At 69.5% G+C, this 54,058-nt stretch carries 59 protein-coding genes and 1 tRNA gene (2 of these 60 running past the window's edge); 23 read left to right on the top strand and 37 right to left on the bottom strand.

Features of this window, described 5'->3' with window-relative positions:
* Positions 1-167, bottom strand: the 5' portion of a protein-coding gene (locus AC5YDV_RS01820) for a hypothetical protein (protein WP_496181893.1). It extends 160 nt beyond the left edge of the window; only the first 167 of its 327 coding nucleotides appear in the window; its start codon is at positions 165-167; the stop codon falls past the left edge of the window.
* A 122-nt stretch (positions 168-289) separates the two neighbouring features.
* Positions 290-1,549, bottom strand: coding sequence for a cysteine--1-D-myo-inosityl 2-amino-2-deoxy-alpha-D-glucopyranoside ligase (mshC, locus tag AC5YDV_RS01815; protein WP_496181892.1), 1,260 nt, complete (start codon positions 1,547-1,549; stop codon positions 290-292).
* An 82-nt stretch (positions 1,550-1,631) separates the two neighbouring features.
* Between mshC and AC5YDV_RS01810 the strand changes: the two genes are divergently transcribed.
* Both AC5YDV_RS01810 and AC5YDV_RS01805 read left to right on the top strand, forming a co-directional pair.
* A complete protein-coding gene (locus tag AC5YDV_RS01810) occupies positions 1,632-2,474 on the top strand; it encodes an undecaprenyl-diphosphate phosphatase (protein ID WP_496181891.1) in 843 nt (280 codons plus the stop codon).
* A gap of 23 nt (positions 2,475-2,497) precedes the next feature.
* A complete protein-coding gene (locus AC5YDV_RS01805) occupies positions 2,498-3,463 on the top strand; it encodes an aldo/keto reductase (protein ID WP_496181890.1) in 966 nt (321 codons plus the stop codon).
* On the opposite strand, the gene AC5YDV_RS01800 is transcribed toward AC5YDV_RS01805, so the two are convergent.
* Together AC5YDV_RS01800 and AC5YDV_RS01795 are read right to left on the bottom strand one after the other, a co-directional pair.
* Positions 3,370-4,593 carry a glycerate kinase gene (locus AC5YDV_RS01800; RefSeq protein ID WP_496181889.1) on the bottom strand — a complete coding sequence of 408 codons (1,224 nt, stop codon included), beginning with the start codon at positions 4,591-4,593 and terminating at the stop codon, positions 3,370-3,372. The genes AC5YDV_RS01805 and AC5YDV_RS01800 overlap by 94 nt on opposite strands.
* 20 nt (positions 4,594-4,613) lie before the next feature.
* Entirely contained in the window at positions 4,614-6,017 is a 1,404-nt protein-coding gene (locus AC5YDV_RS01795; RefSeq protein WP_496181888.1) for a GntP family permease, read from the bottom strand.
* Between the two features lie 132 nt (positions 6,018-6,149).
* Here AC5YDV_RS01795 and AC5YDV_RS01790 point away from each other — a divergent pair, with 132 nt between their 5' ends.
* From AC5YDV_RS01790 to AC5YDV_RS01775, 4 genes are all read left to right on the top strand, one after another.
* On the top strand, positions 6,150-7,292 hold the full coding sequence (locus tag AC5YDV_RS01790) for a CdaR family transcriptional regulator (protein ID WP_496181887.1): 1,143 nt from the start codon (positions 6,150-6,152) through the stop codon (positions 7,290-7,292).
* A gap of 89 nt (positions 7,293-7,381) precedes the next feature.
* Positions 7,382-7,467: transfer RNA gene (locus AC5YDV_RS01785), tRNA-Leu, on the top strand.
* Positions 7,468-7,652: 185 nt separating this feature from the next.
* The gene (locus AC5YDV_RS01780) at positions 7,653-8,117 is read left to right on the top strand and encodes a DoxX family protein (RefSeq protein ID WP_496181886.1); all 465 of its coding nucleotides are present in this window, start codon (positions 7,653-7,655) and stop codon (positions 8,115-8,117) included.
* A gap of 191 nt (positions 8,118-8,308) precedes the next feature.
* Positions 8,309-8,959: a hypothetical protein gene (locus AC5YDV_RS01775; RefSeq protein WP_496181885.1), complete on the top strand. Its 651-nt coding sequence runs from the start codon at positions 8,309-8,311 to the stop codon at positions 8,957-8,959.
* Positions 8,960-8,980: 21 nt separating this feature from the next.
* On the opposite strand, the gene AC5YDV_RS01770 is transcribed toward AC5YDV_RS01775, so the two are convergent.
* The 5 genes from AC5YDV_RS01770 to AC5YDV_RS01750 form a co-directional block, all read right to left on the bottom strand.
* Positions 8,981-9,304, bottom strand: coding sequence for a 2Fe-2S iron-sulfur cluster-binding protein (locus AC5YDV_RS01770; protein WP_496181884.1), 324 nt, complete (start codon positions 9,302-9,304; stop codon positions 8,981-8,983).
* A 28-nt stretch (positions 9,305-9,332) separates the two neighbouring features.
* Complete coding sequence (locus tag AC5YDV_RS01765) at positions 9,333-10,574, bottom strand: NAD(P)/FAD-dependent oxidoreductase (protein ID WP_496181883.1); 1,242 nt, start codon at positions 10,572-10,574, stop codon at positions 9,333-9,335.
* Positions 10,571-11,827 carry a cytochrome P450 gene (locus AC5YDV_RS01760; protein ID WP_496181882.1) on the bottom strand — a complete coding sequence of 419 codons (1,257 nt, stop codon included), beginning with the start codon at positions 11,825-11,827 and terminating at the stop codon, positions 10,571-10,573. The genes AC5YDV_RS01765 and AC5YDV_RS01760 overlap by 4 nt, the downstream gene beginning before the upstream one ends.
* A 200-nt stretch (positions 11,828-12,027) precedes the next feature.
* The gene (locus AC5YDV_RS01755; RefSeq protein ID WP_496181881.1) at positions 12,028-12,810 is read right to left on the bottom strand and encodes an IclR family transcriptional regulator; all 783 of its coding nucleotides are present in this window, start codon (positions 12,808-12,810) and stop codon (positions 12,028-12,030) included.
* Positions 12,811-12,820: 10 nt separating this feature from the next.
* Positions 12,821-13,618, bottom strand: a complete 798-nt coding sequence (locus tag AC5YDV_RS01750) for an SDR family NAD(P)-dependent oxidoreductase (protein WP_496181880.1) — start codon at positions 13,616-13,618, stop codon at positions 12,821-12,823.
* A 197-nt stretch (positions 13,619-13,815) separates the two neighbouring features.
* Here AC5YDV_RS01750 and chcC2 point away from each other — a divergent pair, with 197 nt between their 5' ends.
* Genes chcC2 through AC5YDV_RS01730 form a run of 4 tightly spaced genes read left to right on the top strand, consistent with a single transcriptional unit; the run spans position 13,816 to position 18,119 of the window.
* Positions 13,816-15,522 carry a 4-oxocyclohex-2-ene-1-carboxylate 5-dehydrogenase gene (gene chcC2, locus AC5YDV_RS01745; protein WP_496181879.1) on the top strand — a complete coding sequence of 569 codons (1,707 nt, stop codon included), beginning with the start codon at positions 13,816-13,818 and terminating at the stop codon, positions 15,520-15,522.
* A 39-nt stretch (positions 15,523-15,561) separates the two neighbouring features.
* A complete protein-coding gene (locus AC5YDV_RS01740) occupies positions 15,562-16,338 on the top strand; it encodes an IclR family transcriptional regulator (RefSeq protein WP_496181878.1) in 777 nt (258 codons plus the stop codon).
* 55 nt (positions 16,339-16,393) lie between these two features.
* Positions 16,394-16,684, top strand: a complete 291-nt coding sequence (locus tag AC5YDV_RS01735) for a Dabb family protein (protein ID WP_496181877.1) — start codon at positions 16,394-16,396, stop codon at positions 16,682-16,684.
* 16 nt (positions 16,685-16,700) lie between these two features.
* The gene (locus AC5YDV_RS01730; RefSeq protein WP_496181876.1) at positions 16,701-18,119 is read left to right on the top strand and encodes an MFS transporter; all 1,419 of its coding nucleotides are present in this window, start codon (positions 16,701-16,703) and stop codon (positions 18,117-18,119) included.
* A gap of 83 nt (positions 18,120-18,202) precedes the next feature.
* On the opposite strand, the gene AC5YDV_RS01725 is transcribed toward AC5YDV_RS01730, so the two are convergent.
* The 3 genes from AC5YDV_RS01725 to AC5YDV_RS01715 form a co-directional block, all read right to left on the bottom strand.
* On the bottom strand, positions 18,203-18,625 hold the full coding sequence (locus AC5YDV_RS01725) for a YbhB/YbcL family Raf kinase inhibitor-like protein (RefSeq protein WP_496181875.1): 423 nt from the start codon (positions 18,623-18,625) through the stop codon (positions 18,203-18,205).
* Between the two features lie 99 nt (positions 18,626-18,724).
* Positions 18,725-19,756 carry a zinc-dependent alcohol dehydrogenase family protein gene (locus AC5YDV_RS01720; RefSeq protein WP_496181874.1) on the bottom strand — a complete coding sequence of 344 codons (1,032 nt, stop codon included), beginning with the start codon at positions 19,754-19,756 and terminating at the stop codon, positions 18,725-18,727.
* A 24-nt stretch (positions 19,757-19,780) separates the two neighbouring features.
* Positions 19,781-20,710, bottom strand: a complete 930-nt coding sequence (locus AC5YDV_RS01715) for a LysR family transcriptional regulator (RefSeq protein ID WP_496181873.1) — start codon at positions 20,708-20,710, stop codon at positions 19,781-19,783.
* A 142-nt stretch (positions 20,711-20,852) separates the two neighbouring features.
* On the opposite strand from AC5YDV_RS01715, the gene AC5YDV_RS01710 reads away from it, so the two are divergent.
* The 9 genes from AC5YDV_RS01710 (at position 20,853) to AC5YDV_RS01670 (ending at position 29,696) form a co-directional block, all read left to right on the top strand.
* Entirely contained in the window at positions 20,853-21,884 is a 1,032-nt protein-coding gene (locus AC5YDV_RS01710) for an amidohydrolase family protein (RefSeq protein ID WP_496181872.1), read from the top strand.
* A gap of 17 nt (positions 21,885-21,901) precedes the next feature.
* A complete protein-coding gene (gene ligK, locus AC5YDV_RS01705) occupies positions 21,902-22,594 on the top strand; it encodes a 4-carboxy-4-hydroxy-2-oxoadipate aldolase/oxaloacetate decarboxylase (RefSeq protein WP_496181871.1) in 693 nt (230 codons plus the stop codon).
* On the top strand, positions 22,594-23,481 hold the full coding sequence (locus AC5YDV_RS01700) for an NAD(P)-dependent oxidoreductase (protein WP_496181870.1): 888 nt from the start codon (positions 22,594-22,596) through the stop codon (positions 23,479-23,481). The genes ligK and AC5YDV_RS01700 overlap by 1 nt, the downstream gene beginning before the upstream one ends.
* Complete coding sequence (locus AC5YDV_RS01695; protein ID WP_496181869.1) at positions 23,468-24,403, top strand: amidohydrolase family protein; 936 nt, start codon at positions 23,468-23,470, stop codon at positions 24,401-24,403. Before AC5YDV_RS01700 ends, AC5YDV_RS01695 begins: the two co-directional genes overlap by 14 nt.
* Before the next feature lie 2 nt (positions 24,404-24,405).
* Complete coding sequence (locus tag AC5YDV_RS01690) at positions 24,406-25,716, top strand: protocatechuate 4,5-dioxygenase subunit alpha/beta (RefSeq protein ID WP_496181868.1); 1,311 nt, start codon at positions 24,406-24,408, stop codon at positions 25,714-25,716.
* A 72-nt stretch (positions 25,717-25,788) separates the two neighbouring features.
* Positions 25,789-26,751, top strand: a complete 963-nt coding sequence (locus tag AC5YDV_RS01685; protein ID WP_496181867.1) for a Gfo/Idh/MocA family oxidoreductase — start codon at positions 25,789-25,791, stop codon at positions 26,749-26,751.
* Complete coding sequence (locus tag AC5YDV_RS01680; protein ID WP_496181866.1) at positions 26,748-27,725, top strand: aldo/keto reductase; 978 nt, start codon at positions 26,748-26,750, stop codon at positions 27,723-27,725. The genes AC5YDV_RS01685 and AC5YDV_RS01680 overlap by 4 nt, the downstream gene beginning before the upstream one ends.
* Complete coding sequence (locus tag AC5YDV_RS01675) at positions 27,722-28,426, top strand: substrate-binding domain-containing protein (protein WP_496181865.1); 705 nt, start codon at positions 27,722-27,724, stop codon at positions 28,424-28,426. The genes AC5YDV_RS01680 and AC5YDV_RS01675 overlap by 4 nt, the downstream gene beginning before the upstream one ends.
* Before the next feature lie 64 nt (positions 28,427-28,490).
* Complete coding sequence (locus AC5YDV_RS01670) at positions 28,491-29,696, top strand: 4-hydroxybenzoate 3-monooxygenase (RefSeq protein WP_496181864.1); 1,206 nt, start codon at positions 28,491-28,493, stop codon at positions 29,694-29,696.
* 83 nt (positions 29,697-29,779) lie between these two features.
* On the opposite strand, the gene lepB (AC5YDV_RS01665) is transcribed toward AC5YDV_RS01670, so the two are convergent.
* From lepB (AC5YDV_RS01665) to AC5YDV_RS01640, 6 genes are all read right to left on the bottom strand, one after another.
* Positions 29,780-30,193: a signal peptidase I gene (lepB, locus tag AC5YDV_RS01665; protein ID WP_496181863.1), complete on the bottom strand. Its 414-nt coding sequence runs from the start codon at positions 30,191-30,193 to the stop codon at positions 29,780-29,782.
* 2 nt (positions 30,194-30,195) lie between these two features.
* A complete protein-coding gene (locus AC5YDV_RS01660) occupies positions 30,196-30,849 on the bottom strand; it encodes a DUF6448 family protein (protein ID WP_496181862.1) in 654 nt (217 codons plus the stop codon).
* A gap of 602 nt (positions 30,850-31,451) precedes the next feature.
* The gene (locus tag AC5YDV_RS01655) at positions 31,452-32,186 is read right to left on the bottom strand and encodes an AAA family ATPase (RefSeq protein ID WP_496181860.1); all 735 of its coding nucleotides are present in this window, start codon (positions 32,184-32,186) and stop codon (positions 31,452-31,454) included.
* Positions 32,187-32,260: 74 nt separating this feature from the next.
* Complete coding sequence (locus AC5YDV_RS01650; protein ID WP_496181859.1) at positions 32,261-32,668, bottom strand: hypothetical protein; 408 nt, start codon at positions 32,666-32,668, stop codon at positions 32,261-32,263.
* A complete protein-coding gene (locus AC5YDV_RS01645) occupies positions 32,665-34,191 on the bottom strand; it encodes a DUF6544 family protein (RefSeq protein WP_496181858.1) in 1,527 nt (508 codons plus the stop codon). Before AC5YDV_RS01645 ends, AC5YDV_RS01650 begins: the two co-directional genes overlap by 4 nt.
* Positions 34,188-34,667, bottom strand: a complete 480-nt coding sequence (locus AC5YDV_RS01640) for a hypothetical protein (protein WP_496181857.1) — start codon at positions 34,665-34,667, stop codon at positions 34,188-34,190. The genes AC5YDV_RS01645 and AC5YDV_RS01640 overlap by 4 nt, the downstream gene beginning before the upstream one ends.
* A 248-nt stretch (positions 34,668-34,915) precedes the next feature.
* Here AC5YDV_RS01640 and AC5YDV_RS01635 point away from each other — a divergent pair, with 248 nt between their 5' ends.
* Complete coding sequence (locus tag AC5YDV_RS01635; RefSeq protein ID WP_496181856.1) at positions 34,916-35,350, top strand: OsmC family protein; 435 nt, start codon at positions 34,916-34,918, stop codon at positions 35,348-35,350.
* 43 nt (positions 35,351-35,393) lie between these two features.
* Here the strand turns inward: AC5YDV_RS01635 and AC5YDV_RS01630 are convergent, their stop codons facing one another.
* The 4 genes from AC5YDV_RS01630 to AC5YDV_RS01615 form a co-directional block, all read right to left on the bottom strand.
* Positions 35,394-35,747: a DUF488 domain-containing protein gene (locus AC5YDV_RS01630; RefSeq protein WP_496181855.1), complete on the bottom strand. Its 354-nt coding sequence runs from the start codon at positions 35,745-35,747 to the stop codon at positions 35,394-35,396.
* A 4-nt stretch (positions 35,748-35,751) separates the two neighbouring features.
* Positions 35,752-36,981 (bottom strand): NAD(P)/FAD-dependent oxidoreductase, encoded by a 1,230-nt coding sequence (locus tag AC5YDV_RS01625; RefSeq protein WP_496181854.1) that lies wholly within the window; start codon positions 36,979-36,981, stop codon positions 35,752-35,754.
* A gap of 68 nt (positions 36,982-37,049) precedes the next feature.
* Positions 37,050-39,032: a vWA domain-containing protein gene (locus AC5YDV_RS01620; protein ID WP_496181853.1), complete on the bottom strand. Its 1,983-nt coding sequence runs from the start codon at positions 39,030-39,032 to the stop codon at positions 37,050-37,052.
* 9 nt (positions 39,033-39,041) lie between these two features.
* Positions 39,042-40,427 carry a sigma 54-interacting transcriptional regulator gene (locus AC5YDV_RS01615; RefSeq protein ID WP_496181852.1) on the bottom strand — a complete coding sequence of 462 codons (1,386 nt, stop codon included), beginning with the start codon at positions 40,425-40,427 and terminating at the stop codon, positions 39,042-39,044.
* Between the two features lie 55 nt (positions 40,428-40,482).
* On the opposite strand from AC5YDV_RS01615, the gene AC5YDV_RS01610 reads away from it, so the two are divergent.
* The 3 genes from AC5YDV_RS01610 to AC5YDV_RS01600 all read left to right on the top strand — a co-directional run bounded on the left by AC5YDV_RS01610 (position 40,483) and on the right by AC5YDV_RS01600 (position 42,645).
* Positions 40,483-41,121: a histidine phosphatase family protein gene (locus tag AC5YDV_RS01610; protein ID WP_496181851.1), complete on the top strand. Its 639-nt coding sequence runs from the start codon at positions 40,483-40,485 to the stop codon at positions 41,119-41,121.
* 1 nt (position 41,122) lies between these two features.
* Positions 41,123-41,821, top strand: a complete 699-nt coding sequence (locus AC5YDV_RS01605; protein ID WP_496181850.1) for an SCO1664 family protein — start codon at positions 41,123-41,125, stop codon at positions 41,819-41,821.
* A gap of 62 nt (positions 41,822-41,883) precedes the next feature.
* On the top strand, positions 41,884-42,645 hold the full coding sequence (locus tag AC5YDV_RS01600; RefSeq protein ID WP_496181849.1) for a sulfite exporter TauE/SafE family protein: 762 nt from the start codon (positions 41,884-41,886) through the stop codon (positions 42,643-42,645).
* On the opposite strand, the gene dprA is transcribed toward AC5YDV_RS01600, so the two are convergent.
* The 15 genes from dprA to AC5YDV_RS01525 all read right to left on the bottom strand — a co-directional run.
* Positions 42,619-43,776 (bottom strand): DNA-processing protein DprA, encoded by a 1,158-nt coding sequence (gene dprA, locus AC5YDV_RS01595; RefSeq protein WP_496181848.1) that lies wholly within the window; start codon positions 43,774-43,776, stop codon positions 42,619-42,621. The two genes, AC5YDV_RS01600 and dprA, sit on opposite strands and share 27 nt — an antisense overlap.
* Positions 43,769-45,307: a YifB family Mg chelatase-like AAA ATPase gene (locus tag AC5YDV_RS01590; protein ID WP_496181847.1), complete on the bottom strand. Its 1,539-nt coding sequence runs from the start codon at positions 45,305-45,307 to the stop codon at positions 43,769-43,771. Before AC5YDV_RS01590 ends, dprA begins: the two co-directional genes overlap by 8 nt.
* A complete protein-coding gene (locus tag AC5YDV_RS01585; RefSeq protein ID WP_496181846.1) occupies positions 45,304-45,666 on the bottom strand; it encodes a YraN family protein in 363 nt (120 codons plus the stop codon). The genes AC5YDV_RS01590 and AC5YDV_RS01585 overlap by 4 nt, the downstream gene beginning before the upstream one ends.
* A gap of 121 nt (positions 45,667-45,787) precedes the next feature.
* Positions 45,788-46,099, bottom strand: a complete 312-nt coding sequence (locus AC5YDV_RS01580) for a DUF2469 domain-containing protein (RefSeq protein ID WP_182815893.1) — start codon at positions 46,097-46,099, stop codon at positions 45,788-45,790.
* Complete coding sequence (locus tag AC5YDV_RS01575; RefSeq protein ID WP_496181845.1) at positions 46,096-46,734, bottom strand: ribonuclease HII; 639 nt, start codon at positions 46,732-46,734, stop codon at positions 46,096-46,098. Before AC5YDV_RS01575 ends, AC5YDV_RS01580 begins: the two co-directional genes overlap by 4 nt.
* 1 nt (position 46,735) lies before the next feature.
* Positions 46,736-47,488, bottom strand: coding sequence for a signal peptidase I (gene lepB, locus AC5YDV_RS01570; protein ID WP_496181844.1), 753 nt, complete (start codon positions 47,486-47,488; stop codon positions 46,736-46,738).
* A 17-nt stretch (positions 47,489-47,505) separates the two neighbouring features.
* Positions 47,506-47,856: a 50S ribosomal protein L19 gene (rplS, locus tag AC5YDV_RS01565; protein ID WP_496181843.1), complete on the bottom strand. Its 351-nt coding sequence runs from the start codon at positions 47,854-47,856 to the stop codon at positions 47,506-47,508.
* Between the two features lie 238 nt (positions 47,857-48,094).
* Positions 48,095-48,856, bottom strand: coding sequence for a succinate dehydrogenase/fumarate reductase iron-sulfur subunit (locus tag AC5YDV_RS01560; protein WP_496181842.1), 762 nt, complete (start codon positions 48,854-48,856; stop codon positions 48,095-48,097).
* Positions 48,853-50,856 (bottom strand): fumarate reductase/succinate dehydrogenase flavoprotein subunit, encoded by a 2,004-nt coding sequence (locus tag AC5YDV_RS01555; RefSeq protein WP_496181841.1) that lies wholly within the window; start codon positions 50,854-50,856, stop codon positions 48,853-48,855. Before AC5YDV_RS01555 ends, AC5YDV_RS01560 begins: the two co-directional genes overlap by 4 nt.
* Positions 50,844-51,491 (bottom strand): succinate dehydrogenase cytochrome b subunit, encoded by a 648-nt coding sequence (locus AC5YDV_RS01550; RefSeq protein ID WP_496181920.1) that lies wholly within the window; start codon positions 51,489-51,491, stop codon positions 50,844-50,846. Before AC5YDV_RS01550 ends, AC5YDV_RS01555 begins: the two co-directional genes overlap by 13 nt.
* A 154-nt stretch (positions 51,492-51,645) precedes the next feature.
* Positions 51,646-52,380 carry a tRNA (guanosine(37)-N1)-methyltransferase TrmD gene (gene trmD, locus AC5YDV_RS01545; protein WP_496181840.1) on the bottom strand — a complete coding sequence of 245 codons (735 nt, stop codon included), beginning with the start codon at positions 52,378-52,380 and terminating at the stop codon, positions 51,646-51,648.
* Positions 52,380-52,898 carry a ribosome maturation factor RimM gene (gene rimM / locus AC5YDV_RS01540; RefSeq protein WP_496181839.1) on the bottom strand — a complete coding sequence of 173 codons (519 nt, stop codon included), beginning with the start codon at positions 52,896-52,898 and terminating at the stop codon, positions 52,380-52,382. Before rimM ends, trmD begins: the two co-directional genes overlap by 1 nt.
* Positions 52,899-52,987: 89 nt before the next feature.
* Positions 52,988-53,239: an RNA-binding protein gene (locus AC5YDV_RS01535; RefSeq protein ID WP_496181919.1), complete on the bottom strand. Its 252-nt coding sequence runs from the start codon at positions 53,237-53,239 to the stop codon at positions 52,988-52,990.
* A 2-nt stretch (positions 53,240-53,241) separates the two neighbouring features.
* Positions 53,242-53,712 carry a 30S ribosomal protein S16 gene (gene rpsP, locus AC5YDV_RS01530; RefSeq protein ID WP_496181838.1) on the bottom strand — a complete coding sequence of 157 codons (471 nt, stop codon included), beginning with the start codon at positions 53,710-53,712 and terminating at the stop codon, positions 53,242-53,244.
* 199 nt (positions 53,713-53,911) lie between these two features.
* Positions 53,912-54,058, bottom strand: partial view of an amidohydrolase family protein gene (locus AC5YDV_RS01525; RefSeq protein ID WP_496181837.1) — the end only. It continues 1,062 nt past the right edge of the window; 147 of the gene's 1,209 nt are visible here — the last part of the coding sequence; its start codon lies beyond the right edge, outside the window; its stop codon occupies positions 53,912-53,914.

Raw genomic sequence — 54,058 nt, 5'->3', positions numbered from 1 at the left:
CCCACGAGGAAGACGATGTCGGCACGGCGGAACAGGCCGAGGAGGAGGGCCAGTCCCGCCACCGCGAACAGGATGGCGATGAGGATGTTCCTCGTCAGGACGGAGGCCACGAGGACGAGTTGGAGGAGGGCGAACAGCGTCCACAGGACGGCAGTCACGATGCGCATGCTTTTCCGCTTCTCGGTTGGGTGGGGTGGTCAGGGCCCAGGAGGGCCTCGCGGACGGGCCGGTGAGTGTGTCGGCCGCAGCCAGACTGCCGCACCAGGTGCGGCTCGTCAGGGCGTCCCGGTCACCGAGACCGCACCTGCACCCCGAGCAGCGCGTCCACCGCCGCCAGCACCTGGCTGACGGATTCGGTCTCGTCGGAGTCCGTGGACGCCGACGCCGCGACCCAGGTGTCGACGGCGGCCAGTGCCGACGGGGCGTCCAGGTCGTCGCGCAGCGCGTCCCGGATGGCCCGGATGGTCTCGTCAGCCGGGAACGCGGTCGGGTTGTTGACGACGGACCGCCAGGCGGCCAGCCGCTCCTGGGCACGCTTGAGGTCGGCGTCGGTGTACTCCCAGTCGCTGCGGTAGTGGTGGGCGAGCAGGACGAGGCGGATGGCCATCGGGTCGACCCCGGCGGCGCGCAGCTTGCTGACGAACACGAGGTTGCCCTTGGACTTGCTCATCTTCTCGCCCTGGTAGCCGACCATGCCCCCGTGCACGTATGCCTTCGCGAACCGCGCTCCCGTCGCGGCGCGACCCTCGGCGGCGCACATCTCGTGGTGCGGGAACGCCAGGTCGCTGCCGCCACCCTGCACGTCGAAGGTTTCACCGAGGTAGGCCAACGCGATCGCGGTGCACTCGATGTGCCAGCCCGGGCGTCCGTGACCCAGCTCGGAATCCCAGGCGGGCTCGCCCTCGCGCTCCATGCGCCAGACGAGGCAGTCGAGGGGGTCGCGCTTGCCGGGGCGGTCGGGATCCCCACCACGCGCGCCGAAGATCGCCGGCGCCGCCTCGCGGTCCACGCCCGAGACCCGTCCGAAGTGGGGCACCTGGGTGGAGGCGAAGTACCAGTCGGGGTGCTCGGGGTCGTCGAGCTGGTACACCAGCCCGGACTCGATCAGGCGGTGGATCAGGTCGAGCACCAGCGGGATCGACTCGACCGCCCCGATGTAGTGGGTGGGCGGGATGACGCGCAGGGCCTCCATGTCCTCCCGGAACAACTCGACCTGCTCGGCCGCCAGGTCCTCCCAGTCGACCCCCGTCGCCTCGGCGCGCTCCAGCAGCGGGTCATCCACGTCGGTGACGTTCTGGGTGTAGAGCACCTCCAGGCCGGCATCCATCCAAGTGCGCTTGAGCAGGTCGAAGGTGACGTACGTGTTGGCGTGCCCCAGGTGGGTGGCGTCGTACGGGGTGATGCCGCACACGTACAGGCGTGCCACCCCGCTCCCTGTTTCGAGGTCCGGGCCCACCTCGACCACCTCGCCGGTCGCCGTGTTGACCACCCGCGGAAGACGCCGGTCGGTGGCGAGGGTGGGGACGTCGGGGCGCTGCCAAGCCTTCATGGCCGCCAGCGTAGCGGCGGGCTACGCTGACCCCCGGCCCGGTCGCGTACGCGGACGGAGCGAACGAACGAAAGGTCTGAGCATGCTCGAGTGGTGGCAATCGGTGATCCTGGGCATCGTCGAGGGAGTGACGGAGTTCCTCCCGATCAGCTCGACCGGTCACCTCACCGTGGTCGAGAAGCTGATGGGCCTGCCGATCGACGCCCCCTCGGTCACCGCCTACACCGCCATCATCCAGATCGGCGCCATGGTCGCGTCGATCGTCTACTTCTGGCGCGACATCGTGCGGATCGCCACCGGCTGGTTCGCCGGAATCGCCGACAAGGACAAGCGCGGCCCCGACTTCCAGATGGGCTGGGCGATCATCGTGGGCTTCACGGTCACCGCCGCGATCGCGTTCCTGCTGAAGGACCTCATCGAGGGCCCGCTCCGCTCCCTGTGGTTCGTCGCCGGAGGCCTGATCCTGTGGAGCGTCGCCATGTTCCTCGGCGACCGGGTGGGCAAGCAGGAGCGCGGTGAGGACACCATCACCTGGAAGGACGGCGCCCTGCTGGGCCTCATCCAGTGCCTGTCGCTGGTGCCCGGCGTGAGCCGTTCGGGCGCGACGATCACCGGCGGGCTGTTCCTGGGCATCGACCGGGTCACGGCGACGCGCATGTCCTTCTTCCTGGGCATTCCCACGCTCGTGGCGGCGGGCGGCTACCAGGCCGTGTCCGCGGCGTCCGACATCGCGGCTCCGGGCGGGGTCGGTTGGGTCGCGACCTTCATCGGCATCGTCATCTCGTTCGTCGTCGCGTACGCCTCCATCGCATGGCTGCTCAAGTTCGTGGCCTCCAACGACTTCACCGCGTTCGTGGTCTACCGCGTCATCCTGGGCGTCATCATCGTGGGGCTGCTGGCCGCGAACGTGATCTCGCCCGTCTGAGCCGGATGGCTAGGGTGACCACCATGCAGCGGCGAAGTGTGGGCACCAGCGGACTGACCGTCGGACGCGCCGGGCTGGGGACGATGACCTGGGGGCGCGACACGCGGCTGGAGGACGCGCGGGCCCTGTTGCGCGCCTTCGTGGACGCCGGAGGCGACCTGATCGACAGTGCCCCGGCGTACTCGCGCGGTGAGGCCGAGAGCATGATCGGACACCTGCTGCGCACCGATGTGTCCCGCGACGACGTCGTGCTCGCCACCAAGGCTGGCTTCATGTTCCGGGACGGCGTCCGCGTCGTCGACACGTCGAGGCGCGTCCTGATGGACGACCTGCACGACTCGCTGCGCCGCCTGGGTACCGACCACATCGACGTGTGGCAGGTGCACGCATGGGGTTCGGCACCGCTGGAGGAGACCCTGGCGGCGCTGGACCACGCCGTCTCGACCGGCGTGGTCCGGTACGCCGGGGTGTCGAACTTCGTCGGGTGGCAGACCGCGGCGGCGGCCACGTGGCAGAAGGCGTTCCCCGGACGGGCACGCCTGGTCAGCAACCAGGTGGAGTACTCGCTGCTGGCCCGGCGCGCCGAGGTCGAGGTCCTGCCCGCCCTGCGCCACTTCGAGATGGGCTTCTTCCCGTGGTCACCCATGGGGCGTGGCGTTCTGACCGGCAAGTACCGGTTCGGCATCCCGCGCGAGTCACGGGGCGCGGCGCCCCACTTCCAGTGGTACGTCGAGCCGTACCTCGAGTCCCGATCCCGCGCCGTCGTCGAGGCCGTCGCCAAGGCGGCAGACGGTCTGGGCGTCACCCCGCTCCAGGTCGCCTGGCTGTGGGTCCGGGACGCCCCGGGCGTCACGGCGCCCCTGCTGGGTGCCCGGACGGCCGCCCAGCTCGCGCCCTACCTGGACGCCGAGTCGATGGAGTTGCCCGAGGAGATCGCCTCCGCACTCGACGACGTGTCGGGAGGCCCGAACGAGGCGCGCGTGGGCTGACCGACGACCGTCGCGAAGCGCATCAGCGAGTCCATGGTGAGCGCCAGGTCCTGACGGGCGCGCGCCCTCGCATGGGTGAAGTCCACCGCGAGGTTGTTGATGCTGAACACGGCAGTCACGCCCTCGTCGTAGACGGGTTCGAAGCCGTCGGCGATGTCGCCGACGACCGCGACCACCGGCACACCGAGGGGGCGCGCGCGGCGTCCGACCCCGACGACGACCTTGCCCGACAACGACTGGGAGTCGATCCTGCCCTCGCCGGTGAACACCAGGTCGGCACTCGCGAGGACGCCTTCGAAGTCCACGGCGTCCAGGACGACGTCGATGCCCTGGCGCAACTCGGCGCCGCAGAACGCCATCAGGCCGGCCGCCAGTCCACCGGCGGCTCCTGCACCCGGGATGTCCGCGACGTCGACGCCCAGGTCGCGGCGGATGAGCTCGGCGCCGCGGGCGAGTTGTCGGTCGAGTTCAAACACCAGTTCAGGTGGGGCACCTTTCTGGGGGGCGAAGACGTGGGCCGCCCCCCGCTCTCCGTGCAGGGGGTTGTCGATGTCGCACATGACGGTGATCCGACAGTCGCGGACGAGCGGGTCGAGGCTGGACGAGTCGATCCGCGCGATGTCGGCGATGGTGCCGCCGGTCGGGACGAAGGCTTCGCCCGAGGCGTCCAGGAAGCGGACGCCGAGGGCCGCGGCCGCCCCCACGCCGAGGTCGTTGGTGGCGCTCCCACCGGCCCCCACGATGAGGTGCCGAGCACCGGCATGGAGGGCGGCGAGGATCAGCTCGCCCACGCCGTGGGTCGTGGTGCGGTCCGGGGCGGGCCGGCCATCGACGAGCGGCAGGCCCGCCGCCGCGGCCATCTCGATGACGGCCGTCCCATCGGGCAGGCGGCCATAGAACGCCTCGACGTGCTCACCAGGGAACGGCCCAGTGACAGTGGCCGGCATCCGCTCGCCCCCGGTTGCCGCGAGGAAGGCGTCCACGCTGCCCTCGCCGCCGTCGGCGACCGGGAGTTGGACCACCTCGGCGTCCGGGAGGTGGCGAAGGATGGCATCGGCCATGATCGTGCAGATCTCAGCCGAGGACATCGTGCCCTTGAAGGAGTCGGGGATCAGGACGACCTTGCGCATGGGGCTCCGTTCCAGCCGCACTAGATGAGGAACAGGGACAGAATCCAGATGAAGGCGATGGAGACCACACCCATGATCAGGGTCACCATGGTCTGGGTCTTGTAGCCCTGGTCGGCGGTCATGCCGCCGAAGTTCGTCACGACCCAGAAGTAGGAATCGTTCGCGTGCGACACGGTCATGGCGCCCGCTGCGATCGCCATGACGGCGAGTGCGATCTGCACCGGGGTCTCCAGCCCCAACGCCGGGAGCATGGGCGCGACGATGCCGGCCGTGGTGACGAGCGCCACGGTCGAGGACCCCTGCGCGGTCTTCAGGATGGCCGACAGGAGGAAGGGGAAGAACAGCCCGACCGACGCCATCACGCTCGCGTTGTCGGTGATGAACGTCACGATGTCGGTGTTGGCGATCACCCTGCCGAGCACACCCCCGGCGGCGGTGATGAACAGGATGGGGCCGACGACCTTCAGCGTGGAGTCCGTGACGTCGTAGAACTGCTTCATACGGTCGGTCTGGGCGAGCAGGGCCACCGCGATGACGGTGCCAATGGCCAGCGCGATGATCGGGGTACCGACGAACTTGGCGAGGTCGGCGCCGAAACCGGTCCACTTGGCCATGGACGCGATGGAGCCGAGGGCCATGGCCAGAATCGGGACCACGATGGGGGCGAACGAGAGCCACGTGCTGGGCAGCTTGCCATAGGAGGCGCGAAGTTCCTCGTAGCTCCTCTCGACCTCTCCGTCGATCGCGGCGTTCAGGTCGACGTCCTCCGTGGACTGAATTCGGGACCCGATCCAGCGGGCGTAGAAGTAGGAGGCGATGAGGGCCGGGGGCGAGACGAGGGCACCCAGCCCGATGACCAGCAGGAGGTGGTCCCCCAGGCCCAAGGTGTTCGCTGCTGCGATCGGGCCCGGCGTCGGAGGGATGAAGACATGCGAGGTGTACAGGCCGGCTGACAGCGCGACGGTCATGGCGACCGACGACGTGCCGGTGCGCCGCGCGAGCGCGCGACGGATCGGGTTCAGGATGACGAAGCCCGAGTCGCAGAAGACCGGGATCGAGACGATCCAACCCATGAGCTGGATGGCCAGGATCGGGCGCTTCTTGCCGATCAGGTTCACGATGGCGTCCGCAAGCCGGAAGGCACCACCGGTGACCTCGAGGATCATGCCGATCAGGGCACCGAGGATGATCACGATGCCGATCGACGTGAACGTGCCCGAGAAGCCCTGCCCAATCACGGTGGCGATGCCGGAGATGGTCTTGTCCCCGCTCTTGACGTCGACCAGCGGGATACCGCCGATCAGGCCGAACACGAGTGCGACCGCCATGATCGACAGGAACGGGTGGATCTTCAGTTTCGAAATCATGAAGATCATGGCGACGATCGCCAGGACGAACACGAGGATCAAGGGAATGCCGGTCATCGGTTGGGCTCCTTCGCTCACGGACCTGGTGATTGACCCTAGGGGTGCTCGCACATCGCCGCCATGGGCCAGAACCCATGGGTTGACTCACCTCCTTGTGCTGCAGCACAGTGTTCGCCGAGGAGGTGGTCGATGGACATCTCAGCGGCCGGAGCCCACGACATCGTCACCGAGATCAGCTCACTGCTCGGCCAGAACGTGAACCTCATGGACGCTTCGGGCACGATCATCGCCAGCACGGACCCGGACCGGGTCGGTGGCTTCCACGGCGGCGCCGCCCTCCTCGTCGACCGCGGACTGGAGGAACTCGTGGTCGACCATGACGGACAATTCCCCGGAACACGGCAGGGACTCAACCTTCCGGTGACGGTGGACGGCGCCATCCAGGGCGTCGTCGGCGTGACGGGTCCATACGGGGAAGTCATCAAGTACGGGCACGTGGTGCGGAAGATGACCGAGATCCTGGTCCGGGAGAATCGCCAGAAGCAGGACCGCGACGTCCAGCGGCGCATCAGAGACCGGTTCCTGGCCGAGTGGGTCCTCGACGGGGCCCCCACGACCCAGTCGCTGCGGGAGCGCGGCGGGCGACTCGGCATCGACGTGGAGCGCAGCTACTGGGTCACCGTGAGCCAGGTCCTACCGGTCGTCGACAACCACAGCTCCGCGGAGGACCACCAGCCGCTCATCGACCGTGCCGCACGCATCGTGCGCACGGCGGTTGAATCTGTTCCGCACAGCGTCTTCGTACGCACCCCGAACCGGCTGATCGGGCTCCTGCCCAGCGACACCACCACCCCCGAGCAGGTCGAGGAGCGACTTCGTTCGACGGCCCGGGCCCTGATGGACGGGGTCGGGCTGCGCTTGGTCAGTGGCATCGGCGACGCCACGGACGCCGTCCACCACGCCTACCTGCAGGCCGACCGCGCCCTGCAGGCGGCGTCCCGTCGGGGCGAGTCTCTGCTGTGGTACTCCGCCGTTGGGCTCGACCTCATCCTCGACGAGGTCTCCCCCGACGTCCGTCGCGCCTTCCTCGATCGCGTCTTCGGGGCGGTTCCGTCCGACCAGGTTCCGCGCTATGCCCGCGATCTCACCGCCTACTACGAGCGGGACGGCTCGCTGCATCTGGCCGCCGCAGACCTGTTCGTCCACAAGAACACCTTGGGCGCCAGGCTCGACCGCCTGCAGTCCCTGACTCGCCTCAACCCACGCTCGCGCGCCGACGGCGTCCTCTTCCACGTGGCCCTCCACCTGCTCTCCCGCCTGCCCGGCACCTGACCTGCGCAACACGTGCGCACTCGTTTTGGAGAAGGCGGGTCGGACGCGCTATTGTTGCCGGGCTGTCGGGGAAACCCGGCCGACACCTTGCGCGGGTGGCGGAATTGGCAGACGCGCTAGCTTGAGGTGCTAGTGCCCGTATTAGGGCGTGGAGGTTCAAGTCCTCTCTCGCGCACAGAGCACGAAGCCGCTCTGACCAAGGATCCAGATCCTGGTCAGGGCGGCTTCGTCGTGTTGGCGTGTGCCTTGTTGACAACCCCGATTTTGATTGAATCATCAATCATGCTTAGGTTGTCCCATCAAGCAATGCGGAGGTTCCCCCGGGATCCCGCGTCACAGCACATCTCCGAGGAGCACAGCATGAACACCGTCCTGAACCCGCCCGCCATCGTCCGCGACATCGCCCGCCTGATCGCCCGCATCGTGCTCGGCACTGTGCTCATCGCGCATGGCGGCCAGAAGTTCTTCGAGTGGACGATCGCCGGCACCACTCAGGCCTTCGGCCAGATGGGTGTCCCCTTCCCCGCGCTGTCGGCGCCCGTCGCGGCCGTGATCGAGCTGGTCGGCGGCGTGCTGCTGCTCGTCGGCGCCTTCTCCGCCATCACCGGCCTCGTCGTCGCCCTGCACATGGGCGCTGCCGCCGTGCTGGCTCACATCCCCGCCGGGATCTTCATCGAGAGCGGCGGTTGGGAGCTGGTTGGTGTCATCGCCGCCGCCGCCCTGGCCGTCGGCGTCGCCGGTGCCGGTCGCATCTCGGTCGACGCCGCACTGTCCCGCAAGGCGTCCGCCGGTCGCGTCGAGGACCGCGTACTGCAGAACGCCTGACACGCATCGTCAACACGGCACCGTCCGGTTGGCACGTTCCAGCGATCCCCGCAACACCCTGGTTCAGGGGGTTGCGGGGATCGTGGTTCCTGAGGAGTTCCCGTCGGCGTGAGAGCCAGGGCCCGAGGTCGCGCATGACGCCGTTCTCGGCAGGAGGTCACCTTCGCGGCGTCGCTGGCAGGATGGTGCCCATGACGGCCGAACCTCCCAGCATCGATGCACCATGGGCTCCCTTGACGGTGGACGACCTGATCGCACTCTTCGGCGCATTGGACGCGCGCTGGTGGCTGTCGGGCGGTGTCGCCCTGGAGCACTGGCTCGGACGACCGATCCGGGAGCAGGCGAACATCGACATCAGCACCTTGCCGGGCGACCTCGCCACGGTCGTCGGAGCCCTGCCCGCCCACCTCCACTCCTGGGCCATGCTGGACGAGGGCCTGATCGCGTTCGAGGACGTCCCCGCCGATGCGGACCTGCAGGCCATCGGCGTCCATGACGTCGGGCGTGATGTGTGGGTCCTGCAGGTGCACGTCGAGGACGGAACCGCCGACCGCTGGCTGTACCGCCGCGACCCGCGGTTGGGCGTCCCGTGGGACGAGGCCGTGCTGGACGTGCGGGGCGTCCCGACCGGCGCGCCGGGCATCCAGTTGCTGTGGAAGGCCCTCCGCCCCCGGCCCCAGGACGAGGTGGACCGCGAAGCCGTCCTGCCGGCCCTCTCGGAGGAGGAACGCGCGCGCCTGGAGCGCGACATCCTGTCCATCCACCCGCACTCGACGTGGGCGATCCACGCCCGCAGTCCCTTCGCGCCGGCCAAGGCCAGTTGGAACCGCAAGAGGCGTTGACCGCCCACGACGGTGGTCAGGTCATTCCTCGGGAGCCAACTCGACGTCAAGGTCCTCGTAGGAGGCGTCGAACTTGACCTGGCAGGAAAGGCGCGACTGCGACGGACGGTAGCCCTCGGCCTCCTCGACGAGTTCTTGCTCGTCCTCGCTGCGCTCCCCCAGCTCGGCGACGAGCGATTCAGGCAGGAAGACGTGGCAGGTGGCGCAGGAGGCCGTGCCGCCGCACGACGCGAGGACCGGCAGCTCGCCGTTGTCCCGCAGGGCCTCCATGAGGACCTGGTCGTCATCCCACTCGACCCGGTGCAGGACGCCCTCACGGTCGGTGGCGTTGATGGTGATGCTCATGCGTTCTTCTCCTTGACGATGGTGGGGGTCAGGCGGCCGAGATGTTCGGCACCAGGACGGTGTCGGCCAGGGGGACGGACTGGTCGGCTGCCAGCCCGGGATCGATCAGCGCGCGCTCGGCGACGAGCTTCTTGCCGGCCCGGAAGTCCTTCAGCCCGCCGATCGTGTCCATCGCGGCCAGGCGGCCGTCGCGCAGGTAGAGGACGCTGAACGTGCCCGACTCCGGGGTCCCACGGACCACGACCCGGTCGTCGGGTTGGCGGACGCCGGCCGTCTGGAGACGGACGCCGTGCTGGATCGTCCAGAACCAGGGGACCTCGCGCGCCGCGGGCTCGTTGCCCGTGATCCGGGCAGCGACTCGATCGGCCTGCTCGAGGGCGTTGGAGATGCACTCCAGGCGCTGGCTGGCACCATCGAACAGGGCCGGGAACCGCGTGACGTCGCCGGCGGCGTAGACGTGCGGGGACGAGGTGCGCCCATCGCCGTCGACCACGATGCCGTCGTCGCAGATGATGCCGGCGTCCTGCGCCAGCCTCTGGTTGGGCCGGACGCCGACGCCCTCGACGACGAGGTCCGCCGGGTAGGCGACACCGTTTGCCGTGTGGACTTGTTCGACCCGCCCGTCGCCGGTGACGCCGGTAACGGCGGTGCCGAACGCGAAGCGGACGCCGTGGGACTCGTGGAGCTGCTGGTAGAAGAGCGACACCGGCTCGCTGGTGACGCGGCTCATCACGCGTTCGGCGAACTCCAGGACCGTGACGTCACAGCCTGCGGCTGCGGCCGCCGCAGCCACCTCCAGGCCGATGTAGCCCGCCCCGATGACGACCACACGCGCGCCGGGAACGAGGTTCGCCTTGATGGCTTGGGCGTCCTCGACGGTCTTGAGGCGGTGGTGGCCGGGGAGGCGGCCGCCCGGCGCGGGGAGGTCGCGGGTGATGGACCCGGTGGCGATCACCAGGTCGTCCCAGGCCAAGCAACTGCCATTGCCGAGGCTGGCGGTGCGGGCGTCGACGTCGATTCCCGTCAGGGAGACGCCGGACAGGCGCTCGATGCCCTTGCCCTCGAGGAAGGCCGGCTTGCGGAGCAGGGTCGGCTCGTCCGAGCCGCCGACCTTGAGCATGTCCTTGGACAGGTGGGGGCGCTCGTAGGGGTCGCGACCCTCGGCGTCCGCCACGACGATGCGGCCGGTGTGACCCTTGGCGCGCAGCGCGACGGCGGTGGCGATGCCGGCGTGGCCGGCGCCTGCGATGAGGACGGTGTCCGTGGTCACGACAGGGCCTCCATCTTCACGAACAGGGTCTCCGGGCCGGAGTTGGTCAGGTTGTTCCCGCGCACCCAGGTGATCGGGCGCTCGGGGTCGAGCTCGAGGGACGCCAGCTTCTTCACGGCGACCTCGACGCCGGCGATGGTCTCCATGCGGGCCAGCGGGGCGCCGGCGCACATGTGGACGCCCGCGCCGAATCCGGTGTGGCCATCGGGGTCGCGGTCCATGTCGAAGGTGTCGGCGTCCGGCCACTGGGCGAAGTCGCGGCCCGCAGCGGCGGTCATCAGGCGGACGACGGCACCCTTGGGCAGCACGACGCCGGACATCTCGACCTCCTGGGTGGTGATCCGCGACGCTCGCTGCACGGTGCCGCGGAAGCGAACCGTCTCCTCCACGAAGCGCGCCACCTCGTCGGGGTTGTTGCGGAGCCGCTCGATGAGCTCGGGGTGCTGGGCCAGCATCATGAAGGCATTCGCGATGAGGATGGTCGTGGTGTCGTGGCCGGCCACGAACACGAAGGCGCACAGCTCACCAGCCTCGGAGTCGGACAGGTCGCCGGCCTTCCAACGCTTGGCGATCTCACCACCGATGGAGTCGTTGCCCTCGGCGTACAGCACCTCCATGCGGTCGCGCAGGTACTGGAAGAACTTCATCGAGCTCTCCTCGTCCGTGCCCGTACCGGGAGCCTTGCGGGCCAGGCGGCCGAAGTAGGAGAAGGCCTCGTCCGACCAGAACTTCATCAGGCCCTGGTCCTCGGCCGGCACGTCCAGCAGCGCGCTGATGGTCGTCATGCTGAGCGGGATCGCGAACTCGTCGACGATGTCGCCGCCACCCTTCGCGATCAGCTTGTCGAGCAGGATCTCGGCACGCTGGTAGATGCCCTCCTGGAAGCGCGCGATCGCCTTGGGGGTGAAGGACGGAGCGATGACCGTGCGGATCTTGGTGTGGTACGGAGCGTCGAGCAGCGTCACGAAGGTCAGCGGCGGCGGCGTGACGACCTGGGACGAGAAGACCTTGGGCGTGCGCAGGGCCTTCCGCACATCGGCGTAGCGGCTGATCATGTACACGTCACCGGTGGGGGTCGCGCAACGCAGGATCGGGTGCTCGTCGACCATGAAGCGGTAGTGCGCGTACGGGTCGCCCTGGCTGCCGTCGTCGACGACCTTGAAGGGCTCCAAGCCGTCGGGCCACTCCAGCTCGTGGCTGTAGGGGAGCCATTCGGCGGGGATCGCGGCGGTCTCGATGGTGTCGGTGGACATGCTGGTGCCTTCCAAGAGGGGTCACGTGATACCGCCCCGGGGGCGGTGAGGTAGGAGGTTCGAAGGGCGTCACCAGGCTTCGGTGCCTGACCTGCTTCGTTGTGGGGACCTGGCCCCGCTGCATCTCCAGAGTGCGACGAGGCCGCCACCCGGCGCAGCACGACTTCCGCTCTTCGGAAGAACTCGTGTGATCGGCCTCGTCAGAGCATCGGACGCCGCGCCTCGGGATGGTGTGCCAACTCACGGCTGATGCCGCTCGCCGCGGTGCGGAGGGCGGGGATCAGCGCCTGCGCGTAGGCGTGTGCGTGGGCGTGCGTGCCCTCCAGGGGGACGATCGCGTTGAGGGCGGCGGCGATGGTGCGGTCGCCCCAGAACACCGGCACGGCGACGCCCATCCATCCGGTCCGTCCGATGGAGGGCGGCGCGACGTAGCCGACCCGCCTGATCTCGGCGAGGGTTCGCCGGATCACCTTGGGGTCGGTCTCCGTGCTGTGCGTCTCCTTCTTGAGGGATCGCGAGAGGATCTCCTCCTGGACCTCCGGGTCGGAGAAGGCCAGCAGCACCAGACCGGACGACGAAGCGTGGATCGGCATCCGCTCCGCGATCCGGGCGGCCTCGAGCTTCGAGTGGGGCGAGGACAGGCGCTCGATGTAGAGCACCGACTCGCGGTCGAGGATCGCGAGTGTGGTGTGCTCACCGACCCCCTCCAGGACGTCCCGCATGAAGGGGGTGGCGATCTCTCCCAGGGTGGCGGCGTGCGACCCTCGGGACGCGAGTTCCCACAACTGGATGCCCAAGCGCAGGTTGCCGTGCGAGTCGCGGTCGATGAGGCCATGGCGCTCCAGTTCGGCGACCAGCCGGTGGGTGGTGGTCAGGGGGAGCCCCGTCCGGCTCGACAGCGCCGTCAGGGAGAGGCGGGAGCGCCCGTGGTCGAACGCGGACAGGATCCGGGCGACCCGCGAGATCACCGAATCGCGGGACATGCCCGAGACCCTAGTCGCTGAAACCGGGACGGGGCACGAAGGACATCAGGCCGGTGCCGAAGCCGCCGTCGACGACGATCTCCTGACCGGTGACGTACGAGGAGCGGTCCGACAGCAGGAACAGCGTGACGTCCGCCATGTCGCCCGGCGTGGCGATGCGGCGCAGGGGCACTGCGTTCTCGCGGGCCTCGAGGACGCCGGGCGCCTGGTAGAAGGGCTCGCTCATCGGCGTGCGCACCAGGCCCGGGCTGACGACGTTGGAGCGAACCCCGTCCGGGCCCCACTCGAACGCGAGTTGGCGGCTCAGCATGGTCAGTCCCGCCTTCGACGGGCTGTAGGCGCCGCTGAAGGGTTGCGGGTTCGACCCGGCGATGGACGAGATGTGGACGACGGCTCCGCCCGCGTCCATGTGTCGGCGCGCGGACTGCGAGGTCAGGAAGCAGCCGGTGAGGTCGATCTTGAGGGTCAGCTCCCAGTCGGACGCCGACAGCTCGCTCAGCGCCCCCGCACGCAGCAGACCCGCCGCGTTGACCAGACCGTGGATGCTGCCGTGGTGCTCGGCGATCGCATCGAAGGCTGCCCGGACCCCCTCCTCGTCGGTCACGTCGACCCCGAAGGCCGACGACTCGATGGCGGTGCTCGCCCTCACCTCGTCGGCCACGGCCTGCGCCGCGTCACGGTTCAGGTCCAGCACGATCGGCACCGCCCCCGCCTCCGCGAGGTCGAGCGCCACCTGCCTGCCGATTCCGCTGCCACCGCCGGTGACCGCCACCACCTTGCCGTCAAGGCCGAGCCATTGGTTCCTCATCGCCACTCCTTCGTCGCGGGTACGGGAGACAAACCAAGCGTCCGAACCCAGCCAACGGGAACCGCTCTTCCCGTTGATCGGGGAGCCAACATCCCATTGGGCGGTACTATCCCGTTCATCGGGAATCGGTATTCCCGTCCAATGGTGGATTGCCGACTCTGGTGCAATCGCACACCGACGAAGGAGTCGCATCCATCATGTCCCAGACCATCAACACCGACGTCCTGGTCATAGGCTCCGGCGCAGCCGGCGTGGCCACCGCACTCAAGGCCGCCAGTCAGGGCCATTCGGTCCTGATCATCGAGAAGGACAAGTACCTGGGCGGCACGTCCGCCATCTGCGGCGGCTGGGGCTGGGTCCCCGGCAACAAGGGCGGCACGGATGACACCCGCGCCGAGGCCCAGGCGTACATCAAGGCGCTCGCGCTGGACGGCTACAACGAGGACATGGTCGACGTGTTCCTCGACGCCGTGCCCGACGCCATGCAGTTCTTCGAGGACGAGGGCGTCCAGATGGTGTACGGCGCCATGTCGCCCGACTACCAGATGGACGCGCCGGGCGCCAAGGAGAAGGGCCGCGCGGTCACCTTCAAGCGCGCGGACGCCCGCATCCTCGGCGAGGACCGCCTCCGCGTCCAGCCCTACCTGATGCCCTACACGGTCTACGGCTACATGCCCGAGATCGGCCCCGACATCGCCAAGATGCTCAAGGCCAACCAGAGCCTCGGCAACTTCCTCTACGCCACCAAGAACGTCCTGACCACGTGGGCCCAGACGGCGCTGTTCAAGCGCGCCTACACCCGCACCAACGGCAACGCGCTGATGACCTGGATGTTCGCCGCTGCGCGCAAGGCGGGGATCCGCATGTGGACCAACACCGAGGCGCTCTCCCTGATCACCAACGACGAGGGCGTGGTGACCGGCGCGCGGATCGCGGGCGAGCACACCGGCGTCGTCGAGGCCCGTCTGGGCGTCGTCCTCGCGTCCGGCGGCTTTTCGAACAACCCCGAGCTCCGCAAGCAGTTCTTCGCCCACGACCCCCACGGCGACGACCACTTCACCCCGACCATCGGCCATGACGGCGACGCCTACAAGATGGCCCAGCAACTGGGCGGCTACATCGACGACTCCGTCCACCAGCCGGCCTCGTGGGGCCCCGTCACCACGTTCGAGACCCTGGTCAAGAAGAAGCCGGCCATCTTCCCGCACCTGCGCGCGTTCGGCCTGCCGGGCCTGATCGCGGTCGACCGCGACGGCGTCCGGTTCGCCAACGAGTCGCTGTCTTACCACGACTACGGCGTGGAGATGATCAACAACGACGCCAACCGCGAGAAGACGTTCGGCTGGATCATCGCCGACGCCAAGGCCATGCACAAGTACGGCATCGGCTACGCCAAGCCGTGGCCCTTCCCGAAGCAGATCTTCGAGGCCGAGAAGTTCCTCATCGAGGCTCCGACGGTCGAGGAGCTCGCCCAGACGATCGGCGTCCCCGCTGCGAACCTTCGCAAGACCATCGACGAGTTCAACGTGCACGCCGCCAAGGGCGAGGACCCCAAGTTCCAGCGTGGCTCCCTGAAGTACCACAACTTCAAGGGCGACATGGACCACAAGCCCAACCCCAACCTCGAGCCGCTCGACCAGGGGCCGTACTTCGCCGTCAAGATCCAGATGGGCGACCTGGGCACCTACGCCGGTCTGAAGGTCAACGACCGCAGCGAGGTCCTCACCCGTGACGGCAAGGCCATCCCCGGCCTGTACGCGGTGGGCACCGCCGCGGTGAGCGTGTTCGGCGGTGGCTACCCGGGCTACGGCGCCAACATCGGCCCCGCCATGGTCTTCGGCTACCTCACCGGACGCGACATCGGCGTGCACGCGGCTGAGCGTGCCGGGACGCCGGTGGCCTGACCCGGCGACAGCGACACACAGGGAAGGAGGTGGTGGACGGTGGCGAACTCGCCCACCGGTGACTCGATGGTCGAACGCATCGCGCGCGTCTTGGAGGCCTTCGACGGGGACAACCTCTCGATGAGCGTGGCCGAGCTCGGCCGGCGTGCGAACCTGCCGTCCACCACCATCCACCGACTCGTCGACGAACTGTCCCTCACCGGGCTTCTCGACCGACACGGTCGCGAAGTTCGGTTGGGGCTCCGCCTCTGGGAGCTCACCGAGCGGAGTTCGCTGGTCTTCGTCCTGCGCGAGTCCGCCCGGCTGCCCCTGGAGCGCCTTCGCAACCGACTCCAGCACCACGTGTTCCTCGCCGTCCTCGACCGGCACGACGTCCTCTACATCGACCGCATGGACACGGCCAAGCCGACCGTGAACATCACCAAGGTCGCCGCCCGCCTGCCGGCACACGCCGCGTCAGCCGGACACGTGCTGATGGCGCACGCCCTCCCCGAGGTGCAGGAGGCGTTCCTCTCGTCCCGACTCACCCGGCACGCCGCCGGCACGGTCACCGATCCCAAGGCCATGCGCCGGCTCCTGGCCCAGGTACGCCAGCAGGGGTATGCCGTCTCCGTCAGTGGGATCGTGGAGCCGTCCAGCGGTGTGGCCGTCCCGGTCGAGAACCCCCGTGGAGACGTCATCGCCGCCGTCGGCGTCGTCACCCCCGTCGGGGAGGAGGACCTCCCCACCGCTGTCCCGGCCCTCAAGGCCGCGGCCGCGGAGGTGGCGCGAGCACTGGCGAGTCCCACCTCGCCCTACCGCGGACGTCTCTCCTGACGGTCCCGCTCCACCCGCCCTGTGCGGTCCGCAACACGTTCGAAGGAGAACATCCATGATCCGCCACGTCGTCCTGTTCAAGTGGGCGCCCACGTTCACCCCAGAGATCAAGCAGCAGTGGATTGAAGGCCTCGACAAGCTCGAGGGCAACATCCCCGGACTGGTCAAGCTCACGCACGGCCCCGACGTCGTGAAGGCCGACCGGTCCTGGGACCACGCGATCGTCGCCGACTTCGCCAAGCTCGAGGACATCGGTGTCTACGACACCCATCCCCTCCACGAAGCCATCAAGCCCTTCTCGCTCCCCAACGTCGACGTCATCGCGGCCGTCGACTTCGAGCTCTGACCCGAAAGGACGCCCCATGCGTCGTGACCACACCACCGACCCGTTCCGCGAGGACATCGACCAGATGCTCACCGACGCGGAGACCCCCGTCGAGGGCCACAAGAAGACGCCGGGCAAGGCAGCCCTGGCCTCCTTCCTCGGCTCCACGCTGGAGTACTACGACTTCTTCATCTTCGGCACCGCCGCCGCGCTGGTGTTCCCCCAGCTGTTCTTCCCCAGCGGCGACCCGACGATCGCTTCCGTCGCCTCGTTCATGGCCTTCGGGGCGGCCTACATCGCCCGCCCCCTCGGTGGTCTCGTCATGGGGCACTTCGGCGACCGCATCGGCCGCAAAAAGGTGCTGCTCATCACGCTCGCGATCATGGGCATCGCCTCCACCCTGATCGGCCTGCTTCCCACCTACGAGGCGATCGGCATCTGGGCCCCCGTCCTGCTGGTGACCCTCCGACTGGCCCAGGGCTTCACCGCCGGTGCCGAGGCAGCCGGCGCGGCCACGCTCACGGTGGAACACTCCCCCGAGGGACGCCGCGGCCTGTTCACCTCATCGGTGATGACCGGCTACGCCTCCGGCAACGTCCTGGCCTCACTGGTCTTCATCCCCGTCTCACTGCTGCCCACCGACCAGATGCTGTCCTGGGGATGGCGCATCCCGTTCCTGCTGTCGGTCGTCGTCCTGGCCATCGCGTACTTCGTCCGCACCCACTTGGACGAGACCCCGGTGTTCGAGGAGGCCAAGGAGGACGCCACCGTCGAACGACTCCCGGCCGCCTCGGTGCTCCGCCACCAGTGGAAGGACGTCGTGCGCGTCACCATCTCGATGATGTTCTCGCTCATGCAGACGCTGTTCAGCGTCTTTGCGCTGCGCTACGGCGTCGAGCAGGGCATCCCCCGCGAGACGATGCTCATGATCGCTGTCGTGGCCGTCGGTGCGTCCATGTTCACCATCCCGATGGCGGGAGCCCTCTCCGACCGGATCGGCCGCAAGAAGACCATCTTCATGGCCCACATCGGCGTCGTGGTCACCCTGTTCTTCTACTTCTGGACGCTCTCGACCGGGAACGTCGCGCTGGCCTTCCTCGGAGCCTTCCTCAACATGAGCGTGTTCTACTCGTTCTGGAACGGCGTCTGGCCCGTCTACTTCGCCGAGATGTTCGCCGCCCCCGTCCGCTACACCGGGTCGGCCATGGGCAACCAGCTCGGCCTGCTCGTGGCGGGCTTCGCCCCGGCCATCGCCGCCGGCCTCCTCGGAGAGGGCACCTGGGGCTGGATCCCCGTCGCCCTGTTCGCCACCGGCATCACCGTCCTTGCGTTCATCGCCGTCGTCACCTCGCGGGAGACGGCGCACGTCAAGGTCGAGGAGCTCGGCATGGACTACGACACCGGACGCCCCGTCGTCGACGTCGTGCGCGAGCGGGCAGTCGGCGCCCGAGCCTGACCCGGCAACGCCGTGACCGCCCCGCTCTCAGCGGGGCGGTCACGGCGTTCGAAGTCCCGGCGTCAGGCGCGGCGCGGCGCCGATCAGCGCGCGCGGACCAGCCCCGTCAGGGAGCCCCGGGCCACGGTGTGGGCGTCGATCGCGTCGAGCGCGTCCTGGCTGGACGCTGCCTCCACGGGCGCGTCCAGGGCGAACACCGCGAAGACGTACCGATGCGTCCCGCTCGGCGGACACGGGGGGTACCACCCGGTTGTCCGACCGCTGTTGACCCACTCCTGCGCGCCCTCGGTGGCTGCACCCGCCGGGAAGGCACCGTCCGCGGCGGGCAGCCCGGTGACAAGCCAGTGCAGGAACGTGCCGCGCGGGGCGTCCGGATCGGACACCACCACCGCGACCGTGGTCGCGTCGGCCCGGACCCCCGACCAGGCGAACGCGGGCGATGCTCCCGCACCGTGGCACGTGAACTGGTCGGGGATGGTTCCCCCCTCGTCGAAGTCAGGGCTCATGACCGCGATCGTTTGAGGCAGGGCCGGCTGTGGGACGTCCATGGCGCTCCTTCGGGCAGGACACCAGTATCGTCCGCCCGAGTGGCCGCGGCACAGCGTTCAGCCGATCCGCAGCACCCCCGCGCCCTCGACGTCGCCCCGGGCCAGGTAGGCCAGCGCCCGGGGGGCCTCCTCGAACGCGTACTCGGTGGTCTCGGCCCGCACGCCCAGTCGCGCGGCGAGCGTGAGGAACTCCTCCCCGTCGCGGCGCGTGTTGGATTCGACCGACGTGAGCGTCTTCTCGTGGAAGACGTGCCGGCCGTACTCCAGCCCCGGGATGGCGGACAGGTGGATGCCGGCGACGGCCAAGGTGCCGCCGGGGGCGAGGGCCTCCAGCGCCCGGGGCACGATCTCCCCCGCAGGCGCGAAGATGATCGCCGAGTCCAGGGGCACCGGAGGCAGGTCGAGCGCCCCGCCCGCCGAAGCCGCACCGAGCCGCAGCGCGAGGGCGCGGGCCGCCTCACCCCGCGTCAGGACGTGCACCTCCAGCCCCTGTGCTCGTGCGAGCTGCGCGGTGAGGTGGGCGGAGCCGCCGAAGCCGTACAGCCCGAGCCTGCCACCCGGGGGCACGCTGGCCCGGCGCAGGGCCCGGTAGCCGATGATGCCCGCGCACAGCAGGGGCGCCGCCGTGACGTCGTCGAACTCCTCCGGCACGCGGTACGCGTAGGCCTCATCGACGAGGGCGTACTCGGCGTAGCCGCCGTCGGCGTCCCAGCCCGTGTAGCGCGAGGAGGCACACAGGTTCTCCCGGCCGGACCGGCAGGGCCGGCACGCGCCGCAGGTGCCGCGAAGCCATGCGATCCCCACGCGGCCCCCCGGTACGAAGCGGGGCTGCGCCCCCGGCGTCCGGACGCCACCGTGCGCGACCACCTCCCCCACCACCTCGTGCCCGGGCACGACGTGGCGGCGCCGCATCGGCAGGTCGCCTTCGCTCACATGCAGGTCGGTGCGGCACACCCCGCAGGTCCGCACCCGGACCAGGACCTCGCCCGGGCCCGCCGCCGGGGTCGGCACCGTCACGTGCTCAAGCGGGTTGGACGCCAAGGGCCCGGGCTCGCGCACCCGCCAGGCGCTCATGGTGTCGGGGATCATCGTCGGTTCCTCCGTTCACGCCCATCATCGCCCCGGTGGCGCAGCCGTGCCGCCCGCTTCTCCCACTTCCGTCACCGCGGTGACCACCAGGTCGCGGAACCAGCGCTGCGCCGGCGTCAGGCTGACGTCGGGACGGCTGTAGACGGCCACGGGCGAACTGTGCGCCGGCCAGGGCAGGGCGAAGGTGGCCAGGCCGGGGAACCAGCCCCGGAACACCTCGGCCACGTGCCGGGGCAGCAGCGAGACGAGGTCCGTGGCGTCCAGCACGGCGGGAACGCTGGCGAACTCCTCCACGGTGAGCGCGACCTGTTCGGTGAGCCCGTGCTCGATCAGCGCCTGGTTGGGGAACGTGTGGCCGCCCCGCGAGGAGGCGCGCACGAAGCGGCGTCCGGCGAACATGTCCGGCCCCGTCCGGGGCAGCGGGTGCGCCGAGGACGCCAACGCCACGTACTCGACGCCCCGCACTGGCGTCCGCCACAGGTGCGGACTGTCCAGCAACGACACGGTGATGGCCAGGTCGATGGACCCTCGCAGCAGGCCCTCCTCCACTCCACCCGCGTCCAGCCGCTCGACGCTCAGGTGCAGGTGGGGCGCCTGCTCGCCCAGCGCGGCCATGACGGGCGGCAGAAAGGTCTGCTCGCCGATGGAGGTCAGCGCCAGGCCGACCTCGTCGGCCAGCGTCGAGGGCGAGAAGTCGTCCGGGTCGGTGATGGCGGCGTCGATCTGGGCGATGGCCTCGTGCACGGGGCCGAACAGCCGCGTGGCCCGTGGGGTGGGCACCAGCGAGTTCCCCTCCCGCCGGAAGAGGTCGTCCCCGAAACGCCGCCGCAGGCGTCCGAGCGTGTAGCTGACGGTCGGCTGGGTCACGTGGAGCTTCTCCGCCGCGGCCGTGACGCTGCGCAGTTCGTACAACGCCACGAAGGTACGCAGAGAATTGAGGTCGATGGTCGTCACGACATAGAGAGTATCTATATCACTCCTTCGCAGCATCTATTGGACCGACAATGAGCGGTGGGCCTAGAGTCAAAGGCAGCAGGGAGCTGGCAGGGCCGCCGCGCACCCGGGCACGGCGTACCGCAGCACAACGGAGGAACGCATGATCATCGACATCCACGGTCACTACACCACCGCGCCGGCGCAGCTGGGCGCGTGGCGTGACCTGCAGATCGCCTTCGCGAACGGCGAGGGCGAGGCCCCGGACGTCGCCGCGCTGAGGATCAGCGACGATGACATCCGCGAGACCATCGAGGCCAACCAGCTCAAGCTGATGAACGAGCGCGGCAGCGACGTCACGGTCTTCAGCCCGCGCGCCTCCTTCATGGCCCACCACATCGGCGACCTCGAGGTCAGCAAGACCTGGGCCCGCATCTGCAACGACCTGGTCGCCCGCGTCAGCGAGCTGTTCCCCGACCGCTTCCTCATGGGCGCGATGCTGCCCCAGTCCCCCGGCGCCGACCCGGCCACCAGCGTTCCGGAGCTCGTTCGCGCGGTGGAAGAGCTGGGTGCCGTCACGGTCAACCTGAACCCCGACCCGTCCGGCGGCCTGTGGAGCGCCCCCGCCCTGACGGACAAGGCGTGGTACCCGATCTACGAGAAGCTCGTGGAGTATGAGGTGCCCGCCATGGTGCATGTCTCGACCACCTGCAAGCCGGCCGTCTTCCACACCACGGGCGACCACTACCTCGGGGCCGACACCACCGCGTTCATGCAGCTTCTGAAGGGGGACCTCTTCAAGGACTTCCCGACCCTGAAGCTGGTCATCCCCCACGGCGGTGGCGCGGTGCCCTACCACTGGGGCCGGTTCCGCGGCCTGGCGATGGCCTTGAAGAAGCCCGAGCTCGAGGAGCACCTCCTGGGCAACGTCTACTTCGACACCTGCGTCTACCACCAGCCCGGCATCGACCTGCTGACGAACGTCATCCCGGTCGACAACATCCTGTTCGCCTCGGAGATGATCGGCGCCGTCCGCGACATCGATCCGCGCACGGGTCACTACTTCGACGACACCAAGCGCTACGTGGACGCGACGCCGAACCTCACCGACGAGCAGAAGAAGGCCGTCTTCGAGACCAACGCGCGCAGGGTCTACCCCCGCGTCGACCGCGCCCTGGCCGCCCGCGGCCTCTGACACAAGGAGACAAACAGATGCACCTGTACAACCAGTTGGGCGTGGTCCAGCCGGACATCCAGCGCGCCGACGCCGACGTGGTCGCGAAGCTCGCCCAGTTCGGCGTGCCGACGATCCACGAGGCGATGGGCCGCGTCGGCCTCATGCGTCCCTACATCCGCCCGGTGTGGAAGGGCGCGAAGATGGCCGGCACCGCCGTCACCGTGCTGCTGCAGCCCGGCGACAACTGGATGATGCACGTGGCCGCCGAGCAGGTGCAGGAGGGCGACGTCCTCGTCGCCGCCTGCACCACCGAATCCGAGGACGGCTTCTTCGGCGACCTGCTCGCCACGTCGGTGCAGTCCCGCGGCTGCAAGGGGCTGATCATCGACGGCGGCGTCCGCGACGTCGACGTGCTGGAGGAGATGGGCTTCCCCGTCTTCGCCCGCGCGATCAACTCCAAGGGCTGCGTGAAGGCCACCCTCGGCTCGGTCAACATCCCCGTCGTGGTGGCGAACGCCCTCGTCATGCCCGGCGACGTGATCGTCGCCGACGTCGACGGCGTCGTCGTCGTTCCCGCCGCCCGCGCCGCCGAGGTGGCGGAGGCCGCCGCGAAGCGCGAGGCCAACGAGGAGGGCAAGCGCGAGCAGTTCGCCAACGGCACCCTCGGCCTGGACCTGTACAAGATGCGCGAGCCCCTCGCGGCCGCCGGACTGAAGTACCTGTCCTGATGACGACCGTCGGTGTCGTGGGCTACGGCGAGGTCGGACGCATCCTCGCCGAGGACCTGCGCGCCCGCGGCACCGACGTCGTGGCCTACGACCTCAAGCTGGACGACGACCGGCGCGCCCCGCTGGTCGACCACGCGGACGCGCACGGCGTCCGGCTCCTGGCGGACCACGCGGCCGTGGCGGCGGCGTCCGACCTCGTGGTGAGCGCGGTGACGGCCGACCAGGCCGTCGCGGTGGCGGACGCCGTGGCCCCCGGCCTGGCCGAGGGCACGTTCGTCCTCGACCTGAACTCCGCGTCGCCGCAGGCCAAGCGGCGTGCCGCCGAGGCCGTCACGACGGGTGGGGGACGCTACGTCGAGGGCGCGGTCATGACGTCGGTGCCCCCGCACGGGCTGGCCGTGCCGATCCTGCTCGGCGGTCCGGACGCCGGCGACCTCGCCCCCGTCCTCGCCCGGCTGGGCTTCACGGACGCCACCGCCCACGACGAGCGCCTCGGCGTCGCTTCCGCCTCCAAGCTCTGCCGCTCGGTCATCATCAAGGGCATGGAGGCGCTCTTCATCGAGAGCCTCACCGCGGCCCGGCACCACGGCGTCGAGGACGCCGTGCTCGCCTCGCTGGGCGAGACGTTCCCCGGCATCGACTGGGACGCCCAGGCGTCCTACTTCTTCGCACGCGCCACCCGGCACGGCCGCCGCCGTGCCGACGAGATGGACCAAGCGGCCGACACGGTCGCCGCCGCGGGCATCGAACCCTGGTCCTCCCGTGCCACCGCCCAGCGGCAACGCTGGGTCGCCGACCTCGCCGAGGACGGCACCATCGAACCGACACCGGACTGGCGCGCTGCCGCCGACCGCATCCTGAAGGAGGATCCCCATGGCCCACGGTGACGTCACCGGCGACTTCACCAAGACGCCCGGCTGGCTGGACTGGTACGACGGCCCCAGCAAGCCGCGCTTCCAGCTGCCCGCCGGCGCTGTGGACGCCCACTGCCACGTGTTCGGTCCGGGCGGGGAGTTCCCCTTCGCACCCGAGCGCAAGTACACCCCGTGCGACGCGTCCGCCGACCAGCTGTTTGCCCTGCGCGACCACCTCGGCTTCGAGCGCAACGTCATCGTGCAGGCGACCTGCCACGGCGCCGACAACTCGGCGATGGTGGACGCGGTCCGCCGTTCGAACGGCAAGGCACGCGGCGTGGCGACCGTCCGTCGCGACGTGACCGCGGAGCAGCTGGCCGAACTGCACGAGGCCGGCGTCCGCGGCGTCCGGTTCAACTTCGTCAAGCGCCTCGTGGACGCCGTCCCGACCGACGCCCTGGCAGAGATCGTCGAGAAGATCGCCCCCTTGGGCTGGCACGTCGTCATCTACTTCGAGGCCGAGGACCTGCCCGACCTGTACGACTTCTTCTCCTCCATCAAGACCGATGTGGTCGTGGACCACATGGGTCGCCCCGACGTCACCAAGGACGTGGACGGTCCCGAGTTCGGGCTCTTCCTGCAGTTCATGCGCGAGAACCCGAACGTGTGGTGCAAGGTGACCTGCCCGGAGCGACTCACCAAGACGGGTGCGCCCGCCCTGGACGGCGAGCAGAACGCCTATGCCGACGTCGTCCCCTTCTCCCGTCGCGTGGTCGAGGAGTTCCCCGACCGCGTGTTGTGGGGCACCGACTGGCCCCACCCCAACCTCAAGAGCCACATGCCCGACGACGGGCTGCTGGTCGACCACATCCCCCTCATCGCACCGACCGCCGAACTGCAGCGGAAGCTGCTCGTCGACAACCCGACCCGCCTCTACTGGCCCGAAGGAGAATGACCATGGCACTCGACAAGCCGTACAAGGACGTCCCCGGCACGATCATCTTCGATGCCGAACAGGCCCGGAAGGGCTACCACCTGAACCAGTTCTCCATGTCCTTCATGAAGCCGGAGAACCGTGAGCGCTACCTCGCCGACCGCGAGGCCTACGTCAACGAGTGGCCGCTCACCGACGCCCAGAAGAAGGCCGTGCTCGACATGGACCTCAACGCCATGATGGCCGAGGGCGGCAACATCTACTTCCTGAGCAAAATCGGCGCCACGCACGGTCTGAGCTTCCAGCAGATGGCCGGCTCGATGACCGGCATGTCCGAGGCCGCATACCGCGACATGATGATCAACGGCGGACGACGCCCCGAGGGCAACCGCCTCAAGGACCAGGACGGCTGGGTTCCCCCGGAGCCGGGCGAGAAGGCCGAGACGACCCGCCCCGACGCCCCGGCGCGCTACACCTCCGCCGTCTTCACCTCGCACGTGCCCGCCATCGGCGCCGCGATGGACCTGAAGAAGACCGAGGAGCCCTACTGGAAGAAGGTCTTCGACGGTTACGTGGAGTCGCGGGAGTGGATCAGCAAGCCGGAGAACACCCCGGACGTCGTGATCCTGGTCTACAACGACCACGCCACCGCCTTCGACTCCTCCTTGATCCCGACCTTCGTGCTCGGCACCGGCGCCCACTACCCCGTCGCCGACGAGGGCTACGGCCCCCGCCCCGTGCCGGACGTCGAGGGCTACCCCGAGCTGGCCGCCCACATCGCCCAGTCGGTCATCATGGACGACTTCGACCTGACCCTGGTCAACGAAATGGTCGTCGACCACGGCCTGACCGTCCCGCTGTCGCTGTTGTTCGGTGACGTCGAGAAGTGGCCCACCAAGGTCATCCCGCTGGCCGTCAACGTCGTCCAGTACCCGGTCCCGTCCGGACGCCGCTGCTACGAGTTGGGCAAGGCCCTGCGCCGCGCCCTCGACAAGTGGGACGGCGAGCCGCTCAACGTCCAGATCTGGGGCACCGGCGGCATGAGCCACCAGCTCCAGGGCCCGCGTGCCGGCCTGATCAACAAGGAATGGGACAACGCCTTCCTCGACATGCTGATCAACGACCCGGTCGGCCTGACCGAGTGGCCGCACCTGGACTACGTCGACGAGGCCGGTTCCGAGGGCATCGAGCTGGTCATGTGGCTGATCGCCCGCGGCGCCATGGACGACCAGTTCGAGGGCGGGGAGGACATCTCCGTGAACCACCGCTTCTACCACGTTCCGGCGTCCAACACCGCCGTCGGCCACCTCGTCCTCTCCAACCCCCAGAACTGAGGCCGCGTGTTGAGCGGAGCGTCGCCCCGGCGACGCTCCGCTCAGCCGGGTCCTGACCCACGAAAGGAAACCATGAGCAACGACAAGGTCCGCATCGCCGTCGTCGGCGCCGCCGGCGCGTTCGGCATGAAGCACCTGGACGGCCTGGCCAACATCGAGCAGGCGGAGGTGACGGTCGTCAGCGGCAGCAAGCCCGAGTCCACCCAGGCCGTGGCCGACAAGTACGGCGTGCCGAACGCCGTCATCGGCTACGAGGCAGTGCTGGAGCGCGACGACGTGGACGCCGTGATCCTCGCCACCCCCACGCAGATGCACGCCGCGCAGACCCAGGCAGCGCTGGCCGCGGGCAAGCACGTGCAGGTCGAGATCCCGCTGGCCGACTCCTTTGCGGACGCCCAGGCCACGCTGGCCGCGGCGCAGGCGAAGCCCGAGCTGGTGACCATGGTGGGCCACACCCGCCGGTTCAACCCCAGCCACCAGTGGGTGCACAACAAGGTCACGGCGGGCGAGTTCAACATCCAGCAGATGGACGTCCAGACGTACTTCTTCCGCCGGAAGAACATCAACGCCAAGGGCGAGCCCCGCACGTGGACCGACCACCTCCTGTGGCACCACGCGGCGCACACGGTCGACCTGTTCGCCTACCAGGCGGGCAGGATCGTGCAGGCCAACGCCGTCCAGGGTCCGATCCACCCCGAGCTCGGCATCGCCATGGACATGTCGATCCAGCTCAAGTCCGAGACCGGCGCGATCTGCACCCTGTCGCTGTCGTTCAACAACGACGGCCCGTTGGGCACGTTCTTCCGCTACATCGGCGACACCGGCACCTACATCGCCCGCTACGACGACCTGGTGAATGGCAAGGAGGAGCCCATCGACGTGTCCCAGGTGGCGGTCAGCATGAACGGCATCGAGCTGCAGGACCGCGAGTTCGTCGCCGCCATCGCCGAGGGCCGCGAGCCCAACAGCTCGATCGGCAAGGTGTTCGACTGCTACCGCGTCCTCGGAGAGCTCGAGGAGCAGCTGAACCGATGAAGCTGCCCCGCATCGGTCTCGGGTGCATGTCCCTGAGCCACGCCTACGGCGTGCCGCCGACGCCCGGCCAGGGCCTGGAGATCCTCCGGGCGGCGCTGGACGCCGGGGTGTCCCACCTCGACACGGCCACGCTGTACGGCGGTGGCCGCAACGAGGAACTCGTCGGCAAGGCCCTGCAGGGCCGTCGTGACGACGTCGTGCTCGCCAGCAAGGGCGGGATGGCGATCGTCAACGGGACCAAGGTCATCGACGGACGTCCCGAGACCCTGCGCGCGCAGGTCGACGCCTCGCTCCGGCGGCTGGGCGTCGACCACATCGACCTGTACTACCTGCACCGGTGGGACAGGAGCGTGTCCATCGGCGAGAGTGTCGGCGCGCTCGCCGAGATGGTGTCCGCCGGCAAGATCGGCGCCATCGGCCTCTCCGAGGTCTCGGTGGCCCGGCTCCGGGAGGCCCTCGAGGTGGCGCCGATCGCGGCCGTCCAGAACGAGTACTCGCTCTGGAGCCGCAACGCCGAGCTCGGCATCCTCGATGCCACGCGCGAGGCGGGGGTGGCCCTGGTGGCCTTCTCCCCCGTCGCGCGGGGATTCCTCGCGGCCGACGGGCTCACCCCCGATGCGCTGGTGGAGAAGGACATCCGCCGGTTCATGCCGCGTTTCCAGCCCGAGCACTGGTCGGCCAACGCCGCCCTGTTGCCCGCCTGGACCGCGCTGGCCGCCGAAGCCGGCTGCACGCCGGCCCAGCTCGCGCTGGCCTGGGTGCTCTCGAGGGGGACGCATGTCACCGCGATCCCGGGCACGACCAACATCGGCCACCTCACCGACGACCTCGCGGCTGCCGACCTGACGGTCGACGCGGGCATCCTCGAGCGGGCCGGCGAGCTGGTCAACCAGTCGACCGTGTCCGGGGCGCGCTACAACGCGGCCCAGCAGTCCGAAGTGGACACCGAGACGTTCGAGGAGGCGGCGGTATGACCCTGACCGGCATCTCATCCATGGCCACCCGGCACGTGCTGGCCGACCTGGCCGAGGTCGCGGCGTCCGACGGCCTGCCGCTGGTGGAGTTCACCTCGGTCGGCGGGGTGGACGCCGCCCAGCGCGTGGCCGCCGGCGAGCCCTTCGACCTCGTCGTGCTCGCGGCGGGCGCGCTGGCCAAGCTCGGCGAGGCGGGCCACGTGGACGCCGCGTCCATCCGGCCGCTGGTCCTGTCGCAGGTCGCCGTGGGCGTCCCGGATGCCTCCGTCGAGGCGGCGGGGCGCCCCGACGGCCCCGCCTGGCCGGACGCCGCGGGCGTCCGTGAGGCGCTGCTCGGTGCCACGAAGGTCGGGTACTCGACCGGCCCGAGCGGGACCGCGCTCGTCCGCCAGGTGGAGGCCTGGGGCCTGACGGACGCCCTGGGCGACAGGCTCGTCCAGGCCCCGCCGGGGATCCCCGTCGCCCAGCTCCTCGCGGAGGGGAAGGTCGACCTCGGCTTCCAGCAGCTCAGCGAGCTCGTCGGACAACCCGGCGTCCGCATCCTCGGCGTCCTGCCGGACGACTGCGCCATCGAGACGACGTTCTCGGGCGCGGTCGGGGCGTCGGCGTCCGACCCTGACGCTGCCGCTGCGGTGCTCGACCACTTCGCCTCCGAGGCCGCCGAGGCCGTCAAGGCTCAGCACTCCTTCGCTTCCCGTTGATCGGGGCGTCCATACACGGACGCCTCTCCCCGCACCACCATTGTCCTGTTCAAGGAGGAACCCCATGGAACGTGAGATCATCACCACCCGCGTCGGCATCGTCGGCGGCGGCCCGGCCGGCCTGATGCTGAGCCACCTGCTCGCCCGCGAGGGCGTCGACAACGTCGTCATCGACAACCGCGAGCACGACGTCATCGCCCACACCCACCGCGCCGGCATCCTCGAGGCGGGCAGCGTCCGCATGCTCACCGAGACCGGTGTCGACGGACGCATCCTGACCGAGGGTTACGAGCACTCGGGCATCTACCTGCGCTTCAACGGCGAGAGCCACCACATCGACTTCAAGAAGCTCGTCGGCCAGACCGTGTGGCTGTACGCCCAGAACGAGGTCTTCGTCGACCTCGCCGCCGCGCGCAAGCGCGACGGCGGCGACGTGCGCTTCGGCGTCACGGACGCCGAGGTGCTCGACCACGACACCGACACACCGAAGATCAACTTCACCGACGCCGACGGCGTGGCGAAGCAGATCCAGTGCGAGATCGTGATCGGGTCGGACGGCTCCCGCAGCCGCACCCGTGACCTGATCCCCGGCCGGGTCAAGCACACCATGCGCTACCCGTTCGCCTGGTTCGGCATCCTGTGTGAGGCGCCGTTCAGTTCCGACGAGCTGATCTACTCACACTCCCCCAAGGGCTTCGCGCTGATCAGCCAGCGCAGCGAGACCGTCCAGCGGATGTACTTCCAGTGCTCCCCCGAAGAGGACGTCGCCGACTGGGACGACGAGCGCATCTGGAACCACCTGGACGAGCTCGTGGCCGGCCCGGACGGCTTCAAGCTCAAGCGTGGCCCGATCTTCGACAAGGTCGTGCTCCAGTTCCGCTCGTTCGTCCAGGAGCCCATGCAGCACGGCAACCTCTTCCTGGCCGGCGACGCGGCGCACACCGTCCCCCCGACCGGCGCCAAGGGCCTCAACCTCGCCTTCGGCGACGTCGCCCTGCTGGCCCCCGCGCTCATCAAGTGGGCGAAGACCGGGTCGCGCGAGGACCTGGAGACCTACGGCGAGCGCGCGGCCAAGCGCATCTGGAAGTCCCAGAACTTCAGCTACTGGATGACGCAGATGCTGCACACCCCGGTCGACGACAACCCCTTCCTGATGAAGCGCCAGCTCGGCGAGCTGGAGGCCGTCACCTCGTCGGAGGACTCGAAGAAGTACCTCGCCGAGTCCTACACCGGGTGGCCCTACGACCTGCCGGAGCTCATGGAGGCGTGACCCCCGAGCACGTCGGCCCGGCGGCGTGTGGCTGCCGGGCCGACGTGTGTTCTGGTCCCTCGCGCTTGTCCGTCACCTGGGCCTCAGCCCCCGCCAGAGGACACGATCAGGCGTCCGGCCAGCAGGTGGCGGGGCAGGTAGGGCTGTTCCCAGGACCGGCTGTCGGTCGAGGCGTCCCGGTTGTCGCCGAGCAGCAGGTAGTGGTCCGGGGGAACCTCGAACGAGCCGTTGAACAACGACGTCGTGGCGTACGGCTCCTCGAGTGGCGCACCGTCGACGTGCACCTGACCGCTGCGCAGGTCGATGTGCTCACCGGGGAGCCCCACCACCCTCTTGACGACGCGGCGCCCGACCTCCGGTGAGTCGACGACGACGATGTCCCCCCGGCGGACCGGGGTGGCCCGCCGGATCGAGCGGGTCCACGCCAGCCGGCCGTCACGGAGCGTCGGCTCCATCGAACGCGATTCGACCCGGGTGAGCCAGACGGGCAGGCGCACGATCAGTGGACCCGGTGTTGGTGCTCGTGGTGAGCATGTTCCTGGTGTGCGTGCTCCTGGGAGGGGTGCTCCGCCTGGCCCGTCGCGTGGCCGCCGTGGTGGTGGTCATGCTCCTCGCCCTCGGCGTACTTGAAAAAGTTCACGTAAGCGGCGATGTAGTCGCGTGCGGCCACGAGGTCGTCGACGTCAAAATCCTTCTTCGCCACGGCCCGCTGGAACCGATGCGTGAGTTCCTCCCAACGCTCGGCGGGGACGAGCCCCTCGAGCGGCTGGATCGACCCCTCCTCGAGGGCGAGGTCGGCGGCGACCACCTGCGGCGGCAGCTCGGTCCCGGTGGGCTTGATGCCATCGAACCCGACCCCCTCGCCCGCGCAGTGAAGGCGGACGAGCGTCTCCAGGAACAGCCGGTCCGCCAGCTCTTGCGCCTCCGGGCCCAAGGCCCGCACGCGGAGCGCCTTGTCGAACAGGGGGCGGAGCTCGGCCTCCGCGTCGGCGTCCACCCACTTGAGTGCCAAGTTGATGTTGCCCGTGGCCAGTGCCTTGCGCGCGTCGGTGACAGCGGGGCCGTCCTCGGTGTCGCAGTGGGCCAGCGCGGGCTTGACGATGAATCGGGCCAGACGTCGCCGTGCAGCCTTGAGGAATGGGATGACGTTCATGATGGCTCATTGCGTTGATGCTGAGCAGAATCTACGCCGGGATCAAGTCACGCTCCTTGACTCAGATCAAGAAGTCCAGAAGGCCTGTTTAAGGTGCGCGTGCGCAGTCACGCGCTCATGCTTCGACGAAGGCCACCATCCCGCGGACGCCCGGGCGTCGGTCGCGCGACGCGTCGGGCCTCGGCCGGGTGAGGCGCCGTTTGAGGACAGCCGCGCCGGATGCATCCGCGGCGGCTATCCCCAAACGGCGGACCTGCTTGGGCGTTTGTTCCTACCCGGCGCAGATGTCTCAAGTTGGAGCACCGGTGTGCGTGCAGCTTCGTGAGGACTCGCAGTTACACCGCGATGATGTCCGACGGGGTCGGGGTGAAGCCGCCGGCGATGACGACGCTGGTGTCGAGGATGGCCGGTTCGATGGCTCGAGCTGGCTCGTCACTGATCAGCCCAAGGATCTCGCAGTTGGCCGTCGAGGAGCTGGCGGTCCTGCTCCCAGTCGGCGTCTTCGGGACCTCGGAACAGCTCCGCGATCTCGGCCCAAGAACGCCACTGGGTGGCGTGGGCCGGAACGAGGCGAGCACTGGGCGCGGTGTGACGGTGCAACATCACTCCAACCCGAAGTAGCCGGGATCCTGCAGGAAGCGGAGGTGGAGCGTGACGGTGGTGAGCTCGTGCCAGCTGCGGCGGTGGAAGCCGTCCTGATCGAGTTCGATGATCCTCGCGCCCGGGGTGGCCGCGAGGATGGGCGAGTGCGTGGCCAGCAGCACTTGGATTTCGTGGTCACGAAGTTCGGCCAGCTGGTTGGCCAGTGCGATCTGGGACAGGAACGACAGGCCGGCTTCGGGTTCGTCCATGATCAGGAAGCCCCCGCGTCCGATCATGTGCTCGAGCTTGGTCGCCAGGAGTTCGTTGAAGGCCTGACCGTGGGACCGTTCGTGGTAGCGGGGTTCGGGCCGGTGCCACGAGGGGTTGCCTTCGAGGTGGGTGAGCAGGCCGTGCATGGTTTCGGCGCGCACGAAGTAGCCCCAACGGGACCGACTGATGCCGCGCACCAGCCGGATGTGTTCGTGCAGGGCTGACTCGGTCGGTCGGTCCGACCTCGTGGTGAACGTGCTGCCACCCTCGGGGCTGAGTCCATACGCCATGGCGACGGCCTCGATGATGGTCGACTTCCCGGTCCCGTTCTCCCCGACCAGGACGGTCAGCTCGGACAGCTCGAGCCCCTCGCGCAGCAACTGCGCGACCGGCGTGAGCGTGAACGGCCAGCCGTCGGCAGCATCGGCAGCCCCGGCTTCGGCGGCGACCACCTCACGCACGGGGAGGGAACTGAACGGGGTCATGAGGGCAGGCTACGGGTCAGGCCCGACACGTGCGGTGCGCAGGCTCCGGACATCCGGCACGTGCCCGAGCGCGTCTATTTCGGAGGGGATCGCAGTTCCTCGAACTGAGCAACCCGCACGATTCCCTCTGCTGCCAGCGCGAGTTCCTCGTCAATCGTGACAAGCGCGTCCGCTTGGAGCTTCGCGACGGCCAGGTACTCCGCATCCCGCACCGAGTTCCAACCCTTCGCCCTGGCAATGTCCCAGGCCACTCGCCGGCTGACGCGATCATTGAGCAGTCGCAGTTTCATCGTGGTGAGTCGATCGTGGTGCTCGAGGGCTCGAACCTCCGTCATCCGCCCTTCATCGACCTCGCGCAGGAGCAGATCCAGCACCTGAGAGCGGAGACTGCCCGGGCCGACCAGCTGGTGTCCCTCCCACACGGGGATCCCTTCCACGAGCACCAACATCAGCGTTGCTGGGCACACCACAAGGCGGGTCATCCCCGCATCCCGCGCTCGGCGCGCTCCTTGATCCCGAGCAGCATTCGGCGTTCCATGACGAAGCCGATCGGCTCGACCACCCGCCACAACCAACGCTGTCCGTCGGGGTGGCTGTTCCGCTGTCGGCTGACCAGCCGGGTGGCTTCACCGTCCGCGACCGGCCGCAGCTCAAACTGCCACGTGGCGCCCGTACCCTCGCGCACCGGCGTCCGCACCGGTTCTTCGGTGGCCGTGTCGTTGCTGATCATCACCAGCGACCGACCACGTTCGACGGCCACGACGCTGAAGGACGGAGAGCCGGGCTTGCCCAGGCGCACGAGATCGCCCGGCGCCAGGTGCTGGTGATCCGGCAGGATCTCCTCGGCGCTGTGGATGTCGAGGCCCATCAGGTTCTCCAGCGCGTCGTAGCTGTAGAGCCCACCGCGTCCGTGCCCGATCTGCACCAGCCAAGCCCAGACGGCGTCCGGCGGTGCCGCGATCGTGACCGCACGCGTCGAGGTCAATACGGGGTCCGGCACGAGCTCATCGCCGGGCATTCCCTCCCCGCATTTCTCCAAGGTCGCCCCCCAGCGGTTGCACCGGCGTCGGAGCAGCGGCGCGCCCGCGAGCATGGCCACGATGGCGGCGGCACCGCCCACGGCGTCCGGGACGCGGCCGCCGGATGGTCGAGCCGACGCCGGACGAATGAGGGTCGGGTTCGGCTCGATGGCATCGCCGGTGAGTTCGAGGACGCCGTAGGTGAATTCGCCGTCCGGCAGGTGCCACACGGCGGCCCCCCGGGTCGGCGTCGCTCGGCCGTCCACCACCTGCCACCCTTCAATGGGGGTCGACCAGCGCGTCCTGACCGGCCCGCCCGGGAGGTCGATGAACCGGTCCTCGGTGACGAAGTTGGTGGGCGCACCCCGCTCGTCCAGTTCGACGCGGGCACTCACCGTCCGGCCGGCGTCGGAGACGCTCACGTCGAAGGACGCCTCGTCGACCTCGCGGAACGTGACGGGGGCGCGCAGCAACATCGACGGCACCATCAGGACGGCGTCGTTCAGCCACGTCGTGAGCTCGCCGACGTCGAAGGGCTCGCCCTGTCCGTCCGCCACCACGATGGTGTCGAACAGCTTGCCGAGCATGCGGCCATGCCCGTCTCGGTAACTGTCGAGCCCCACCATCGGCAACAGGCCGCCCGCCATGTCGATCCGCATCCAGAACAGCCGCGTGATCGGGTCGATCCTGTTGTACTGCCACACCTCCGCGGGCAGGAACGGCATTCCGGACCGCATGCGGAAACGCATCCGCATGTGGCCACGGAACGACGTGACCGCGGGGCGGCCCACGACGCCCATGAACCGCAAGTACCGCTGCACGGTGCCCGGCAGGCTCGCCACTGCGTCCGCTGTGACCACGGGACCGGGTGGGGGCGGGCTTCCCAGCGACAACGCGTCGCGTTCAAGGCGTTCGCGCAGGTCACGACCCAGAATCCTCAGGCCGACGCCTGCGAGCTCCCGACGGTTGGACTGACGATTGCTCACACTCCCACCTTCTCCCGGTTGTCGGCCGGGCGCAGGATCTTCGACCAGGCGTGCGGTACGGACAGCCGCTGGTGGTGGAGAAGCCACGGCAGGACGAGAGCGATCATGACGAGCGAACCGGCCCGGTTCACCAGGAGGTCCTCGCCCCAACTGGCCGCGGGGAACGCGAACCCCAAGACGACCAGGAACGCGAAGAAGCACGTCATGGCGACCACCGACAGGCGGTTCCAACGCCCCGGCAGCCAGGCGGTGACGCCGACGGCCAACTCGAAGGCGGCCATGACGAGGGCCAGCCAGCCGATGTTCGGCATGACGAAGCTTGCCCACAGGGCATCGAGGGGCGGCCAGGCCGTCTCTCCGAAGGGGCCGTACGAGGAAGGGTCACTCAGGGCAGTGCGGACGTGCACCACCGACCCCGCGACGAAAATGATGCCGAACACAGTCCGGACGATGGTGGTGTAAGCGGAAACTTTCATGGTCGGGTGTCCAAGGAAGAGCCGCTGATCAGCGACAACGGAGGCGCTCACGTTCAGGGGCGCCGACAAGGGGGTCTCTCATCGAGCGGCAGGCCCGACGGCGATCTTCGACACAAGCGCTCCGGACGTCGCCTCACTGCCTTGGAACGCTGATTCCAGCCTACGCGAACCCCTCCTCGTTCGCCGGTGCGCGGGTGAACAGGTCAGCGCCGCCGGTCGCGACCGCAAGCGGGTGCTAGCGTGCGGCCATGAAGCCCTATCCGCACCACTACGAGGCCTCGACGGTGGCTGCTCCCACCGGCCTCGTCACCTTCTCCTCCCCCGGCCTGCCGGATCGGGAGGCCGCCTCGCCCCCGGAGTTCGACGGGCCGGGGGGCCAGTGGTCGCCGGAGACGCTGCTCATGGCAGCCGTCGCGAACTGCCTGACGTTGACGTGGCGTTCGGTCGCGGCCCACAACCAGTTCTCCTGGAGCGACGTCCGCGTGGAGGTGGCCGGCGTCCTCGACCGCGTCGACCGGGTGGCCCGGTTCACCGAGGTCGCGGCGACCGTCCACCTCACCGTCCCCGAGGGGGCGGACGCCGAGGTGGCCGAGCGGCTGGTCCACAAGACCGAGTCCGCCTGCCTCGTCAGCAACTCGCTGACCGCCACCAAGACCATCGAGCTGCGGCTGACCTACGCCTGAGCGGGACCCAGACCCCTGCCGAGCCGGAGCGGTACGACCCTCTCTACCCGTCCAGCAGCTCCGCCAGGACAACGGCTTGGTTGTGCTCGGGGTCACTGGCTCCGTAGACCAGCGTCAGGACGGGGTGCTCCCGGCGCAGGTCCCGGAGTTGCGCGAAGGCGGGCGAGTCGGCGAGTTCGGCGCGGTAGCGAGTCCGGAACTCGGCGAACCGTGCCGGGTCGTGGCCGAACCACGTCCGCAGTTCGTTGGACGGACCGACCTCCTTCAGCCAGACGTCGATCGCGGCGTCCGCCTTCGTGAGCCCGCGCGGCCAGACGCGATCCACGAGGATGCGGAACCCGTCCGCGTCCTCGGCGGCGTCGTAGACGCGCTTGACCCGGGTGCGCCTGCCCGCCACGCCCTCAGAGCTCGCCCCACGGCACGGTCGGGTCGGCCAGCCGGGCCGGATCGACGACCCGGCGCTCGGCGATCAGAGGCTTGACCTGGTCGACGACGTCCCAGACGTTGACGTTCATCGCGGCGAGGAGGTGATTCTCACCGTCCAGCCAGAACGAGACGAACTCCCGCCCCGCGAGGTCGCCGCGGATGACGACATTCGTCTCGGTGCCCCGCGGCACGTGCCCGATGTATTCCATGCCGAGGTCGTACTGGTCGCTGAAGAAGTACGGCAGTTCGGTGTAGGGATCGTCGCCCCCGAGCAGCGCGGCGACGGCGGCGGCGGGTTGGTTCAGGGCGGTCGCCCAGTGCTCGACCCGGACGCGGTGGCCGAGCACCGGGTGGTCGTGGTGGGCGATGTCCCCGACGGCGTACACGTCCGGATCGCTGGTGCGCAGCGTGGCGTCGACGAGGACGCCGTTGTCGACGTCCAGCCCCGCCTGTTGGGCCAGTGCCACGTCGGGCGTGACCCCCACCCCGATGACGACGGCGTCGGCGCTGATCACCTCCCCGTCGTGGAGGCGCACGCCCCCCACGTGCCCATTCCACCTGAGGATCTCGGCGACCCGGGCGCCGCACCGGAGGTCGACGCCGTGGCTGGTGTGGAGGTCCGCGAACACGGGGGCGAGCTTCGGGCCGAGCACGCCCACCAGGGGAAGTTCACCGGCCTCGAGGATCGTCACCTCTGATCCGGCACTCCGGGCGGCGGCGGCCACCTCGAGGCCGATCCACCCCCCTCCGATGAGGACGATCCGCTTGCCCTGACCGAGGTGCGACCGGATCGCGTCGGAGTCCTCGACGCTGCGCAGGTAGAGGGCCCCCTCCGCGTCCGCCCCGGGTAACGGCAGCTTGCGGACCAACGACCCGGTGGCCAGTACGAGCTTGTCGTAGCGGAGCGTCGACCCGTCGTCGGCTGTGACCGTGTGGGCCGACCTGTCGAACGAGGTGGCACGGACGCCGAGGCGCACCTCGACGTCGTGGTCGCGGTACCACGCCGCCGTGTGGACCACGGCGTCCTCGAACGGGGATTCGCCCATCAGGTAGCTCTTGGACAGCGGTGGCCGCTCGTAGGGCAGTCGGCGCTCGGCCGCCAGGATCGTGACGTGCCCCCCAAAGCCTTGGTCCCGCAGTGCCTCCGCGGTCTTGGCGCCTGCCAACCCGCCACCGATGACGACGACGCGTTCCAGTGCAACCATGGCGTTCTCCTTTGATGCCGTGTGAACTCTCACTGTCCCCCGCGGCGTCGACGGGCGCAAGGGTGGCCTCAGAGCCAAGCCGTCCAGCGGGAATCCAAGTACTCGCCGACGACCGCGGCGCCGAGCTCCTCGAGGTCGGGCGCGACCACCCGCCCGGCGACGCGGTCCGCCATCGCGTTGACGAAGCGAGCAAGTCCGGGGTCGTCGCCCAGCCGGAAGAACGTGGTCTGGGCGCCGCGGCGTCCGACACGGTCGAGTTCGGCGACCGTGAGCCCGATGGTCTCGGGTGTCGGCGGGTAGTCGAACCAGGACTCGCCGTCCCGGGCCAGGTGCGCCGTCGGCTCGCCGTCGGTGACGACGAGCAGCACCGGTTGCATCGTCGGGTGCCTGCGGAAGAACCGGTTGGCCAGCACCAGGGCGTGGTGGAGGTTGGTGCCCTGTTCGCGGACGCCCTCCAGGCCGGTGAGCTCCTCGATGTCCAAGGTGCGGGCGAAGCGCCCGAAGGCGATCAGCTCGAGTTGGTCGCCACGGAACCGGGTGGAGATGAGGTGGTGCAAGGCCAGGGCAGTCCGCTTCATGGGGACCCACCGGCCCTCCATGACCATCGAGAAGGACGTGTCCACAACCAGGGCGACGGCAGACTGCGTGCGCGCCTCGGTTTCGACGACCTCCACGTCCCGGACGTCCAGGTGGATCCGGCCGCGTGGCTCACGTCCTTCGGCCGCGGCGCGTGCGATCGCGTTCGTGAGGGTTCGGGTGACGTCCCACGGCTCGGCGTCCCCGAACTGCCACGGTCGCGAGCCCCCGGTCGGCTCCCCCATCGCGCCGGTCTGGCGGCTGTCTCGTGCGCCCGCGCGGCCGGAGAGCTGCCTGGCGGCGTCCTGCAGCAGGGCCTTGCCGAGCCGGCGCAGCGCCTTCGGGGACAGGATGAGCCTGCCGTCGGCGACCCGCCTCAGGTAACCCGAGTCCCGCATCGCCCGCTCCAGCTCGGCCAGCGCGCGGGCCGACACGGCGGCGTCCTCGCCGAGTTGGCGGGCGAGCGCGTCCAGGTCGAGGTCGTCGAGGTTGGCGCCCTCGTGGTGCTGGGCCAGCTGCTCGGCGAGGTCGTCGAGATCGCCCAGGTCCTGCAGGACGCCCGTGCCGTCACCCAGGCCAAGCCCCTCCTGGCCCCCGAACCGCTCCGAACCGGACCAGTCCTCGCCGGGACGCAGGGAGCGCAACGAGGAGTCGAGCTGGTCGAGCTGGGCCATCAGCTCCGGTGACCCGAAGGCCTGCTGGGACAGGGCCATCAGTTCGGCACGTTGGTCGGCGGACATGGACTGCATCAGGCGCTGGGCCGCGGCGCCGCGGGCGGCGAGGGCGTCGATGAGCTCCTCGACCGACCCCGGGTTCTCGGGGAAGAACCCACCGTGCTCCTCCATGAACCGGGCGAAGTCCTCGGGGGTGTCGACGCCGCGGCGGTGCCGGTCGAGCAGGGTGTTGAGGTCCGTGAGCATGCGCGTGACGGCCTCGCGGTCGGCGTCCGTGGCGCCCTCGAGCGCCTGCTTCATGCCCTGGAAGCGCTGCTCGAGCAGCTCACGGCCGAGGAGGTCCTTGATGCGCTCGTACGCCGCCCGGGCCTCCGCCGACTGCCAGTCGTAGGAGGCGAGGTCGTTGACCGCTGCGGCCGTGGAGCGGGGAAGGTTCTCCAGGCGGAGCTCGCGGAAGGCTCGGTCGTCGTCGTCCAGGTCGACGTCACGGGCGAGTTGCTTGCGCTCGGCCAGGACGGCCTCCTCCAACAAGTTCTGGACCTCGGTGAGCGTGCCGTCGAGGCGATGTCGGCTGAGCAGGTCACGACGGCGCTGCTGGACGCGGCGCGCCAGGTCGTCCAGTCCCTCGCGGTCACGCCCCCCTCGGCGAAGGAACTCCCTCAGGGCGCGCTGCGGTGAGGAACCGGCCATGACGTCGGCACCGACCGCGTCCAGCGCCTCGGCCAGATCGACCGGCGGCGCCAGCGGGTCGGGGCCGCCGGTGTAGCGCCCGTAGCGGGACGGGCCGTGCTGCCTGGGCATGGTGCCCCCTTACCCGTAGATGGTCTCCCCGTCGCCGGAGTCCTTCGCGATGCGGCGGGCCAGGAAGAGCCCCTCGAGGGCCAACTCGATCGCGCTGGCGCGCTGCCCGGCGCTGGTCGCGCCGAACCGGTCGGCGATGAGGTCCCAGGTGTCGTCCTCGAGGTCGGGGAGGCTCTCGAGGAGTTCGTCGGCGGTGACCTGTTCGCCGGTCGTGATGGTGATCCGGCCGTCGAAGGCGCTGACGACCGGCCCGAGGTCGAGGCCGCGGAAGTGCTCCCGAACCGCTTCGGCCGTCGCGACCCGCAGCAGGTGGTCGAGGATGGCCGCCTCTCGACCCTCCTCACCCGTCTCGAACTCGATCTTGCCCATGAGGACGTCGACCGCCACCTCCAGGTCGACCACTCGAGCCACGGCGTCCGGCTCGCCCCGCACGGTGGCGCGGTGCAGCGCGGCCGCCGCGACGGTCTCCGCGCCCGCGATCGCGAACCGCGCCGAGACGCCCGAACTCTGGTTGACGGCACTCGACTCGCGCAGCGCCCGGGTGAAGCGGGCCAGGATCTCGACCAGCACGCGCGGAACCTCCGCGACCAAACGTGCCTCCTGGGTCACGACCGCCACCTCGTCGTCGAGCTCCAAGGGGTAGTGGGTGCGGATCTCGGAGCCGAACCGGTCCTTCAGCGGGGTGATGATGCGGCCCCGGTTCGTGTAGTCCTCGGGATTGGCCGAGGCCACCACGAGCACGTCCAGCGGAAGGCGCAGGACGTAACCACGGATCTGGATGTCGCGCTCCTCCATGACGTTGAGCATCGACACCTGGATGCGCTCGGCGAGGTCGGGCAGTTCGTTGATCGCGACGATGCCGCGGTGGCTGCGCGGGATGAGCCCGTAGTGGATGGTCTCGGGGTCACCGAGCCGGCGGCCCTCCGCGACCCGGGTGGGGTCGACGTCACCGATGAGGTCGGCGACCGACGTGTCGGGGGTGGCGAGCTTCTCGGCGTAGCGCTCGCTGCGGTGGCGCCACGTGATCGGCAGGTCGTCGCCCTCGGCCGCGATCCGGCGTCGGGTGGCGTCGGTGAGCGGGGCGTCGGGGTGCTCGTTGAGTTCGGAACCGGCAACGGACGGGGACCACTCGTCCAGGAGGCCGACCAGGGTGCGCAAAAGGCGTGTCTTGCCCTGCCCCCGCTCGCCGAGCAGCACGATGTCGTGGCCGGCGAGGAGGGCGCGCTCGACCTGGGGGATGACCGTGCGCTCGAACCCGTGCAGACCCACCCAGGGGTTGTCGCCGTTCCGCAGGGCGGCGAGCAGGTTTCCGCGCAGTTCCTCGCGCAGGTTCCGGTGCACGTGGCCGGACGCGCGCAGCTGACCAAGCGTCGTGATGTCGGGAGGCTGGCTCACGCACCCCACGGTAACCGGCCCTGCAAGGGCGAACGAGGAGGGTACGCTCGGCGCGATGACGACCCCTCCTGCGCCGCGCACCCTCGTGCTGCTCGTCCGGCACGGCGAGACCCCGACGACGGGCCTCGTGCTGCCCGGGCGCGCGCCGGGCCTGCACCTGTCCGAGACCGGCCAGGCGCAGGCCCAGCGCGTGGCGGAGCGCCTGACCAGCCTCCAGGTCAGTGCCCTCTACACCTCGCCCCTGGAGCGGGCGCGGGAGACGGCCGCACCCACGGCGTCCGCGCTGGGGTTGGAGGCGGTCGTCGACGACGGGCTCGCCGAGTGCGACTTCGGGGAATGGACCGGCGCCGACCTCGCGGAGTTGGCGCGCCGACCCGAGTGGCAGCAGGTGCAACGGGCCCCATCGACGTTCCGGTTCCCCGGCGGGGAGAGCTTCACCGAGCTGCAGGCCCGCATCATTGCCACCGTCGACCGGCTGCGTGACGCCCACCCCGGCGGTGTCGTGGTGTGCTTCTCGCACGCCGACCCCATCCGGGTGGCCCTGGCGCACGCCCTGGGCACGCCGCTGGACCTCTTCCAGCGCCTCCAGGTCGGCACCGGATCGGTCTCCGCCATCGCATTCGCCCCGGGCGAGGCGCCGTCGGTGCCCTTGGTCAACTCGTCCGACGAACCGTTGGCCGGCCTGGGGGGCTGACGTGGGCGTCGACCGGCTCGCGCTGCTGTGCGAGGGCGACATCGAGGTCGTCGGCCGGGTGGTCGGCAGCAGCAACGCCACCTACGTCGTGGGCCTCACCCGCGGCGACGACTACGCCTGGGCGATCTACAAGCCGGTGGTGGGAGAGCGTGCCCTGTCGGACTTCGAGCGGGGACTGCACCGGCGCGAGCGCGCCGCCTACCTGCTCAGCGAGTGGCTGGGGTGGGGCCTGGTGCCCGAGACGGTCGTGCGCGCGGACGCCCCGGCCGGGGTGGGGTCGCTGCAATGGTTCATCGAGGGGAACCAGACAGAACACCACTTCACCCTGGTCCGCGACCCGGCCCGCCACGACGACCTGCGCCGGATCGCCGTGTTCGACGTGGTGACGAACAACACCGACCGCAAGTCCGGCCACGTCCTGCTCGGTGACGACGGTCGGGTGTGGGCCATCGACCACGGGCTGTGCTTCTCGGTGCACGCCCGGCTCCGCACCGTGATCTGGGACTTCGCCGGCGACCCCGTGCCCGCCGAGCTCACCGAAGGGTTGGCGCGTCTGGCCTCCGGGGTGCCGGACGCCGTGGCGGAACTCCTCGACCCCGCCGAGGTTTCGGCGTTGCGCCAGCGGACCGATCGCCTCCTGGCCGCGGGGAACCTGCCACAGGACCTCACCGGGTTCGGGTACCCGTGGCCGCTCGTGTAGGGCCGCCTCCTCCCCTTGGCAACCCAGCGTGCGGTCCGGGCCGATGAGAGTAGATTCACCGGGTGCCCGATCTCCTCGCCCTGTACGGATGGCCCCTGCTTCTGGCCATGGCCGCAGCATCGGTGGTGATCGGCTTCTCGAAGACCTCCTTCGGCGGGATCGCCGCGATTTCCGTTGCGGTGTTCGCCCTGGCCATGCCGGCCAAGGAGTCCACGGCCACGGTCCTGCTGTTGCTCATCATCGGTGACCTGATCGCGATTGCGCGCTACCGGACCGTGTCGTGGCGCCTCCTGCTCAAGCTCGTCCCCAGCGTGATCCCGGGCCTGCTGCTGGGTGCCCTGTTCATGAACTTCGTCGATGACACCACCATGCGACGCACGATCGGGGTCCTCCTGCTCGTCATGGTCGGGATCCAGGTGTGGCAACGCCTGGCCCGGCGCCAGGCCGATCTCGGGCCCAACACGGATCCCCACTGGGTCCGGGCCAGCCTGACGGGCACGGCGGCCGGGTTCGCGACGATGACCGCCAACGCCGCAGGCCCGGTGATGGCGCTCTACTTCCTCGCCGCTCGCATCGACAAGGCCCGCTTCATCGGTACCAACGCGTGGTTCTTCGCGATCATCAACGTCTCCAAGGTGCCGCTGGCCGCCTCGCTGGGCCTGTTCACCGTCGAGGGCATCGTCCTCGACCTGTTCATGATCCCCGCGGTGCTTCTGGGGGCCCTCATCGGCACGTGGGTGATCAAGCACGTGAGCCAGCGCCAGTTCGAGGTGGTCACCATGGTGGCCTCAGCCGCCTCAGCCGCCAGCCTCCTGTTGCGCTGACCGTAGGGGACGGTCCTGCACCGGCCCGAGCTTCCAGCCACCATCCCGCGCGGCCGCCACCAACCCCTGGGCCCGCAGGCTTTCCAATGCCCGAAGCGCGACCGGCAGTGGGAGCCCGGCGCGCAGAGCCACGTCACCGGTGTCACGACCGCCGCGGCTCGGGAGGGCCTCGTAGGCAGCCAGCTCCTCGGGGTCCAGCAGGTCGAGCAGTCGCGGTTGCGTCACGTGTCGGGTCAGGCACTCCCCCATCGGTGCCAGCATCTCCCTCACGTCCGATGCGCTCGTGACGAGCGTCGCCTCCCCGTCACGGATCAAGCGGTGGGGCGTGTACGACGTGGCGCTGCTCACCGGCCCCGGGACCGCCATGACGTGCCGACCGAGCGTTCCCGCCCAGGTGGCCGTGTTCCTGGCCCCGCTGCGTGCGCCCGCTTCCACGATCACCAACCCCTCGCACAGGGCGGCGATCAGCCTGTTGCGCCCCAGGAAGCGGCGACGGGAAGGTTGCTGGAGCGGCGCGGCCTCACTCACCAGCACGCCGGCCTCGGCAACCTGTTCGAGCAGGGCGGTGTGCGCGCGGGGATACAGCTCGTCCAGCCCTCCCGCCAACACCGCGACGGTGGGCCCCTCCGCCGCCAAGGCACCCCGGTGTGCTGACGCGTCGATGCCGTAGGCACCGCCCGACACCACGGTCGTCCCCGAGCCGGCCAGGTCGGCCGCCAACTCCGTGGCCGTCCGGTCGCCGTACGCGGTGGAAGCCCGCGACCCGACCAGGCCCACGGCATTCGCCGTCAGGGCAGCCAGGTCGCCGCGTCCCCGCACCCACAATCCGAGGGGTTCCCCGCCCATCTCCTGGACCGGCTCACTCAGGGCGAGGTCGCCCACGCGCTCGGGCCAGTCCGCGTCGCCGGGCACGATGAACCGGACGCCGCCCCGCCGCGCCGCCTCCAGCACCGGCCCGAGATCCAGAGTCGCAGCCCGCCGGACCCATGCGTCCTCGACCTTCGAGGAGCGGACGGCCTCCCACACCGCCGCCGGCTCCTCACGCCGCAGGCGCTCCCGCAGCCTGAGGTCACCCGGCTCGACCACGCACGACAACGACATCCGGGCCACCCGATCGATGTCCTCAGCCACAGCGGACCTCCTCCAGTTCCTCGCCCCGGCGCATCGCCAAGGCCACCTGTACGTCCTCGCGACGCGGCTTGTCGACGCCGGCCAGGTCGGCCACCGTCCACGCGATCCGCATCGCCTTGTCCACGCCGCGGGCACTGAGCAGGCCCTTGGTGACGGCGTCGTCCAACAGCCCCACCCCTCCCGGCCGGGGCAACTGGTTGCGCAGCACCGGGCCGGGCACGGCGGCGTTCGTCTCGAAACCGAGAGGACCCAGCCGAGCCCGTTGGCGCTCCCGTGCGGACGCCACCCGAGCCGCCACCACGGCGCTCGACTCGGCATTGCCACGGGCCGCGCGCAGGTACGACTGGGTCATGGGGCGCAACGTCTGCGTGATGTCGATCCGGTCCAGGATGGGGCCCGACAGGCGCTCCCCGTAGCGCCTGATCGTCAGGGGTGCGCAGGTGCATGCACCCGACCGGAGGCCGGCCTGTCCGCACGGGCAGGGATTGGCTGCGAGGACCAACTGGAACCGCGCCGGGTAGCGGGCGACGGCCTTCACCCGGGCGAGCTCGATGCGCCCGGACTCCAGCGGTGTCCGCAGCGCGTCGAGGGCCTTCGCGCTGAACTCGCAGGCCTCGTCCAGGAAGAGGACGCCGCAGTGGGCCAGCGAGATCGCCCCCGGCTGGGGGATGTGTGACCCGCCGCCCACCAGTGCGGCGACGCTCGCCGAGTGGTGCGGTGCGGAGAGGGGTGGACGCCGGGGCAGTTCGCCACCGACGTGCAGCCCCGACAGCGAGCGAATCGCAGCCACCTCGAGTGCCGCATCCGGACCCAATGGGGGGAGGATGCCCGGCAACCTCTCGGCCAGCAAGGTCTTGCCGACACCGGGAGGACCCTTGAAGTACAGGTGGTGCCCACCGGCAGCTGCGACCTCGAGCGCCCAGCGGGCCTCCAACTGGCCGGCGACATCGGCCAGGTCCGGTTCGCGGCCCCGCAGAGGGGACGGTTCGGCGTCCGGGATCCGCTCGGGCACCTCCTCGCCGCGGAGGAGGGCGACAAGCTCTCCGATGGACCCGACCCCGTGGACCGCGACGCCCTGCACGAGGCGTGCCTCACGGACGTGCTCCCACGGCACGATCGCGTGGCCGACGCCGGCGGCGGCAGCCTGCAGGACCGCGGGGAGCACCCCGCGCACGCGACGCACGCTTCCGTCCAGCCCCACCTCCCCCATGACCACCGCGTCGTCCAGACGTCGCTGCGGGACAGTGCCACCGGCCACGAGGATCGCGCCGATGATCGCCAGGTCGAAGTGGCTACCCGCCTTCGGCAGGGACGCCGGTGACAGGTTGATCGTGACCAGGTGTTGCGGCCACGTGGCCAGGCCGCTGTTGCCGATGGCGGCGCGACACCGCTCCCTCGCCTCGTTCAGGGCGGCGTCCGGAAGGCCGACGATCACCGTCCGCGGAAGGCCGCCCCCGACGGACACCTCGACGTCGACCAGCGTCGCCTGCAGCCCCACGAGCCCGACCGAACGGGCGCGTCCGAGCTTCATGGCTCGATCCCCGGGACGTGTTCGATCGCGGCGGTGCCGTCCGGGTACCAGGTGATGCCCACGGCGTCCACGCGAAGCAGGGAGGGCGGGACGGCCTGCGCACGGGCCCACGCCGCGGCCAGCCGGCGCAGCCTGAGCGCCTTCGCGCGGGTGATCGCCTCCAACGGCGAGCCCCTGCCGGTGCCGTTGCGTGTCTTCACCTCGCACGCGACCGCGACCCCGTCGGGGTCGCGCAGCACGAGGTCGATCTCACCGTGCACGCAGCGCCAGTTGCGCTCCAGCACCGTCCAGCCTCGGTCGGTCAGGTAGGTGGCCGCGAGGTCCTCTCCGCGGTCACCAGTCGTTCGTCGTGGGTCCATGCCCGGACATTGGGCGGAGCGGCTCCCGCTCGGTCACGGGATTCCGTGCCTTGGGGACAAGTGCGCGCGCGACCGTCGGAGGCCTGTGGACAAGTTCGGGCCGAGGACCCGGCTGCCGGGCTCAGAGGTTGTCGGGAACCTGCAGCTCCGAGTGCGCGATCTCCTCGATCGAGACGTCGCGGAAGGTCAACACCTTGGCCGACTTGACGAAGCGGGCCGGGCGGTACATGTCCCACACCCAGGCATCCCCCATGGACACCTCGTAGTAGACGTCCCCGCCCTCGGTCCGGACCTTCAGGTCCACCGCGTTGCACAGGTAGAACCGGCGCTCGGTCTCGACGGCATACGTGAAGATACCGACGACGTCCTTGTACTCGCGGTACAGCTGGAGTTCCAGCTCGGACTCGTACTGCTCAAGATCCTCGGTGCTCATGACCTGTCCAGCCTAACCGTTCGTGCCACGTTGTCCCACTTCATCCGGTGGATCGCACACGGACCATGCGCGTCCAGTTCGGCCTGGTGCAGCTGAGTGCAGTAGCCCTTGTGCACGTCGAAGGCGTAGCCGGGGTGGTCGGCGGCGTACGCCGTCATGATGCGGTCACGGGTGACCTTGGCGACGATCGATGCCGCCGCCACGCTGGCCGCCACGGCGTCGCCCTTCCACATGGCCAGGGTCGGGACGCCGAAGCCGTCCACGGGAAAGCCGTCGGTCAGGACGAAGTCGGGCCGGTGCTCGAGTCGGGCCACGGCGCGCCGCAGCGCCTCGAGGTTGGCCATGTGCATGCCCAGGGCGTCGCACTCTGAGGGCTCCACACGGACTGCGGCCCACGCCAGGGCCTTGGCGGTGATGACGTCGTACAGGCGCTCGCGGGCCTTGGCGGTGAGCTTCTTGGAGTCGTTCAAGCCCTCCAGGGGGCGGACCGGGAGCACCACCGCGGCGGCCACGAGTGGGCCGGCGCAGGCACCTCGTCCGGCCTCGTCGGCGCCGGCAACAGCGGTGAACCCGGCGCGTGCCAGCGCCCGCTCGTAGCCGTAGAGCCCGGCGTCGCGGCGGACCAGGAACGCCATGTCAGCAGTTGTTCGCGTCGCCGCCCACGGTCACGACCGGCGCTGCGGGAGCCGGTGCGGACGCCGCGGGCACAGCCGCGAAGGTCGCCGGGGTGCTGTATCCGCGCCAACGGTCGAACGGGAACAGAGTGAAGGACGCCGCGCCCACGATCGAGTCGGTCGACGGGAAGGCCCCTTGGTGCTTGACGCCCTCGGCGGGCTCGTTCAGGTGGCACCGCGAATCGGCGGATGCGCTGCGGTGGTCGCCCATCACGAAGACCCGTCCGTCCGGGACGACCAGGTCGAACGGGATGGCGGACGGTCGGTCCTGGGTTCCGTCCGGGCTCTGGTACAGGTACGACGACTCGTCCAGCGCCTGACCGTTGACCGTGATGCGCTGGTCGGCATCGCAGCACACGACGTGGTCACCGGGTACACCGATGACGCGCTTGACCAGGTGGTTCGCCGAGGCGTCCGGCATGAGGCCCACGAAGACGAGGGCATCCTGCCAGGGCGCCTGCTTGAACCGGTCGGGGTTGCCCAGCCACTCAAGGTCGTCCCGGAAGACGACGACGTCACCGCGCTGGAAGGGCTTGACCTTCTGCACGGCGACGCGGTCACCGATGTTGAGCGTCGACTCCATCGAACGCGACGGGATCGAGAAGACCTGGATGAGGAGGAGCCGCAACAGGGTCGACGCGATGAGCGCACCGACCACGACGATGGTGACCTCCTTCAGGAAGCCACCGATGCCGCCGCTCCGCTCATCATCCATGTCGTGGGTGTGCGCGCTCAGTTGTCGCGCTTCTCCTTGATCTTCGCGGCCTTGCCGCGCAGGCCGCGAAGGTAGTACAGCTTCGAGCGACGGACGTCACCACGACGCTCGACCTCGATCTTGTCGATGATCGGGGAGTGGAGCGGGAAGGTGCGCTCGACACCCGTACCGAAAGAAACCTTGCGGACGGTGAACGCCTCGGTGATGCCCGAGCCGTTGCGGGCGATCACGACGCCGGCGAAGACCTGGATACGGGAACGGTTGCCCTCGACGACCTTGACGTGGACCTTGACGGAGTCGCCCGGACGGAAGTCGGGGGCGTCGGTTCGGAGTTGGGCGGCCGAGACCTCGGCAACGATCTTGTTCATGTGTGTGTCCTCGCCGGTGCCACAGGTCACCTCGTGAGCTTGAAACGGTGGCTGGGCTCGGGCCATCCCCCTGTGGCAGGGGCACGAGCGCAACCTGCACAAGTCTGCCACATCGCCGCCGGGCCGACGAAATCAGGTGACCGACCCCGCGCCCCTGCGAGGGGACGCGGCCGCACCGTGCCCTGGGGACGCGCGAGGGCCGGCCCCGCCCTGCGGAGCCGGCCCTCGCCGGGTGCTGCTACTTGCCTTCCTTGCGGAACAGCGACTTGATGAGGTCGCGGTTCAGCGCGCTGATCGTGTCCAGCGGAATGGACTTCGGGCAGACCGCCGCGCACTCGCCGATGTTGGTGCAGGCGCCGAAGCCTTCCTCGTCGTGCTGCGCCACCATCGTCTTGACACGGCTGTAACGCTCCGGCTGGCCCTGCGGGAGCATCGCCAGGTGCGTGATCTTCGCGGCCGTGAACAGCATGGCCGACCCGTTGGGGCAGGCCGCCACGCACGCACCGCACCCGATGCAGGTCGCCGCGTCGAACGCACGGTCGGCCTGGATCTTCGGGGCGGGGACCGAGTGAGCCTCGGGCGCCGAACCGGCGTTGATCGAGATGAAGCCGCCGGCCTGGATGATGCGGTCGAAGGCAGAGCGGTCGACGACCAGGTCCTTGATGACCGGGAACGCGCCGGCACGCCACGGCTCGACGTCGATGGTCGCACCATCAGCGAAGGAGCGCATGTGCAGCTGGCACGTGGTGGTCGGGACCGGGGAGCTGGCGCGACCGTGGGCCGCACCGTTGATCACGACGCCGCACATGCCACAGATGCCCTCGCGGCAGTCGTGGTCGAACGCGATGGGCTCCTCGCCCTTCACCGTCAGGTCCTCGTTCAGGAGGTCGAGCATCTCGAGGAACGACATGTCCTCGGACACGCCCTCCACGCGGTAGCTGACCATCTTGCCGGCCGACTGGGCGTTGGCCTGACGCCAGACACGCAGGTTGATGATCACTTGTAGCTCCTCTGCTTCAGCTCGATGAACTCGTACTCGAGCGGTTCCTTGTGCAGGACCGGGGCGTTGCCCGTACCGGTGAACTCCCACGCCGAGACGTGCAGGAACTCGTCGTCGTGACGCAGCGCCTCGCCGTCCTCGGTCTGGGACTCGGCCCGGAAGTGGCCGCCGCAGGACTCGCGGCGGACCAGCGCGTCCACGCACATGAGCTCGCCGAGCTCGAGGAAGTCCGCCACGCGGCCCGCGCGCTCGAGGGTCTGGTTGAAGTCCTCGTTGACGCCGGTGACCTTGACGTTGCTCCAGAACTCCTCACGGAGCTCGCGGATGCGGCCGATGGCGAACTTGAGGCCCTCCTCCGTGCGCTCCATGCCGCAGTACTCCCACATGATGTTGCCAAGCTCCTTGTGGAAGCTGTCAACGGTGCGGTCGCCCTTGATGGAGAGCAGGCGGTTGACGCGCTCGTTCACGGTCGCGAGCGCCTCGACGACGGCAGGGTGGTCCTGGCCGATCTTGTCGAACGGCGCACCGGCGAGGTAGTCGTTGATCGTGTTCGGCAGGACGAAGTAGCCGTCGGCCAAGCCCTGCATCAGCGCCGAGGCGCCCAGACGGTTGGCGCCGTGGTCGGAGAAGTTCGCCTCTCCCGTGACGTACAGGCCGGTGATCGAGCTCATCAGGTCGTAGTCGACCCACAGGCCGCCCATCGTGTAGTGCACGGCCGGGTAGATGCGCATCGGCGTCTCGTACGGGTTCTCGCCCGTGATCTGGGCGTACATGTCGAAGAGGTTGCCGTACTTGGTCTCCACGGCCTTCTGGCCCATGCGCTCGATCGCCGACGCGAAGTCGAGGTACACGCCACGACGCACCTGGCGACGCTCGCCGGTCTCGTGGTCGACCTCCTCCACGGCCGGGCCGACACCGCGACCCTCGTCGCACATGTTCTTGGCCTGGCGCGAGGCGATGTCACGCGGCACCAGGTTGCCGAACGCCGGGTAGATGCGCTCCAGGTAGTAGTCGCGATCCTCCTCGGGAATCTGGCGCGGGTCCTTCGTGCAGTCCTCGGCACGCTTGGGAACCCAGATGCGACCGTCGTTGCGGAGCGACTCCGACATCAGGGTCAACTTGGACTGGGTGTCGCCGTGCACCGGGATGCAGGTGGGGTGGATCTGCGTGTAGCACGGGTTGGCGAAGTACGCGCCCTTGCGGTGTGCACGCCACGACGCGGTGACGTTGCAGCCCATGGCGTTGGTGGACAGGAAGAACACGTTGCCGTAGCCGCCCGTGGCGAGGACGACGGCGTCGGCGGTGTGGGCCTCGATGGCACCGGTGACCATGTTGCGGGTCACGATGCCGCGGGCCCGGCCGTCCACCACGATCAACTCGAGCATCTCGTGACGGGTGTTCATCTGGACCGTGCCGGCGGCCACCTGGCGCTCCAACGACTGGTAGGCGCCGATCAGCAGCTGCTGACCCGTCTGGCCGCGCGCGTAGAAGGTGCGCTGCACCTGGACGCCACCGAACGAGCGGTTGTCGAGCAGCCCGCCGTACTCGCGGGCGAACGGGACGCCCTGCGCGACGCACTGGTCGATGATGTTCGCGCTGACCTCGGCGAGGCGGTACACGTTCGTCTCACGTGCGCGGTAGTCGCCGCCCTTGACGGTGTCGTAGAACAACCGGTAGGTCGAGTCGTTGTCGTTGCGGTAGTTCTTGGCGGCGTTGATGCCACCCTGCGCGGCGATGGAGTGCGCTCGACGGGGGCTGTCCTGGTAGCAGAAGTTGAGGACGTTGTAGCCGGCCTCACCGAGCGTGGCTGCCGCGGCGCCGCCCGCCAGCCCGGTGCCGACGACGATGACCGTCAGCTTGCGGCGGTTGGACGGGTTGACCAGCTTGGCCCCGAACTTGCGCGCCGACCACTTCTTCTCGATCGGGCCGGCGGGCGCCTTGGTGTCGCGGATGTCCGCGCCGAGCTCGTAATAATCAGTGACAGTCATCAGTTCACCCATCCCAACAGAACGGCCAGCGGCATGATCAGGAAGCCCACGAACAGCACGATCGCGATCACCCAGGCCAGGCCGTTGAGGAAGCCGCGAGCGGCCGGCGACGTGTTGCCGCCGAGCGTCGTGAGCGCGCTCCACACGCCGTGGCGGACGTGGAGGCACACGATGCCCACCCAGATCGCGTAGAGGAGCACCAGCCACCAGTTGCTGAACGCGCCGATGGTCATCTCGTACGGCGTCGCGTCGACGGTGAAGCCGGTCTGGACCGTCCGCGTCGTGAACTGCATCAGGTGGAAGATCAGCCCGACCAGCAGGATCACGCCGCCCCAGCGCATGGTGCGCGCGGAGTAAGTCTGCGCGATGCGCTTCGTGTTCACGTACTTGGTGCTGCGGGCCGCGTGGTCGCGTGCGGTCAGCACTGCCGCCGACCAGATGTGCGCCACGATCGCGACCAGCATGAACACCCGGAAGATCCAGATGAACCAGCCCTCGGGCACGAGCGGGTAGAGGATGTCGCCCTTGAGCCACTCCGCATAGTGGTCGAAGGCGTCGGCACCGAGGAAGACCTTCAGGTTGCCGTACATGTGCATGAGCAGGAATCCGACCATGATGAGACCGGTGAGGGCCATCACGACCTTCATGGTCACCGTTGACCGGACTGCTCGTTGATGAGGAGTCAGTGTTGTTGTCGCCACGGCCACAACTTAGCCAAGTTTCCCGGCGTTTGCCCCATCGGGATGTGCGTTTCCCGCGGGATCCCGCTCAGGCCCCCCATTCACGCATTGACTGGGGGTATTAACGCTGTGACTCTCTTGCGAAATTGCCGTTCTCATCGCCGGGAAGGAGGTCGGGACGACGGCGCGCCGTCCGTTCCCGCGACTGCTCCCGGCGCCATTGCGCGACCCTGCCGTGGTTGCCCGACAGCAACACCTCCGGGACGTCCAGGCCACGCCACGACGGCGGCTTGGTGTACACGGGGTACTCCAGCAGCCCCTCACCCTCCACCGAGTGGGATTCCTCGACCAGCGAGTACGCGTTCCCGACGACGCCCGGGACGAGCCGGACGATCGCCTCGACCATCGCGAGCACCGCCACTTCCCCCCCGTTCAGCACGTAGTCACCGAGGCTCACCTCGCGGACGGGCATGCGGGTCGCGGCGTATTCGACCACGCGCGCGTCGATGCCCTCGTAGCGCCCGCACGCGAAGACCAGGTGGGGCAGTGCGGCGAACTCGTGCGCGGTCGCCTGCCGGAAGGGCTCCCCCGACGGTGTCGGGACGACCAGGGTCGGCAGGGACCACGCATGGTCGAGGACGTGGTCGAGCGCATCCCCCCACGGCTCGGGCTTCATGACCATGCCCGCACCCCCGCCGTAGGGGGTGTCGTCGACCGTCCGGTGCCGATCGTGCGTCCACGTCCGCAGGTCGTGGACGTGCCAGTCGACCAGGCCCGCCCGGCGAGCCTTGCCGACCAACGACAGGTCGAGGGGGGTGAAGTAGTCGGGGAAGATCGAGATGATGTCGAAGTACATCAGTCCTCCTCGTCCACCAGCAGGCCGCCGACCTCGGCCAACTGGACGTGCCCGGCTGCCAGGTCGACGATCGGCACGAGGGCGTCCACGAAGGGGACGAGTCGGTCCCCCGTCGGCGTCCGGACGACGAGCGTGTCGTGGGCCGGTAGGTGCAGGACGTCCGTGATCGTGCCGGCCTGTGCTCCCGCGGCGTCCAGCACGGTCAGGCCGACCAGTTGGCGATCCCAGTACTCACCGTCCTCGGCCGGGGCCTCGTCGACCGGGACCTTCACCCAGAGTTCCTTGCCACGCAGTGCCTCGGCACCGGTTCGGTCCTCGACCCGGTCGAGCTTCAGCAGCAGCGTGCCAGAGTGCCACCGTGTCGATGCGACCGTGCGCGGCCGCCCGTCGAGGCTGACCACGGCACCCGGCGCGAACCGGCGCTCGGGTTCGTCGGTGCGCACGTGCACGGTGACCTCACCGCGCAGGCCGTGCGCCCGGCCGATCGTGCCGACGAGCACGTCGACGAACTCACCCATGGTGCTCACTCCTCAGTGGTGGGGACGGAACGGTCCCCGGCCATCCACGTTCCTCGACTGGAATGTGGCGGACCGGGGACCGCGGGTGCTCAGTTGCGGCGCTGCCGACGGTCCACGTCGACGAAGTCGACACGGACCTGCTCGCGACCGGCGAGAGCGGTGATGACCGTGCGCAGGGCGCTCGCCGTGCGACCCTGGCGTCCGATCACCTTGCCGATGTCCTCGGGGTTGACGCGGACCTCCAGCGTCCGGACGCGTCGTCGCTCCAAGTCGGACACGACGACGTCGTCAGGGTTGGAGACGAGTCCGCGGACGAGGTGCTCCAATGCGTCCGCCAGCACGCTCACGCCTCGTCGGAAGCGCCAGCCGCCTCAGACGGAGCCTCGGCGTCGGCCGCGTCGGCGTCAGCCTCGGCCTCGCTGGGCTCCTCGGCCTTCTTCTTGCGCGAGGTGATCGCGCCCGAGGCCGGCTCGTCGTCGGCCTCGGCCAGCGCCTTGTTGAAGGCGGCCAGCTTGTCGCCCTTCTCCGGCTGCGGCTTGACCACGGACTCGCCGGCGCCGCCGGTGAACTTGTCGCGGTCGCCGGTGAGCTTGAGCAGCTTCTCGACGGTCTCGGACGGCTGGGCGCCGACACCGAGCCAGTACTGGGCGCGCTCGGAGTTGATGCGGATCACCGAGGGCTCGGTCTTCGGCTGGTAGATGCCGATCTCCTCGATCGCCCGACCATCGCGCTTGGCGCGGGAGTCGATGACGACGATGCGGTACTGCGCGTTGCGGATCTTGCCCATCCGCTTGAGACGAATCTTGACGGCCACGTGTGTGGTTCTCCTGTTGGAACATGCCCGTGCACCTGCACGGACGGGATCGGGTGAGCAGGACCTCTGGCGTGGGTCAACCATCGGCCGAACTCGGGTGGACTGTGCTCGCCGGCGTGAGAGGGCACCCACGGGCACAGTGCATCGTTCATTGTGCCAGAACCGGACGCGATACGCCCAACTTGGGGCGAGGGTCGCCTCAGTCGCGCACCACGCGTCCGCGCAGTACGATCAACCTCGGGTGCCGGAGGACACCCAGATCCGTGCGCGGGTCACCGTCGAAGACCACGAGGTCGGCGGACGCGCCCTCCGTCAGTCCCTCGGCGCCCAGCCACTCCCGGGCACG

It is taken from the genome of Propioniciclava sp. LT432, assembly GCF_059515965.1.
This window is presented reverse-complemented; position numbering and strand designations above follow the sequence as displayed.

Coding starts and splice junctions, on each gene's coding strand:
- AC5YDV_RS01720 (WP_496181874.1), bottom strand. CDS start 19,756: ATGATCCCCGACACCATGAGCGCCTGGCGGGTGCGCGAGCCCGGGCCC.
- AC5YDV_RS01620 (WP_496181853.1), bottom strand. CDS start 39,032: ATGCCCAGGCAGCACGGCCCGTCCCGCTACGGGCGCTACACCGGCGGC.
- AC5YDV_RS01655 (WP_496181860.1), bottom strand. CDS start 32,186: ATGACCCCGTTCAGTTCCCTCCCCGTGCGTGAGGTGGTCGCCGCCGAA.
- AC5YDV_RS01590 (WP_496181847.1), bottom strand. CDS start 45,307: ATGAAGCTCGGACGCGCCCGTTCGGTCGGGCTCGTGGGGCTGCAGGCG.
- AC5YDV_RS01650 (WP_496181859.1), bottom strand. CDS start 32,668: ATGACCCGCCTTGTGGTGTGCCCAGCAACGCTGATGTTGGTGCTCGTG.
- AC5YDV_RS01810 (WP_496181891.1), top strand. CDS start 1,632: ATGCTCGAGTGGTGGCAATCGGTGATCCTGGGCATCGTCGAGGGAGTG.
- AC5YDV_RS01575 (WP_496181845.1), bottom strand. CDS start 46,734: ATGGCGTTCCTGGTCCGCCGCGACGCCGGGCTCTACGGCTACGAGCGG.
- AC5YDV_RS01675 (WP_496181865.1), top strand. CDS start 27,722: ATGACCCTGACCGGCATCTCATCCATGGCCACCCGGCACGTGCTGGCC.
- AC5YDV_RS01775 (WP_496181885.1), top strand. CDS start 8,309: ATGACGGCCGAACCTCCCAGCATCGATGCACCATGGGCTCCCTTGACG.
- AC5YDV_RS01750 (WP_496181880.1), bottom strand. CDS start 13,618: ATGAGGAACCAATGGCTCGGCCTTGACGGCAAGGTGGTGGCGGTCACC.
- ligK (WP_496181871.1), top strand. CDS start 21,902: ATGCACCTGTACAACCAGTTGGGCGTGGTCCAGCCGGACATCCAGCGC.
- AC5YDV_RS01805 (WP_496181890.1), top strand. CDS start 2,498: ATGCAGCGGCGAAGTGTGGGCACCAGCGGACTGACCGTCGGACGCGCC.
- AC5YDV_RS01695 (WP_496181869.1), top strand. CDS start 23,468: ATGGCCCACGGTGACGTCACCGGCGACTTCACCAAGACGCCCGGCTGG.
- trmD (WP_496181840.1), bottom strand. CDS start 52,380: ATGTACTTCGACATCATCTCGATCTTCCCCGACTACTTCACCCCCCTC.
- AC5YDV_RS01770 (WP_496181884.1), bottom strand. CDS start 9,304: ATGAGCATCACCATCAACGCCACCGACCGTGAGGGCGTCCTGCACCGG.
- rplS (WP_496181843.1), bottom strand. CDS start 47,856: ATGAACAAGATCGTTGCCGAGGTCTCGGCCGCCCAACTCCGAACCGAC.
- AC5YDV_RS01685 (WP_496181867.1), top strand. CDS start 25,789: ATGAGCAACGACAAGGTCCGCATCGCCGTCGTCGGCGCCGCCGGCGCG.
- AC5YDV_RS01735 (WP_496181877.1), top strand. CDS start 16,394: ATGATCCGCCACGTCGTCCTGTTCAAGTGGGCGCCCACGTTCACCCCA.
- AC5YDV_RS01760 (WP_496181882.1), bottom strand. CDS start 11,827: ATGTCCACCGACACCATCGAGACCGCCGCGATCCCCGCCGAATGGCTC.
- AC5YDV_RS01625 (WP_496181854.1), bottom strand. CDS start 36,981: ATGGTTGCACTGGAACGCGTCGTCGTCATCGGTGGCGGGTTGGCAGGC.
- AC5YDV_RS01700 (WP_496181870.1), top strand. CDS start 22,594: ATGACGACCGTCGGTGTCGTGGGCTACGGCGAGGTCGGACGCATCCTC.
- AC5YDV_RS01660 (WP_496181862.1), bottom strand. CDS start 30,849: ATGAACGTCATCCCATTCCTCAAGGCTGCACGGCGACGTCTGGCCCGA.
- AC5YDV_RS01585 (WP_496181846.1), bottom strand. CDS start 45,666: ATGGACCCACGACGAACGACTGGTGACCGCGGAGAGGACCTCGCGGCC.
- AC5YDV_RS01555 (WP_496181841.1), bottom strand. CDS start 50,856: ATGGGTGAACTGATGACTGTCACTGATTATTACGAGCTCGGCGCGGAC.
- AC5YDV_RS01780 (WP_496181886.1), top strand. CDS start 7,653: ATGAACACCGTCCTGAACCCGCCCGCCATCGTCCGCGACATCGCCCGC.
- AC5YDV_RS01550 (WP_496181920.1), bottom strand. CDS start 51,491: ATGAAGGTCGTGATGGCCCTCACCGGTCTCATCATGGTCGGATTCCTG.
- AC5YDV_RS01635 (WP_496181856.1), top strand. CDS start 34,916: ATGAAGCCCTATCCGCACCACTACGAGGCCTCGACGGTGGCTGCTCCC.
- rimM (WP_496181839.1), bottom strand. CDS start 52,898: ATGGGTGAGTTCGTCGACGTGCTCGTCGGCACGATCGGCCGGGCGCAC.
- AC5YDV_RS01755 (WP_496181881.1), bottom strand. CDS start 12,810: ATGTCCCGCGATTCGGTGATCTCGCGGGTCGCCCGGATCCTGTCCGCG.
- chcC2 (WP_496181879.1), top strand. CDS start 13,816: ATGTCCCAGACCATCAACACCGACGTCCTGGTCATAGGCTCCGGCGCA.
- AC5YDV_RS01725 (WP_496181875.1), bottom strand. CDS start 18,625: ATGAGCCCTGACTTCGACGAGGGGGGAACCATCCCCGACCAGTTCACG.
- mshC (WP_496181892.1), bottom strand. CDS start 1,549: ATGAAGGCTTGGCAGCGCCCCGACGTCCCCACCCTCGCCACCGACCGG.
- AC5YDV_RS01690 (WP_496181868.1), top strand. CDS start 24,406: ATGGCACTCGACAAGCCGTACAAGGACGTCCCCGGCACGATCATCTTC.
- AC5YDV_RS01710 (WP_496181872.1), top strand. CDS start 20,853: ATGATCATCGACATCCACGGTCACTACACCACCGCGCCGGCGCAGCTG.
- AC5YDV_RS01640 (WP_496181857.1), bottom strand. CDS start 34,667: ATGAAAGTTTCCGCTTACACCACCATCGTCCGGACTGTGTTCGGCATC.
- AC5YDV_RS01610 (WP_496181851.1), top strand. CDS start 40,483: ATGACGACCCCTCCTGCGCCGCGCACCCTCGTGCTGCTCGTCCGGCAC.
- AC5YDV_RS01795 (WP_496181888.1), bottom strand. CDS start 6,017: ATGACCGGCATTCCCTTGATCCTCGTGTTCGTCCTGGCGATCGTCGCC.
- AC5YDV_RS01580 (WP_182815893.1), bottom strand. CDS start 46,099: ATGAGCACCGAGGATCTTGAGCAGTACGAGTCCGAGCTGGAACTCCAG.
- AC5YDV_RS01790 (WP_496181887.1), top strand. CDS start 6,150: ATGGACATCTCAGCGGCCGGAGCCCACGACATCGTCACCGAGATCAGC.
- AC5YDV_RS01670 (WP_496181864.1), top strand. CDS start 28,491: ATGGAACGTGAGATCATCACCACCCGCGTCGGCATCGTCGGCGGCGGC.
- AC5YDV_RS01800 (WP_496181889.1), bottom strand. CDS start 4,593: ATGCGCAAGGTCGTCCTGATCCCCGACTCCTTCAAGGGCACGATGTCC.
- lepB (WP_496181844.1), bottom strand. CDS start 47,488: ATGGATGATGAGCGGAGCGGCGGCATCGGTGGCTTCCTGAAGGAGGTC.
- AC5YDV_RS01730 (WP_496181876.1), top strand. CDS start 16,701: ATGCGTCGTGACCACACCACCGACCCGTTCCGCGAGGACATCGACCAG.
- AC5YDV_RS01680 (WP_496181866.1), top strand. CDS start 26,748: ATGAAGCTGCCCCGCATCGGTCTCGGGTGCATGTCCCTGAGCCACGCC.